Annotated in this window: 39 protein-coding genes, 1 tRNA gene, 1 other RNA gene and 2 pseudogenes; 22 read left to right on the plus strand and 21 right to left on the minus strand. The window is 50.2% G+C overall.

The genetic code is table 11. From position 1 onward, the window contains the following. A pseudogene (locus ABZJ92_RS07180) lies at positions 1-157 on the plus strand (IS4 family transposase); the annotation flags it as partial. Positions 158-442: 285 nt separating this feature from the next. On the opposite strand, the gene tdk reads toward ABZJ92_RS07180, so the two are convergent. Further along, positions 443-1,060, minus strand: coding sequence for a thymidine kinase (tdk, locus tag ABZJ92_RS07185; protein WP_000068079.1), 618 nt, complete (start codon positions 1,058-1,060; stop codon positions 443-445). Between the two features lie 604 nt (positions 1,061-1,664). On the opposite strand from tdk, the gene hns reads away from it, so the two are divergent. After that, on the plus strand, positions 1,665-2,078 hold the full coding sequence (hns, locus tag ABZJ92_RS07190) for a histone-like nucleoid-structuring protein H-NS (protein ID WP_001287378.1): 414 nt from the start codon (positions 1,665-1,667) through the stop codon (positions 2,076-2,078). A 143-nt stretch (positions 2,079-2,221) separates the two neighbouring features. On the opposite strand, the gene galU is transcribed toward hns, so the two are convergent. The 3 genes from galU to rssA form a co-directional block, all read right to left on the minus strand. Then, positions 2,222-3,130 (minus strand): UTP--glucose-1-phosphate uridylyltransferase GalU, encoded by a 909-nt coding sequence (gene galU / locus ABZJ92_RS07195; protein WP_000718995.1) that lies wholly within the window; start codon positions 3,128-3,130, stop codon positions 2,222-2,224. Positions 3,131-3,331: 201 nt separating this feature from the next. After that, complete coding sequence (rssB, locus tag ABZJ92_RS07200) at positions 3,332-4,345, minus strand: two-component system response regulator RssB (protein WP_000193447.1); 1,014 nt, start codon at positions 4,343-4,345, stop codon at positions 3,332-3,334. A gap of 91 nt (positions 4,346-4,436) precedes the next feature. Further along, on the minus strand, positions 4,437-5,342 hold the full coding sequence (rssA, locus tag ABZJ92_RS07205; RefSeq protein WP_001295622.1) for a patatin-like phospholipase RssA: 906 nt from the start codon (positions 5,340-5,342) through the stop codon (positions 4,437-4,439). A 112-nt stretch (positions 5,343-5,454) separates the two neighbouring features. On the opposite strand from rssA, the gene ABZJ92_RS07210 reads away from it, so the two are divergent. The 4 genes from ABZJ92_RS07210 (at position 5,455) to ABZJ92_RS07225 (ending at position 7,227) form a co-directional block, all read left to right on the plus strand. After that, on the plus strand, positions 5,455-5,913 hold the full coding sequence (locus tag ABZJ92_RS07210; protein WP_005105319.1) for a YchJ family protein: 459 nt from the start codon (positions 5,455-5,457) through the stop codon (positions 5,911-5,913). Positions 5,914-5,962: 49 nt separating this feature from the next. Further along, positions 5,963-6,805: a formyltetrahydrofolate deformylase gene (purU, locus tag ABZJ92_RS07215; protein ID WP_000555849.1), complete on the plus strand. Its 843-nt coding sequence runs from the start codon at positions 5,963-5,965 to the stop codon at positions 6,803-6,805. A gap of 159 nt (positions 6,806-6,964) precedes the next feature. Then, positions 6,965-7,049 (plus strand) — tRNA-Tyr (locus ABZJ92_RS07220). Positions 7,050-7,095: 46 nt separating this feature from the next. Beyond that, positions 7,096-7,227: non-coding RNA, RtT sRNA (locus ABZJ92_RS07225), on the plus strand. Between the two features lie 183 nt (positions 7,228-7,410). Here the strand turns inward: ABZJ92_RS07225 and narI are convergent. From narI to narK, 5 genes are all read right to left on the minus strand, one after another. Further along, entirely contained in the window at positions 7,411-8,088 is a 678-nt protein-coding gene (narI, locus tag ABZJ92_RS07230; protein WP_001160114.1) for a respiratory nitrate reductase subunit gamma, read from the minus strand. After that, entirely contained in the window at positions 8,088-8,798 is a 711-nt protein-coding gene (gene narJ, locus ABZJ92_RS07235; RefSeq protein ID WP_000571704.1) for a nitrate reductase molybdenum cofactor assembly chaperone, read from the minus strand. The genes narI and narJ overlap by 1 nt, the downstream gene beginning before the upstream one ends. Continuing rightward, positions 8,795-10,333: a nitrate reductase subunit beta gene (gene narH, locus ABZJ92_RS07240; RefSeq protein WP_000702650.1), complete on the minus strand. Its 1,539-nt coding sequence runs from the start codon at positions 10,331-10,333 to the stop codon at positions 8,795-8,797. The genes narJ and narH overlap by 4 nt, the downstream gene beginning before the upstream one ends. Then, positions 10,330-14,073 (minus strand): nitrate reductase subunit alpha, encoded by a 3,744-nt coding sequence (locus tag ABZJ92_RS07245; protein ID WP_000032947.1) that lies wholly within the window; start codon positions 14,071-14,073, stop codon positions 10,330-10,332. Before ABZJ92_RS07245 ends, narH begins: the two co-directional genes overlap by 4 nt. A gap of 392 nt (positions 14,074-14,465) precedes the next feature. Further along, positions 14,466-15,857, minus strand: a complete 1,392-nt coding sequence (gene narK / locus ABZJ92_RS07250) for a nitrate transporter NarK (RefSeq protein ID WP_000019858.1) — start codon at positions 15,855-15,857, stop codon at positions 14,466-14,468. A 338-nt stretch (positions 15,858-16,195) separates the two neighbouring features. Here narK and narX point away from each other — a divergent pair, with 338 nt between their 5' ends. Next, on the plus strand, positions 16,196-17,992 hold the full coding sequence (gene narX, locus ABZJ92_RS07255) for a nitrate/nitrite two-component system sensor histidine kinase NarX (RefSeq protein WP_000918073.1): 1,797 nt from the start codon (positions 16,196-16,198) through the stop codon (positions 17,990-17,992). Beyond that, positions 17,985-18,635, plus strand: coding sequence for a two-component system response regulator NarL (gene narL, locus ABZJ92_RS07260; protein WP_000070491.1), 651 nt, complete (start codon positions 17,985-17,987; stop codon positions 18,633-18,635). The genes narX and narL overlap by 8 nt, the downstream gene beginning before the upstream one ends. Here narL and ychO read toward each other — a convergent pair whose 3' ends face one another. Then, positions 18,636-20,030, minus strand: coding sequence for an inverse autotransporter invasin YchO (ychO, locus tag ABZJ92_RS07265; protein WP_000086222.1), 1,395 nt, complete (start codon positions 20,028-20,030; stop codon positions 18,636-18,638). It lies immediately after the preceding gene. A gap of 184 nt (positions 20,031-20,214) precedes the next feature. On the opposite strand from ychO, the gene ychN reads away from it, so the two are divergent. Continuing rightward, entirely contained in the window at positions 20,215-20,568 is a 354-nt protein-coding gene (gene ychN / locus ABZJ92_RS07270) for a DsrE/F sulfur relay family protein YchN (RefSeq protein WP_001169669.1), read from the plus strand. Between the two features lie 43 nt (positions 20,569-20,611). Here ychN and chaC read toward each other — a convergent pair whose 3' ends face one another. Both chaC and chaB read right to left on the minus strand, forming a co-directional pair. After that, positions 20,612-21,307 (minus strand): glutathione-specific gamma-glutamylcyclotransferase, encoded by a 696-nt coding sequence (gene chaC, locus ABZJ92_RS07275; protein WP_001295621.1) that lies wholly within the window; start codon positions 21,305-21,307, stop codon positions 20,612-20,614. A 157-nt stretch (positions 21,308-21,464) separates the two neighbouring features. Further along, the gene (chaB, locus tag ABZJ92_RS07280; RefSeq protein ID WP_001146444.1) at positions 21,465-21,695 is read right to left on the minus strand and encodes a putative cation transport regulator ChaB; all 231 of its coding nucleotides are present in this window, start codon (positions 21,693-21,695) and stop codon (positions 21,465-21,467) included. Positions 21,696-21,964: 269 nt separating this feature from the next. Here chaB and chaA point away from each other — a divergent pair, with 269 nt between their 5' ends. Beyond that, on the plus strand, positions 21,965-23,065 hold the full coding sequence (chaA, locus tag ABZJ92_RS07285; RefSeq protein ID WP_000063614.1) for a sodium-potassium/proton antiporter ChaA: 1,101 nt from the start codon (positions 21,965-21,967) through the stop codon (positions 23,063-23,065). A gap of 404 nt (positions 23,066-23,469) precedes the next feature. Further along, complete coding sequence (locus tag ABZJ92_RS07290) at positions 23,470-23,577, plus strand: type I toxin-antitoxin system toxin Ldr family protein (protein WP_000170961.1); 108 nt, start codon at positions 23,470-23,472, stop codon at positions 23,575-23,577. Between the two features lie 148 nt (positions 23,578-23,725). Here the strand turns inward: ABZJ92_RS07290 and kdsA are convergent, their stop codons facing one another. From kdsA to hemA, 6 genes are read right to left on the minus strand one after another with little or no spacing between them, the layout of a single operon-like run. After that, a complete protein-coding gene (gene kdsA / locus ABZJ92_RS07295) occupies positions 23,726-24,580 on the minus strand; it encodes a 3-deoxy-8-phosphooctulonate synthase (RefSeq protein WP_000811065.1) in 855 nt (284 codons plus the stop codon). Between the two features lie 35 nt (positions 24,581-24,615). After that, a complete protein-coding gene (gene sirB1 / locus ABZJ92_RS07300) occupies positions 24,616-25,425 on the minus strand; it encodes an invasion regulator SirB1 (protein ID WP_001257042.1) in 810 nt (269 codons plus the stop codon). A gap of 3 nt (positions 25,426-25,428) precedes the next feature. Next, entirely contained in the window at positions 25,429-25,821 is a 393-nt protein-coding gene (gene sirB2 / locus ABZJ92_RS07305; RefSeq protein ID WP_000200378.1) for an invasion regulator SirB2, read from the minus strand. After that, a complete protein-coding gene (gene prmC / locus ABZJ92_RS07310; RefSeq protein ID WP_000456467.1) occupies positions 25,818-26,651 on the minus strand; it encodes a peptide chain release factor N(5)-glutamine methyltransferase in 834 nt (277 codons plus the stop codon). The genes sirB2 and prmC overlap by 4 nt, the downstream gene beginning before the upstream one ends. Beyond that, complete coding sequence (prfA, locus tag ABZJ92_RS07315) at positions 26,651-27,733, minus strand: peptide chain release factor 1 (protein ID WP_000804726.1); 1,083 nt, start codon at positions 27,731-27,733, stop codon at positions 26,651-26,653. Before prfA ends, prmC begins: the two co-directional genes overlap by 1 nt. Positions 27,734-27,774: 41 nt before the next feature. Then, positions 27,775-29,031, minus strand: coding sequence for a glutamyl-tRNA reductase (hemA, locus tag ABZJ92_RS07320; protein WP_005049668.1), 1,257 nt, complete (start codon positions 29,029-29,031; stop codon positions 27,775-27,777). A gap of 213 nt (positions 29,032-29,244) precedes the next feature. On the opposite strand from hemA, the gene lolB reads away from it, so the two are divergent. The 4 genes from lolB to dauA all read left to right on the plus strand — a co-directional run bounded on the left by lolB (position 29,245) and on the right by dauA (position 33,621). Further along, a complete protein-coding gene (gene lolB / locus ABZJ92_RS07325) occupies positions 29,245-29,868 on the plus strand; it encodes a lipoprotein insertase outer membrane protein LolB (RefSeq protein WP_001130692.1) in 624 nt (207 codons plus the stop codon). Then, a complete protein-coding gene (ispE, locus tag ABZJ92_RS07330; protein WP_001260333.1) occupies positions 29,868-30,719 on the plus strand; it encodes a 4-(cytidine 5'-diphospho)-2-C-methyl-D-erythritol kinase in 852 nt (283 codons plus the stop codon). The genes lolB and ispE overlap by 1 nt, the downstream gene beginning before the upstream one ends. 150 nt (positions 30,720-30,869) lie before the next feature. After that, entirely contained in the window at positions 30,870-31,817 is a 948-nt protein-coding gene (gene prs / locus ABZJ92_RS07335; protein ID WP_005049665.1) for a ribose-phosphate diphosphokinase, read from the plus strand. Between the two features lie 124 nt (positions 31,818-31,941). Beyond that, positions 31,942-33,621 carry a C4-dicarboxylic acid transporter DauA gene (gene dauA, locus ABZJ92_RS07340; RefSeq protein ID WP_001033366.1) on the plus strand — a complete coding sequence of 560 codons (1,680 nt, stop codon included), beginning with the start codon at positions 31,942-31,944 and terminating at the stop codon, positions 33,619-33,621. A 54-nt stretch (positions 33,622-33,675) separates the two neighbouring features. Here the strand turns inward: dauA and ychH are convergent, their stop codons facing one another. Further along, positions 33,676-33,954, minus strand: a complete 279-nt coding sequence (gene ychH / locus ABZJ92_RS07345; protein ID WP_000823874.1) for a stress-induced protein YchH — start codon at positions 33,952-33,954, stop codon at positions 33,676-33,678. A gap of 277 nt (positions 33,955-34,231) precedes the next feature. Here ychH and pth point away from each other — a divergent pair, with 277 nt between their 5' ends. The 3 genes from pth (at position 34,232) to ABZJ92_RS07360 (ending at position 39,735) form a co-directional block, all read left to right on the plus strand. Then, a complete protein-coding gene (gene pth, locus ABZJ92_RS07350; RefSeq protein WP_000152949.1) occupies positions 34,232-34,816 on the plus strand; it encodes an aminoacyl-tRNA hydrolase in 585 nt (194 codons plus the stop codon). Positions 34,817-34,932: 116 nt separating this feature from the next. Next, on the plus strand, positions 34,933-36,024 hold the full coding sequence (gene ychF / locus ABZJ92_RS07355) for a redox-regulated ATPase YchF (protein ID WP_000505866.1): 1,092 nt from the start codon (positions 34,933-34,935) through the stop codon (positions 36,022-36,024). 843 nt (positions 36,025-36,867) lie between these two features. Further along, complete coding sequence (locus ABZJ92_RS07360) at positions 36,868-39,735, plus strand: autotransporter outer membrane beta-barrel domain-containing protein (RefSeq protein WP_005049659.1); 2,868 nt, start codon at positions 36,868-36,870, stop codon at positions 39,733-39,735. A 99-nt stretch (positions 39,736-39,834) separates the two neighbouring features. Here ABZJ92_RS07360 and dhaR read toward each other — a convergent pair whose 3' ends face one another. Beyond that, positions 39,835-41,754, minus strand: a complete 1,920-nt coding sequence (dhaR, locus tag ABZJ92_RS07365; protein WP_024259225.1) for a dihydroxyacetone kinase operon transcriptional regulator DhaR — start codon at positions 41,752-41,754, stop codon at positions 39,835-39,837. Positions 41,755-41,981: 227 nt separating this feature from the next. Between dhaR and dhaK the strand changes: the two genes are divergently transcribed. The 4 genes from dhaK (at position 41,982) to treA (ending at position 47,141) form a co-directional block, all read left to right on the plus strand. After that, positions 41,982-43,052, plus strand: coding sequence for a dihydroxyacetone kinase subunit DhaK (dhaK, locus tag ABZJ92_RS07370; protein ID WP_000733721.1), 1,071 nt, complete (start codon positions 41,982-41,984; stop codon positions 43,050-43,052). A 10-nt stretch (positions 43,053-43,062) separates the two neighbouring features. Then, on the plus strand, positions 43,063-43,695 hold the full coding sequence (gene dhaL, locus ABZJ92_RS07375) for a dihydroxyacetone kinase subunit DhaL (protein ID WP_005049657.1): 633 nt from the start codon (positions 43,063-43,065) through the stop codon (positions 43,693-43,695). A 10-nt stretch (positions 43,696-43,705) separates the two neighbouring features. After that, positions 43,706-45,124 carry a dihydroxyacetone kinase phosphoryl donor subunit DhaM gene (gene dhaM, locus ABZJ92_RS07380; protein ID WP_005061971.1) on the plus strand — a complete coding sequence of 473 codons (1,419 nt, stop codon included), beginning with the start codon at positions 43,706-43,708 and terminating at the stop codon, positions 45,122-45,124. 319 nt (positions 45,125-45,443) lie between these two features. After that, positions 45,444-47,141: an alpha,alpha-trehalase gene (gene treA / locus ABZJ92_RS07385; protein ID WP_000841729.1), complete on the plus strand. Its 1,698-nt coding sequence runs from the start codon at positions 45,444-45,446 to the stop codon at positions 47,139-47,141. 78 nt (positions 47,142-47,219) lie between these two features. Here treA and ycgY read toward each other — a convergent pair. Beyond that, positions 47,220-47,659, minus strand: a pseudogene (gene ycgY, locus ABZJ92_RS07390) (protein YcgY). Between the last annotated feature and the right edge of the window lie 453 nt (positions 47,660-48,112).

A 48,112-nucleotide genomic window follows, 5' to 3' on the forward strand; every position in this document is an offset into this window, starting at 1 on the left:
TTCACCGGGACGTATACCGGAGCTGATGCGCGATCTTGCAAGTATGGGACAACTTGTGAAATTACCGACGAGAAGGGAAAGGGCCTTCCCGAGAGTGGTAAAGGAGAGGCCCTGGAAATACCCCACAGCTCCGAAAAAGAGCCAGTCAGTTGCTTAACTGACTGGCATTACCCCTTCTGGGGCCGTTTTTTTGTTTACCCAAAGCAACTTTTCCATAAACCGACAGCATTAGCCTTCATCATATTTGCGACGATGTATAACGCCTAAACACAGGGATATTGTACTTTACAGGTCACAAGTCAACGTCGGTGCTTAAGAGCCCTGTGAGGCGTATAGCGGCGTTAAAAAACTGCTGAGAAGGGTATATAGCCCGGAAGAAGTGCGTAAAACGAACTGACAGGATAAAAGTGCCCTGCTCACCCTGTCAGTAAAGAAATTCTTATTAATCGTGGCGATGCCTTTCCTGAATAGCCGTTAATGAGCCGACTTGTAACGCCTCTTTATAGTGTTTACGGCATACAGAAACGTATCGTTCATTACCACCAATTACCACCTGCTCACCTTCGTTATAAGGTCTGCCTGCTTGATCAAGACGCAGCACCATGCTTGCTTTACGGCCACAAAAACAGATGGTTTTTAATTCAACCAGTTTGTCGGACCATGCCAGTAAGTATTGGCTGCCAATAAATAATTCACCTCGAAAATCGGTACGTAAACCATAACAAAGTACGGGTATATCGAGTTGATCGACAACCTCCGATAATTCATATACTTGTTGTCTGGTTAAAAACTGGCATTCATCAACCAGTACGCAATGAATTGCCTGCTGTTCATGTTCCGCACGAATCTCATCAAATAATGATGAATTTTGGTTAAATAATTTTGCAGGCGATGACAAACCTATACGCGAACTGACTTTCCCGGCACCAAAGCGATCATCAATTTCTGCCGTATATACGACAGTGCGCATGCCGCGTTCCTGGTAATTGTATGAAGATTGCAACAATGCTGTAGACTTACCCGCATTCATTGCGGAATAGTAGAAATATAGCTGTGCCATCAGCCACAGGCCCTCAATGATATGAAATAAAGTTGGCTGGAGTTTATCATAATTCGTCAGTTTTTCAGCTCAACAGTATGCACAGAAGTGGGTATATGCGTTCTCCCTTACGAAGCCTTGCATAATCCTTCTGAGCTATCATTACAACTGCCTCGCTTGTTATAAGCGGGTAAATGACTGCTGGTAACTATTCACAATCTTTAACCTGTTGCGCAAGTAATAGCCCTCTGTTGACCTCCAGGAGATAGTGCAATACTAAGTCCATGCTCTTATTGCGACTGTTCTACTTTTCATCATTCGCTTAATAGGGAATTCTCGTAAACACAACTAATACAGAAGACTGAAAGGTCGTCAGCCTACGATAATCTCCCCATAAAATGTGACATGAATCAGGAAGTTTTAACCTCACGTGCTGCGAAATCATCGGTGTAAATAGGGCTATATGCCGCGTCTTTTCTGGCTAATTTTATGAAAAGATATTTATTGGCGGCACAAAATAAAGAACAATTTTGAATTCCTTACATTCCTGGCTATTGCACAACTGAATTTAAGGCTCTATTATTACCTCAACAAACCACCCCAATATAAGTTTGAGATTACTACAATGAGCGAAGCACTTAAAATTCTGAACAACATCCGTACTCTTCGTGCGCAGGCAAGAGAATGTACACTTGAAACGCTGGAAGAAATGCTGGAAAAATTAGAAGTTGTTGTTAACGAACGTCGCGAAGAAGAAAGCGCGGCTGCTGCTGAAGTTGAAGAGCGCACTCGTAAGCTGCAGCAATATCGCGAAATGCTGATCGCTGACGGTATTGACCCGAACGAACTGCTGAATAGCCTTGCTGCCGTTAAATCTGGCACCAAAGCTAAACGTGCTCAGCGTCCGGCAAAATATAGCTACGTTGACGAAAACGGCGAAACTAAAACCTGGACTGGCCAAGGCCGTACTCCAGCTGTAATCAAAAAAGCAATGGATGAGCAAGGTAAATCCCTCGACGATTTCCTGATCAAGCAATAATCTTTTGTAGATTGCACTTGCTTAAAATCCCGCCAGCGGCGGGATTTTTTATTGTCCGGTTTAAGACAATTTAATAAGAATAAGCTATAAAAAAACGGCGTCGATTGCTCAACGCCGTTTCGTGGATAACACCGATACGGATGTTACTTCTTAATGCCCATCTCTTCTTCAAGCCAGGCTTTAAATTCCGTGCCAAGGGTGTTATGACGAATACCGTATTCAACGAAGGCCTGCATGTAACCTAATTTATTACCGCAGTCATGGCTCTTCCCTTTCATATGATAGGCTTCCACCGTTTCTTTTTCGATCAGCATATCAATTGCGTCGGTGAGCTGAATTTCATCACCAGCTCCCGGAGGGGTTTTTGCCAGCAACGGCCAAATATCCGCGCTAAGTACGTAACGACCCACAATAGCGAGATTAGACGGCGCAACATCCGCTTTCGGTTTTTCTACCACACCAACCATCGGTACGCTTTCACCCGGCGCTAATTCAACGCCTTTGCAATCCACAACGCCATATGCGGTCACATCAGCAACCGGTTCAACCATGATCTGGCTATGACCCGTTTCATCAAAGCGGCGGATCATCTCTGCCAGGTTATCCTGTGACAAATCGGATTCATATTCATCCAGAATAACATCAGGCAAAATAACAGCTACCGGTTCATCACCCACTACCGGGTGAGCACACAATACCGCGTGTCCCAGGCCTTTCGCCAGACCCTGACGAACTTGCATAATAGTCACGTGCGGTGGACAAATAGACTGCACTTCATCAAGCAGTTGACGTTTTACACGTTTTTCCAGCATTGCTTCCAGTTCAAAACTGGTATCAAAGTGGTTTTCAATAGAGTTTTTAGATGAGTGTGTAACCAGCACAATTTCAGTAATGCCAGCCGCAATACATTCATTCACGACGTATTGAATTAATGGCTTATCGACAAGTGGCAGCATCTCTTTCGGGATGGCTTTCGTCGCCGGCAACATCCTGGTTCCTAATCCCGCAACGGGGATAACGGCTTTTTTGACTTTCGTATTAATGGCAGCCATTTAAATTCTCCTGGACTGTTCGTGTTTTGAACGTGTTCATATTTCTGTATCGCATCCCAGTATATCAGCACCCCGAAGGGGCTAAGTTCTGAAAAGGAGGCGAGATAGCATAATTAAGACAATTACTTATACGAATGGCGACGATAGTACCACCAGCCGACATTAGCAGGTAATGCAAATTTAGCCCGCGTTATCGTTTGCTCATTCTGCAGACAACATCAAGCGCAGTCGACCACCGGTTCCCCATATTTGGCATTGCCAGGCATCGCATCGCTGGCTCAATTGATTCAAATAAGCGTTACCTAAAGTGCCTAACGGAACACCATTACTGATTTGCACCTGGTGTTCGCCGGTATTTAACGTCGCATTCAGACCCGCAGAAACCAGAATGAGATTTTTCAGTTCGCGATGATAATAGCCAACTAATAGCGGAAACTGCCCCGGCAGATTGGCCTGACGAAGTAAATGGTTTACCTGCTTCAATAACGCGCCCAACTCTGGCAACCGTTGATTTTGGTGTGCAAGCTGTTCCTGTAATAATCCGTTAAACAATGCGCGTAATAACAAGGCAGCAAGTACGCCATTATGTCCAGCTCGGGTGACATCAAGGCAATAAAATGCCAGATCGTTTTCCGAAAGTGCGGCAATATCAAGCACCAGGCCGGGTTTGTCCGCGGCAACCAATTGACGGTAATTAACCCGGCAATGGGAAATCACCTGCTGAACCGGCGGTTGTAGTTCCTGTAATAATTTCGCCGCTGCGGCAGGGTTATCAACCATTGCATCCCAGTCGCGAAAAAGCCTTTCCTCTTCCTCAACGCGCGAATTAAACATGCTGGGATAGAGACAGGCAAAAACCATCTCGCGCAAGCGATTCAGATCTTTAACTGGTTTCAGCAAAACATCTTCAACGCCCAGACGTAACGCTTTGGCAATATCTGCCATATTTTCAGTGGCAGATATCACCAGAACTGGGGTCTGGTCGCCTCTGTTACGTATATGCTCCAGCAGTTTAAGCCCGTTCATTCGTGGCATCGCGATATCACATATCATCAGGTCTGGAGTGAAACCTCCCAGCAACTCAAGGGCATCCACCCCATCAGCCGCCAGTACCGTTGTCGCTCCCAATGAGGAAAACCATGAATCCAGAAGCGAGCGAAATACCTGCTCATCTTCAACAATGAGAATCTGTTTTCCGACCAATGGCTGCGTCATGTTCTCTCCCCTGACTGGCTTTACTCAATAGTGGCATGCTATTGCCACCTGCGCCTGTCAGAATTAACTTAAGTGTAGATAAAAATTCTGGTCAAATGTTGGTGCGTACCAACGGCAAAAGTTCGTCCATTTTCCTTTCCACTGCCAGCTGTCCGGCCGCAATGGCAGCGTGCGCGCGATGGAAATCAAGCGTAGATATTTGCGGGCAAACAGGTTGAATCAGAATATCGGGCGGATCACCTGCCATGCGGTTCCTTTTAAGGCGGTTCTCCAACACCTGGATAGACGTGGTCATAATCTCTGTTGCCGTTGGCGCTGTCACAGCCCGACGTGTCGTTATGCTGCCTAACCTTTCTTTCAGACGCGCATGCCACGGTAGAGAATCACCATTCTCGCTATTTTCTTCACTGACATTAAAGGAGAGCAGATCTTGTTGCATCAAATGAGCATCGTGCTGCAGGTCGACCGCTATCACAATATCAGCCCCCAATGCACGCGTAAGAGAAATAGGAATTGGGTTAACTACTGCCCCATCAACCAGCCAGTAGCCGTTATGTGCAACGGGTGCCATGAGTCCTGGAATACTGCATGATGCGCGAATAGCAAGATGGAGATCGCCTTCAGTAAACCATAATTCACGCCCCGTACTTAAATTGGTGGCAACAGCCGCAAAGCGACGGGAACAATTTTCGATCTCTGTTTCCGGCATTATTTCGCGATATTGATTGAAGACACGCTCGCCGCGCAGTAACCCACCGCGCTGCCAGGAGAGGTCCATCAGGCGTAAAACGTCCCAATAACTGAAAGAGGTTACCCAATCTTCCAGCGCAGATAATCGATCGCATGCATAGGCCGCGCCCACCAGCGAACCAATTGAACATCCTGCAACGATATCAATTTCAATACCCACTTTTTTTAGCGCATTAATAACGCCAATATGCGACCAACCTCTCGCCGCGCCAGATCCCAGCGCCAGCCCTATTTTTATCTTTCTCATTATTCCCGCAAGATTCCCCTGGAATGCAATCGTAGCCACATCGCTACTGCTCGGTTAACATAGTGCTACTCAGGCGGTTAATACGCCGTTATTGTTTCCAGGGAGATTATTTGTGTCTCAGCTTTGTCCCTGTGGTAGTGCTGTCGAGTATAGCCTATGTTGCCACCCTTATGTGTCTGGTGAAAAGGTTGCACCTGATCCAGAACATCTCATGCGTTCGCGTTACTGCGCTTTTGTGATGCAAGACGCTGATTATTTAATAAAGACCTGGCATCCCTCTTGTGGAGCAGCGGCGTTACGTGCCGAATTGATGACCGGATTTGCGCATACTGAATGGTTGGGATTGACCGTATTTGAACATTGTTGGCAGGACGCCGACAATATCGGATTTGTCAGTTTTGTTGCTCGATTTACCGAAGGTGGCAAAACAGGTGCAATAATTGAACGTTCGCGATTTTTGAAAGAAAACGGTCAATGGTACTATATTGACGGTACACGTCCGCAGTTTGGTCGCAACGATCCCTGCCCTTGTGGTTCAGGTAAAAAATTTAAAAAGTGCTGCGGCCAATAATGGTTGACGGTACGGTTTAGCAAACACTCTCAACAAGGTTTTTCCAGCAATGCATTCACTCCAACGTAAAGTTCTGCGTACTATTTGTCCGGACCAAAAAGGTCTGATCGCACGTATTACCAATATTTGCTACAAGCACGAGTTAAATATCGTACAGAACAATGAATTTGTTGATCACCGTACCGGGCGCTTTTTTATGCGCACGGAACTGGAAGGGATTTTTAATGATTCCACCCTGCTGGCGGATCTCGATAGCGCATTGCCAGAAGGCTCCGTGCGTGAGCTGAATCCTGCCGGTCGTCGCCGGATAGTGATTCTGGTCACTAAAGAAGCGCATTGCCTTGGCGATTTGTTGATGAAAGCCAATTACGGCGGTCTGGATGTCGAAATCGCGGCAGTTATTGGTAACCACGATACTTTACGTTCTCTGGTTGAGCGTTTTGATATTCCGTTTGAGCTGGTAAGCCATGAAGGGTTAAGCCGCAACGAGCACGATCAAAAGATGGCGGACGCCATTGATGCTTATCAACCTGACTATGTGGTGCTGGCGAAGTATATGCGGGTATTAACGCCGGAATTTGTGGCACGCTTCCCGAATAAAATCATCAATATTCACCATTCATTCCTGCCTGCGTTTATCGGCGCACGTCCTTATCACCAGGCCTATGAACGTGGTGTGAAGATTATTGGCGCAACCGCTCACTATGTGAATGACAATCTGGACGAAGGCCCAATCATCATGCAGGACGTTATTCATGTCGATCATACCTACACAGCTGAAGATATGATGCGCGCAGGTCGTGACGTCGAGAAAAACGTCTTAAGTCGTGCGCTATACAAAGTACTGGCGCAACGCGTCTTTGTTTACGGTAATCGGACGATTATTCTTTAATCGCCAGCAAAAATAACTGGTTACCTTTAATCCGTTACGGATGAAAATTACGCAACCAGTTCATTTTTCTCAACGTAACACTTTACAGCGGCGCGTCATTTGATATGATGCGCCCCGCTTCCCGATAAGGGAGCAGGCTAGTAAAAAGCATTACCCCGTGGTGGGGTTCCCGAGCGGCCAAAGGGAGCAGACTGTAAATCTGCCGTCATCGACTTCGAAGGTTCGAATCCTTCCCCCACCACCATCACTTTCAAAAGCCCCGGAATTCTCAAACGAATCTGCAATCAAATATTCTGCCCAAGCGGGGAAGGATGAGAAGCTTCGACCAAGGTTCGACTTGAGCGCCAGCGAGAGAGCGTTGCCGCAGGCAACGACCCGAAGGGCGAAGCGCGCAGCGCTGAGTAATCCTTCCCCCACCACCATCGCTTCCTTGAATAATCAAAACCTGTTACTCCGAGCTAATTTTGCCCGATGGCACCACGTTTACCGGGCCTACAATATCCTCCCCTGTAGGTCGGATAAGCGAAGCGCATCCGACAACTCACCCCGCACCGTGCCCATAAAAAAACCCCGCCGAAGCAGGGTCTATGTGAACTAAAATTCGTTTAGTGACGAGCGCGCACCAGCTGGTACTTACGTGTCAGATACTCCACCGGTACGCTCCAGATGTGTACCAGACGCGAGAACGGGAACAGCAGGAATAACGTCATCCCCAGCACCAGGTGCAGACGGAAGATAAACGCCACACCATCGAGGTGTTGAGAAGCGCCACCGTGGAAGGTCACCACCGACTGCGCCCAGCCAACCAGTTTCATCATCTCGCTACCGTCCATATGCTGAGCGGAGAACGGAATGGTCAGCAGGCCCAGCGCGCACTGGATAACGAGCAGCGACAGGATCAGGATATCCGCTCCGGTAGTGGTTGCACGCACGCGTGGGCTGAACATACGACGTTTCAGCAAAAGCACGCCGCCAATCAGACACAGCACGCCGCTGGCACCACCAGCAAACATCGCCATTTTCTGTTTCACTTCAATCGGCAGCCAGGCTTCATACATCCAGTGCGGCGTCAACATACCGAAGAAGTGACCGACAAAAATCCCCAGAATACCGATATGGAACAGGTTCGACGCCAGGTTCATCCCTTTGCGATCCAGCATCTGGCTGGACGCCGCGCGCCAGGTGTACTGCCCGTAGTCATAACGCAGCCAGCTACCAATCAGGAAGACCGCCCCGGCTATGTACGGGTAGATATCAAAGAAGAACATATTCAGGAATTGCATTAGTGCTGTCCTCCGGTGGTGATATTCAGATATTGCGGCGCGACGGCACCGGCAAAGCGACGCTGATGAGCAGTGATTGCTGAATCACCGCAGCCTTTGTCAGCAAAGAATTTAACCTGCTCTTCTTCCCAGACAGCATCCAGCGCCTGCGGCGTATCATCGCGCGCTTCGTCGGCAATTTTTTCCGCCACTTTGTCGCTGTCGATAGCGGTATTGGCCAATTTCAGCAGCAGATCAAACATCACGGCATAACGGCTTTCACGCTGTTGCAGACGCGCGCTCAGCAATGCCAGAATCGGCGCGATATCTTTCAAACCTTCCACGGCTTCGCTTTGCGGCAGCTGCGACAGGTACTCCAGATACAGCGGCAGATGGTCCGGTAATTCGCGGCTGTTTAACTGCAAGCCGTGCTGCTCGTACTGCGCCAGCAGGTCCACCATCGCCTGGCCGCGGTCACGGGATTCACCGTGAACATGTTCAAATAGCAACAGTGACGTGGCACGGCCACGGTCGAACAGTTCGCTGTACTGGACCTGGGCATCGAGCGGATCCATCGCCGTTAAATCGCGCAGGAAAATGCCCAGCGCATGGGCATCTTCTTTCGACAGATTTTTCGACGCAGCAATCGCCTCAAACATCTCTTGTTGATGCTGCCATAAGGCAGCATCCGGATATTCAAGGAGACGCGATACAATCACGAGTTCGATCATGGATGCGGCTCCGTTTTGCTGGTCACATCGATGGCATCGATACGACGGCTGTTGAACAGATTGAATTTGGTATCTGAGCCGTGGCAGCCATCACCAAAGGTAAAGCCGCAGCCATTTTTCTCCGGGAAGGCTTCCCGTGCCAGTTCACGATGACTACTCGGCACCACAAAGCGATCTTCGTAGTTAGCAATCGCCAGATAACGGTACATCTCCTGTGCCTGGGCTTCGGTCAGACCGACCTCTTCCAGCGCACGGGTATCAACTTTACCGTCAACAGTTTCAGCACGTTTGTAATGACGCATCGCCAGCATACGTTTCAGCGCACGCAGTACCGGTTTGGTATCACCGGCGGTCAGCAGATTCGCCAGATACTGTACCGGAATACGCAAGCTTTCGACGTCTGGCAGAATTCCGTTGCTGCCCAGCTCGCCCGCGTCTGCTGCAGACTGAATCGGAGACAGAGGCGGCACGTACCAGACCATCGGCAGTGTGCGATATTCTGGATGCAGCGGCAGCGCCAGTTTCCATTCCATCGCCATTTTATAAACCGGCGACTGCTGTGCAGCTTCAATAACGCTCAGCGGAATACCGTCTTTAATCGCCTGCTCGATGACTTTCGGATCGTTCGGATCGAGGAACACGTCCAGCTGACGCTGGTAGAGATCTTTCTCGTTCTCGGTGCTGGCTGCACGTTCAATCGCGTCGGCATCGTACAGCAGCACGCCAAGATAACGGATACGACCGACACAGGTTTCTGAGCACACGGTCGGCTGACCCGCTTCAATACGCGGATAGCAGAAGATGCACTTCTCAGACTTACCGCTCTTCCAGTTGAAGTAGATTTTTTTGTACGGGCATCCGGTGATGCACATACGCCAGCCACGGCATTTATCCTGGTCGATCAGGACGATGCCATCTTCTTCACGCTTGTAAATCGCACCGCTCGGGCAGGTCGCCACACATGCCGGGTTCAGGCAGTGTTCGCACAGGCGCGGCAAATACATCATAAAGGTGTTTTCGAACTGGCTATACATCGCCTTCTGGATGTTGTCGAAGTTCTTGTCTTTCGCCAGTTTATCAAACTCACCGCCCAGGTCATCTTCCCAGTTCGGCCCTTTTTCGATTTTCGCCATCCGTTCCCCGGTAATCAGCGAACGCGGACGGGCAATCGGCTGCGATTTGCTGCCTTCCGGCGCGGTATGCAGGTTCTGATAATCAAAATCGAACGGCTCGTAATAATCGTCGATCCCCGGCAGATGCGGGTTAGCAAAGATTTTACCCAGCAGCATGGCTCGGTTACCCATGCGCGGTTGCAGTTTGCCATTGATTTTACGGATCCAGCCGCCTTTGTATTTTTCCTGGTTTTCCCAGTCAGTCGGGAAGCCCTGGCCCGGCTTGGTTTCCACGTTGTTGAACCACGCGTATTCCACGCCTTCACGGCTGGTCCAGACGTTTTTACAGGTAACTGAACAGGTGTGGCAGCCGATGCACTTATCGAGATTCAGCACCATGCCGACTTGTGAACGAATTTTCATTTTACGCTCTCCTGTACCTGGTCATTGCCTTCGCCATCTAACCAGTCAATGTTCTTCATCTTACGCACTACAACAAACTCATCGCGGTTAGAACCTACGGTGCCGTAGTAGTTAAAGCCGTATGCCAGATGGGCATAGCCGCCGATCATATGCGTCGGTTTCGGCGTGATACGGGTGACCGAGTTATGGATACCACCACGCTGTTGGGTAATTTCCGAACCAGGCAGGTTAACGATACGTTCCTGCGCGTGGTACATCATGGTCATCCCTGCCGGAACACGCTGGCTGACAACCGCACGGGCAGTCAGTGCACCGTTGCTGTTGAAGACTTCAATCCAGTCGTTATCGGCGATACCCAGATCTTTGGCATCGGCTTCACTCAACCAGACCACCGGACCACCGCGACCTAAAGTCAGCATCAGCAGGTTGTCGCTGTAGGTGGAGTGGATACCCCACTTCTGGTGCGGCGTCAGGAAGTTGAGCGCTTTTTCCGGGTTGCCGTTGGATTTCTGGCCTATCACTTCTTTCACCGAACGGGTGTCGATCGGCGGACGATAAACCAGCAGGCTTTCACCGAAATCACGCATCCACTGGTGATCCTGATACAGTTGCTGACGACCAGAGAGCGTACGCCATGGGATCAGCTCGTGAACGTTGGTGTAACCGGCGTTGTAAGAAACGTGTTCATCTTCCAGACCAGACCAGGTCGGGCTGGAGATAATTTTGCGCGGCTGTGCCTGAATATCGCGGAAGCGGATCTTCTCGTCTTCTTTATTCAGCGCCAGATGCGTATGGTCACGACCGGTAAATTCGCTCAGGGCAGCCCAGGCTTTCACGGCTACCTGACCGTTGGTTTCCGGTGCCAGCGTCAGGATCATCTCTGCCGCATCAATTGCGGTGTTCAGCATCGGCTGGCCTTTTGCCGGACCTTCCGCTTTGGTGTAGTTGAGCTTACGCAGCAGATCCATCTCGCTCTGGGTGTTCCAGGCAATCCCTTTACCGCCGTTACCGATTTTCTCCATCAGCGGGCCGATAGAGGTAAAGCGTTCGTAAGTTGCCGGATAATCGCGCTCTACGACCATAATGTGCGGTGCAGTTTTGCCTGGGATCAGGTCGCATTCGCCTTTTTTCCAGTCTTTCACATCCAGCGGCTGCGCCAGTTCAGCGGCAGAGTCGTGCTGGATAGGCAGCGTGACGATGTCGGTTTCTTTACCCAGATAGCCGACGCACACTTCGGAGAATTTCTTCGCGATGGCTTTGTAGATTTCCCAGTCGCTTTTCGCTTCCCAGGCCGGATCGACCGCCGCAGACAGCGGGTGAATAAACGGATGCATATCCGAAGTATTCATGTCGTCTTTTTCGTACCAGGTCGCCGTCGGCAAAATGATGTCGGAATAGAGACAGGTGCTCGACAGACGGAAGTCCAGCGTAACCACCAGATCCAGCTTGCCTTCCAGACCATTGTCCTGCCAGTCCACTTCTTCCGGCTTCACGCCGCCCTGTTGCCCCAGATCTTTACCCTGGATACCGTGCTCCGTCCCCAGCAGGTACTTGAGCATAAACTCATGACCTTTACCGGAAGAACCGAGCAGGTTAGAACGCCAGATGAACAGGTTGCGCGGGTGGTTTTTACCGTTTTCTGGTTGTTCTGCCGCAAAACGGATGGAACCCTCTTTCAGGGATTTCACCGTATAGTCCACCGGATTCATCCCGGCTTTTTCCGCTTCGCCAGCGATAGTCAGCGGGTTAGTGCCTAACTGCGGTGCAGACGGCAGCCAGCCCATGCGTTCCGCACGGACGTTAAAGTCGATCAAGTGTCCGGTATAGCGGGATTTGTCCGCCATCGGTGACAGCAACTCTTCCGCCGTGACGGTTTCATAACGCCACTGGCTGGAGTGGTTATAGAAATAAGAAGTGCTGTTCATGTGACGCGCCGGACGCTGCCAGTCAAGGGCAAACGCCAGCGGCTGCCAGCCGGTTTGCGGACGCAGTTTTTCCTGACCTACATAGTGCGCCCAGCCGCCCCCGCTCTGACCGACACAGCCGCAGAAAATCAGCATGTTGATCAGACCACGATAGTTCATATCGAGGTGATACCAGTGGTTCAGCCCCGCACCGACGATAATCATCGAACGACCGTGCGTTTTATCAGCGTTATCGGCAAATTCACGGGCGATGCGAATAATCTGGCTGCGAGAAACGCCGGTAATCTGCTCGGCCCAGGCCGGGGTATAAGCTTTCACATCGTCATAGCTGGTTGCACAGTTAACGTCGTTCAGGCCACGTTCCAGACCGTAGTTTGCCAGCGTCAGATCATAAACGGTGGTCACCAGGGCGGTGCTGCCATCAGCCAGTTGCAGGCGTTTCACCGGCAGTTTGTGCAGCAGCACGTTTTCCAGTTCCACTTTGTTGAAGTGTTCCGTGCCGTCGCCACCAAAGTACGGGAAGCCTACCTCAGCGATCTCATCCTGGCTACCCAGCAGGCTCAGTTGCAGCTCGGTTTCTTCGCCAGTTTTGCCGTCGCGCTGCTCAAGATTCCATTTGCCCTTCTCGCCCCAGCGGAAGCCAATAGAACCGTTCGGCGCAACCATTTCGCCATTGGTATTAAAGGCGACAGTTTTCCATTCCGGATTGTTTTCCTGGCCCAGCGCATCAACCAGATCAGCAGCGCGCAGCATACGACCTGCAGCGTAGTAACCGTCGCGTTCTTCCAGCATCACCAGCATCGGCATGTCGGTGTAGCGACGCACATAGTCGGTGAAATACTGGCTTGGGTTGTCGAGGTGGAATTCACGCAGCATTACGTGGCCCATCGCCAGCGCCATTGCCGCATCGGTGCCCTGTTTCGGTGCCAGCCACAGATCGCACAGTTTGGCGATTTCAGCGTAGTCTGGTGTGACGGCAACAGTTTTGGTGCCTTTGTAACGCACTTCAGTAAAGAAGTGAGCATCCGGGGTACGCGTCTGCGGCACGTTTGAACCCCAGGCGATGATGTAGCTGGAGTTATACCAGTCAGCAGATTCCGGTACGTCAGTTTGCTCGCCCCAGGTTTGCGGAGACGCAGGAGGCAGGTCGCAGTACCAGTCGTAGAAGCTTAAGCAAGTACCGCCAATCAGCGAGAGATAGCGTGCACCCGATGCGTAAGAAACCATCGACATTGCCGGAATTGGCGAGAAACCAGCAACACGGTCCGGGCCGTAGTTTTTGATGGTGTAAACGTTAGATGCGGCGATCAGTTCGTTCACCTCCTGCCAAGAAGAACGAACAAATCCACCGCGTCCACGCGCCTGCTTAAAGCTTTTCGCTTTATCGGCGTCTTCAATGATAGAAGCCCATGCCTCAACCGGATCGCTATGCAGCGCCTTCGCTTCACGCCACATTTTCATCAGGCGTTTGCGCATCATCGGGTATTTCAGGCGGTTGGCACTGTAAAGATACCAGGAGTAGCTGGCACCGCGCGGGCAGCCGCGAGGTTCATGGTTTGGCAGATCCGGACGGGTACGCGGATAGTCAGTCTGCTGGGTTTCCCAGGTGACCAGACCGTTTTTGACGTAGATTTTCCAGCTGCAGGAGCCGGTGCAGTTTACCCCGTGGGTAGAGCGGACGATTTTGTCATGCTGCCAACGCTGGCGATATCCATCCTCCCAGTCACGGTTGGTATTGAGAAGCTGGCCATGCCCATCGGCAAAGGTTTCACCCTTCTGTTTGAAGTAGCGAAACCGGTCCAGGAATTTACTCATCGGTTTTCTCCTGTGGGAGCCTGTCGGCCCTCTGATAAATCGACATTGCTAATGTTTAAGGGCAAGGTAACGCTCTGAAACAGCGTGGGAATTGATAACGATCAAGAGTGATGGGGATGAAAAATAAAGTAAATTCCTAAGATACCCCTTTAGGATAATTAACAGTTACAGCATAACATGCTGTAAATTAAGACGTTTTATACCTATAGTTATTTAAACTATTAAGATTTTTATGCAAATGGGTATTAAGGAGTATTCCCCATGGGTAACATATTAATGGCTCTTAATGAAATCCGGCGAAATAAGCCATATAACACTAATATGTTGTAACTAAATGACGCATAAAAAAAGCGCGGCATCATGCCGCGCAAAGGATAATCAAATATTAAGATTTATTTTTTAGAATGCCGACCATATACCGCCCAAGTAATCACTACGCAGGCGATATAGAAAATCAAAAATACTTTCATTGCACCTACTGGCGAACCCGTTAATGCCAGCGAGCTACCAAACGCTTTCGGGATAAAGAAGCCACCAATCGCGCCAATCGCAGAGATGAAACCCAGCGCCGCTGCCGTGCCGGTTGCCGCTTCACGCATCGCACGTTCGTCAGAACCCCCTTCTGCTTTCACGCGATCCATTGTCAGTTTACGGAAGATCACTGAAATCATCTGGAAAGTGGAACCACTACCCAGCCCAGCTGTCAGGAACAGCGCCAGGAAGACCGCGAAGAACGCCATGAAGCTTCCGCCCTGCCCGTCAGTCGGTAAGGTCAGGAACAGCAGGCCGCTGAAAATCGCCATCAGAATAAAGTTCACCAGCGTGACACGAGTTCCGCCCAGACGGTCAGATAATGCACCACCTGCAGAACGCGCCAGCGCACCAATAAACGGCCCGAAGAAAGCGTATTGCAGAATCTGAACATCCGGGAACTGCGTTTTTGACAGCATCGCAAAGCCCGCGGAGAAGCCGATGAAGGAGCCGAAGGTTGCCAGATACAGCAGGCTCATAATCCACAGATGACCCCGTTTGAGTACCGGCAACTGCTCCTTGATGGAGGCTTTCGAGGTAGCAAGATCGTTCATGCCAAACCACGCCGCAATGGTGAAGATGGCAAGGAACGGCACCCATATCCAGGACGCATTCGCCAGATACAGCTCAGTCCCATCCGGCTGTTTGACGCCCTGGCTACCAAATACTGCGAAAATCGACAGTGATACCACCAGCGGAGCAACCAACTGCATGACGCTGACGCCCATGTTTCCCAGACCACCATTCAGACCCAGCGCGCCACCCTGCTTCTGTTTCGGAAAGAAGAAGCTGATGTTTGCCATACTGGATGCGAAGTTCGCGCCAGCAAAGCCGCATAGCAGAGAGATGATGATGAAGACGCTATAAGGCGTGGAGGTATCCTGCACGGCAAAACCCAGCCAGACGCAAGGAATAATCAGAATACCGGTGCTGAACGCCGTCCAGCGACGACCACCGAAGATAGGAACCATAAAGGAGTATGGAACACGTAATAACGCGCCAGAAACCGAAGGCAGCGCAGTCAACATAAATAGCTGATCGGTCGTAAAATTAAAACCGACTTTCGGTAAGTTCACCGCAACAGCGCTGAACAACATCCATACGCAAAACGCCAGCAGCAGACAGGGAACGGAAATCCACAGGTTGCGGCTGGCAATACGTTGACCGCGTTGTTGCCAGAACGCAGGATCTTCCGGTCGCCAATCTGTTATGACAGCTCCAGTAGCCCTTTCGGAGGCAGATGAGTGACTCATAGACACCTCTGATACTCGTTTCGATGTCTGCCACCTTAGTGTCTGGAGCTAAAGGCAATTTGATGTAAATCAAACGATAAGATAACTTTATCTATCATTGATATTTATCATTACCCATAGTGAGTACAGTGATTTCATAAAAATTATGAGATTTTTCACGGTGCTGTAGAATCCCTACCCTTACCGATGTAAAGCGACTAACCACACGGCAAATAAGGAGTAACTCTTTCCGGCTATGGGTATACTTCAGCCAATAGCCGAGAATACTGCCATTCCAGAATATATCGTCACATTCATTAAGGTTATTGCTCATTTAAAGCCTGAAGGAAGGGGTTTACATGCTTAAACGTTGTCTCTCTCCGCTCACCCTGGTTAATCAGGTTGCGCTTATTGTGTTGCTTTCTACTGCTATTGGACTGGCAGGGATGGCGGTTTCTGGCTGGCTGGTGCAAGGCGTTCAGGGCAGCGCCCATGCGATCAACAAAGCGGGATCGCTGCGCATGCAAAGTTACCGTCTGTTGGCGGCAGTGCCATTAAGCGAGAAAGACAAGCCCTTAATTAAAGAGATGGAACAAACGGCATTTAGCGCCGAGTTGACTCGAGCAGCAGAACGAGACGGACAACTGGCGCAATTACAGGGCTTACAAGATTACTGGCGTAATGAACTGATCCCTGCGCTGATGCGTGCACAAAACCGAGAAACGGTGTCAGCGGATGTCAGCCAGTTTGTTGCCGGGCTTGATCAGCTGGTATCTGGTTTTGACCGCACCACGGAAATGCGTATTGAGACAGTGGTACTGGTCCATCGGGTAATGGCGGTATTTATGGCACTTTTACTGGTGTTCACTATTATCTGGTTGCGGGCGCGACTGCTACAACCGTGGCGGCAACTGCTGGCAATGGCGAGTGCCGTCAGCCATCGCGATTTTACCCAACGCGCAAACATCAGCGGGCGCAACGAAATGGCGATGCTTGGAACTGCGTTGAACAATATGTCTGCAGAACTGGCCGAAAGTTATGCCGTACTTGAGCAGCGGGTTCAGGAGAAAACCGCCGGGCTGGAGCATAAAAATCAGATCCTCTCTTTTTTATGGCAGGCTAACCGCCGTTTGCATTCCCGCGCCCCGCTGTGTGAACGCCTGTCACCGGTACTCAACGGCTTACAGAATTTAACCCTGCTACGTGATATCGAACTGCGGGTGTATGACACTGATGATGAAGAGAATCATCAGGAGTTTACCTGCCAGCCAGATATGACTTGTGATGATAAAGGCTGCCAGCTCTGCCCGCGCGGCGTATTACCCGTTGGTGATCGCGGCACGACCCTGAAGTGGCGGCTGGCTGACTCTCATACGCAGTACGGTATTTTGCTGGCGACCCTGCCGCAGGGGCGTCATCTTAGCCATGACCAACAACAACTGGTGGATACCCTGGTTGAACAACTTACCGCCACGCTGGCGCTGGATCGCCATCAGGAACGTCAGCAACAGTTGATCGTGATGGAAGAGCGTGCCACCATTGCGCGCGAACTGCATGATTCTATTGCCCAATCTCTCTCTTGCATGAAGATGCAGGTGAGTTGTTTACAGATGCAGGGCGATGCGCTGCCAGAAAGCAGCCGCGAACTGTTAAGTCAGATCCGTAACGAACTGAATGCATCCTGGGCGCAGTTGCGTGAATTGCTCACCACATTCCGCTTGCAGCTCACCGAGCCTGGATTACGTCCGGCGCTGGAAGCGAGTTGCGAAGAGTACAGCGCCAAATTTGGCTTCCCGGTGAAGCTGGATTATCAATTGCCGCCTCGTCTGGTGCCTTCACATCAGGCAATCCACTTGTTGCAAATTGCCCGTGAGGCATTAAGTAACGCCCTCAAACATTCGCAAGCGAGTGAGGTCGTGGTGACGGTGGCGCAAAACGATAATCAGGTCAAACTGACCGTCCAGGATAACGGCTGTGGCGTGCCTGAAAATGCCATCCGCAGCAATCACTACGGCATGATAATAATGCGCGACCGTGCGCAAAGTTTACGAGGCGATTGCCGCGTCCGCCGTCGTGAATCAGGTGGCACCGAAGTGGTGGTCACCTTTATTCCCGAAAAAACTTTCACAGACGTCCAAGGAGATACCCATGAGTAATCAGGAACCGGCTACTATCCTGCTGATTGACGATCACCCGATGCTGCGAACTGGCGTAAAACAGCTTATCAGTATGGCACCAGATATCACCGTGGTTGGCGAAGCGAGTAATGGCGAACAGGGTATTGAACTGGCGGAATCTCTTGATCCCGATCTGATCCTGTTAGATCTCAATATGCCCGGCATGAACGGTCTGGAAACGCTGGATAAACTGCGCGAAAAGTCCCTCTCAGGGCGCATTGTGGTATTCAGCGTCTCTAACCATGAAGAAGATGTGGTCACCGCACTGAAACGCGGCGCGGATGGCTATCTGTTAAAAGATATGGAACCGGAAGATCTGCTGAAAGCATTGCATCAGGCAGCTGCTGGCGAAATGGTATTAAGCGAAGCATTAACGCCTGTTCTGGCCGCCAGCTTGCGCGCTAACCGTGCCACTACTGAGCGCGATGTTAACCAGTTAACCCCACGCGAGCGCGATATTCTCAAGCTGATTGCCCAGGGTTTGCCGAACAAGATGATTGCCCGCCGCCTGGATATCACCGAAAGCACAGTAAAAGTGCACGTCAAGCACATGCTGAAGAAAATGAAGCTCAAGTCTCGCGTGGAAGCAGCGGTATGGGTGCATCAGGAGCGCATTTTCTGATTACGGTTCCCAGCGCAGTTCGTCGTTTGACAATGCATCGAACGGTTCGACAAGCGTTAGCGTGATCTCATTGGAGGAGACACGCTGCCCCTGGTTATCTTCCACCACCACAGACAATCGCCAGTGATTGCTTGCCCCTTCCCCGTTCTGCCAGTCAGGCATGATCAGCGTCCAGCCCTCCGCGCTGTTGGCTTGTGCGCCCGGCGTCAAACTTAATATCTGCGTATCGCCCTGCCAAATCAGTTGCCGAATACCGTAACGACTGCGGATTTGTAATTTCAGCGGCACTGTTTCGCCAGGTTTTAGATCCCACGGCGGTGTCGCCAGAAACACCGTTAACGTTTTTCGCTGTCGGTACTCAAGAGTCGGTAGATTATTTCGCTGCGGATTGTCATAGCGACTACCACGTAACGACTGACTTTCGGCAACCTCGCCCGCAGAAAGTTGTTTTTTGAGCGGTACACCAAAGCGGTAATTAAGATTCAGCCCGAGGTTATTTTGATTTTCGCCACTTTCCCCCTGTTTATGCTGGGCCGTCACAGTGACTAATGGCACAGGGGTGTAATTTAATCCCAGACTCAACGCGACGGGATTGTGATAACCCGTACCAGAGTTAAACAAATCAACACGATCACCAAAATACTGTTCTAGGCTGACACTGGTATTGAGGTGTTGATAGAACGGCATGCGCATCCGAGCTGTCAGGTCGTACCCGCGCGCCATCCGTTGTTCCTGCGTGGCTGTCTGTTCATGCCATGCAGCAAACGGCTGATAAAAGTTTGCCGATAATCGCAAATATTCGCCCCACGCTTCGGCACCAAAGCCCGCTCGCTGAAGATTTTCGTCCTGCAAGTTGTCATAAAAAGTGTTATAACCCACCAGCCAGTTGCCGCGCGCCCAGCGTTGCCCAACGCCCACATTGCTCACCAACCCATTATCCTGCTGAGTAAGACCAAGCTGGCTCCAGGTGAGATAACGATCATTATCTTGTAACGGCACAAACCAGCTTCCACGACTGCCGGTGAAATGTCCTTCGTTATCCACTTTGACGTCAACACTGGCATTTCCCCACGGTGATAGCCAGGACTCTACGTGCTGATTAACCTGTTGACTAAGCGCGTCGCGGACTTTTCCCAATGCGAAAGCTTTTGCCTGCTCGCCAGTATCCAGCCCGTTATCATTCATACTGGTTTCGCCGAAATCTTTCACAATTTCAGCAAAGTGTTTTTCCCCATCATGATTTTCGGGAGCCATGCCTAAATCCGGCAGACCATCATTGTTATTATCAAAGGGATTTGCCGCTTTTTGCTCGAAGGTAGATTGTGCGTTAGCTGTACCGCCTGCTACAAGCAAGAGTAAATAAAACGGGATAATGCGAGGAACGAAACGGCTCAAAACGTCGGTAACTTCCGGTAATAATGAAAAACCATAGCCTTAAAGAATAACGATTACTGGCAACTTTTGTCGTATTTTCTCGCGCTTTCAGGAAAATCCTTAAAAATGTGACCGATTGGTCAGACGCTGCAGAAGCAGTAAGATAGAAGATGAGTGTCTAATTCCCTGAATACAGGAGTAAATAATGCAAAAAATAGTGATCGTTGCCAATGGCGCACCTTACGGGAGCGAATCCTTGTTTAACAGCTTGCGGCTGGCCATTGCGTTACGAGAGCAGGAGAGCAATCTGGATCTGCGTCTGTTCCTGATGTCTGATGCGGTCACAGCCGGGTTGCGCGGGCAAAAACCAGGGGAAGGCTACAACATTCAGCAAATGCTGGAGATCCTTACCGCTCAGAATGTACCGGTGAAATTGTGCAAAACCTGTACCGACGGGCGCGGGATTAGCACACTTCCTCTGATTGATGGGGTGGAAATCGGTACTCTTGTGGAACTGGCGCAATGGACGCTGTCAGCCGATAAAGTGCTCACATTTTAATGTTTAAGGGGGCGTCTGACGCCCCACTATGAGGGAAGTTTACTCAGGCGAATCCCGGCCTTAACACACCATCCGGATAATTCTCCGCCAGTAGTTTTTTTACCGATACCAGCAAATCATTCAGCCCATCGTCCTGCATTCCCAGTTTGATAAGCTCCTGTTCCAGTGAAAACAGGTATTGTGCATTGGTTCCCAGCGGACCGCTCGCCGCCGCAATCAACGGCGCGATGACCTGAGCGCGAGTGTCAGATTCATATTCTGGATGTCGCGGGTCCATAATAAACACAATGGCGTTTACTGTGCGTCCATCATCAAGATCAAGCTGACACCAGGTTGGCAGATAACAGCCGGTAATCATCTCGCGCTTCCACAACAGGGTTAGTTCCTGCTCCAGCGTCTCTTCTGGTAGTCGATAGGCGACGCCTGTGGTGCGTCCGCCCTCTTTCAGTGCAAGCATCCGTCCCGGCTGGTGCGCAGTCCCGCGCCCGGCGGTCAGGCGCAGGCAAAACGCGCGATGCCATCCAACCAGTGTACCGGTGCATGATTCGGTAAACTCCAGTGCCGGATTCCACATCAACGATCCATAACCGAAGATCCACACCGGTCCCTCATCAGGTCGACAAGCCAGCGTCGCCGCCAGCGAAGCCGCCCGTTGTTCTGCTGACCATAAGAGTGATTCTTCAATGGCACCAAATGCCGTTTTACAATCGGCATTCATCAAGAAATCACGCGTTATCACCTTACACCTCCGCCACTGCATACTTCCCTGCGACAACTTTTTGGTGTCTTCCGGACATTTTTACCGCTCATTTTGAAACCACTAACGGAACAATATGCAATCCACGGACCACTTGCAAGGCAACACCGCACGAATAGCTTTAACTAAGCTACCGGTTTTACGATTTTTTATGCCATTTATCATCATCCCCTTTGGCATATTCATGCTTCACAGCAGCCCAGGCCACTTTATGCGCGGTTTCTTCGCGACTGGCGTCATCACGCCGATCTTCTTTATCTTTATATTGATCCCATGCGCTGTTGAACGCTTCTTTATAGATATCCTGGGCATGAGACGGTAGAACGTGCTTTACGCTTTCCGGCAGATCGCTTTTCGTTTTATACGGCATCGTTGACTCCTTTTACAAAGTTGAACATTAAGTGTGGTCAACAATATCTACTCTTGCCAAAACATAAGAATTTTCATGTCAGACTGTTCTTAAGAAACGCTAAAACAAACATTGTCTAAACGTAATACTTATTTTTATGCCCCAATGAGTAAAAAATCGACAGCGGGGTAAAAATTCGTAAAATGTTACCGATATCCAGACACTTTCTGTTATTTTTCCTACCTATTTTTTACATTTTCGATAAATTCATCTGCAAAGGGATAACCATAATGTCAAATGCTCAAGAGGCGGTAAAAACCCGCCACAAGGAGACTTCGCTTATTTTCCCGGTTCTGGTGCTGGTAGTGCTGTTCCTGTGGGGAAGTAGCCAGACACTACCAGTGGTCATTGCCATCAATCTTCTTGCGCTTATTGGTATTTTAAGTAGCGCCTTTAGTGTTGTCCGTCATGCGGACGTATTAGCCCATCGCCTGGGAGAACCTTACGGTTCGCTTATTCTTAGCCTTTCAGTGGTTATTCTTGAAGTCAGTTTGATTTCAGCTTTAATGGCAACCGGCGACGCCGCGCCAACGCTAATGCGTGATACGCTCTATTCAATCATTATGATTGTTACCGGTGGGCTGGTTGGCTTTTCATTATTGTTGGGCGGTCGTAAGTTTGCCACCCAATATATGAATCTGTTTGGTATCAAGCAGTATTTAATTGCGCTGTTCCCCCTGGCGATAATCGTACTGGTATTTCCAATGGCTCTGCCTGCGGCGAATTTTTCAACCGGTCAGGCGTTACTGGTAGCATTAATTTCTGCGGCAATGTATGGCGTATTTTTGCTGATCCAGGCCAAAACGCATCAAAGTTTGTTTGTCTACGAGCACGAAGATGACAGTGATGACGACGACCCGCACCACGGTAAAACGTCTGCCCATAGCAGCCTGTGGCATGCTATCTGGTTGATTATCCATCTGATTGCCGTTATTGCAGTCACCAAAATGAACGCCAGCTCGCTGGAGACATTGCTCGACAGCATGAATGCCCCTGTTGCCTTTACTGGCTTCCTGGTGGCACTGTTGATTCTGTCGCCGGAAGGTTTAGGTGCGTTAAAAGCAGTGTTGAACAACCAGGTTCAGCGCGCGATGAATCTGTTCTTTGGTTCAGTGTTAGCAACAATTTCGCTTACCGTACCTGTCGTCACGCTAATTGCCTTTATGACGGGTAACGAATTGCAGTTTGCACTTGGTGCGCCAGAAATGGTGGTGATGGTGGCCTCTTTAGTGCTGTGCCATATCTCCTTCTCCACCGGACGTACTAACGTGCTCAATGGCGCAGCGCATCTGGCACTGTTTGCCGCCTATTTGATGACGATATTTGCCTGACAGTTATATCTCCTCCGATGACGGAAATCGGGAGAGATAAGATAAATTCCTGCTTATTGTATTTCTTCATACTACCTGGACAGCTCGTTAATCAGAATTGCGAGCCTGTACCACAACCTGCACGAAACCACTGCAACAGCTGTTGAAAAGCCGGAATGTACTCTTTATTGCAAACATTTCAGGGATGAAGTGAAGATGAATTGAGACGTAGTATCCACACCAAGCCGGAATTATCCGGTGAGGCGCAATGTTGCGGGGGCTTTATCCCTGGTGGCATTGGTTGCTGGAAAGAGAAAACCCCCGCACGTTGAGAGGTAAAACCTGACAACAAAACGGGGGCTAATCTTGAAACCAGACACTTCAAGAATAGCCGCAAAATGTTGTCATTACAACAAGGCGGCTATATGACGCTCGCGCAGTTTGCCATGACTTTCTGGCACGACCTGGCAGCACCGATCCTGGCGGGGATTATTGCCGCAGCGATTGTCAGCTGGTGGCGTAACCGGAAGTAAGGTGAAAACGGGCGTCAGGCTGCCGTGATGGCAATATGCGCCCGAAACCGGCCGCAGGGGTAACAGCCTGCGGCCTTTTTTGTATCTGGCACCCATGAAAAAAGTCTTAACGCAGAACGCTAAGACTTTATTTTTCAAGCAAAAAAGATTACTTGCTGGTATCCAGTTCTTCGAAACCTTTCACCAGATCATCAATCGCTTTCATCTGCTTGAGGAACGGTTCCAGTTTAGCCAGCGGCAGCGCGGATGGACCATCACATTTCGCATGTTCCGGATCCGGATGCGCTTCAATAAACAGCCCCGCCAGACCTACCGCCATACCGGCTCGTGCCAGCTCAGCCACCTGAGCACGACGACCACCGGAAGCTGCGCCAAACGGATCGCGGCATTGCAGTGCGTGGGTCACGTCGAAAATCACCGGCGAGTTACCAGACACTTTCTTCATAATGCTGAAGCCCAGCATATCGACAACCAGGTTGTCATAGCCGAAGTTAGCACCACGATCGCAAAGAATCACTTTTTCGTTGCCGCCTTCTTTGAATTTATCAACGATATTACCCATCTGTCCCGGGCTGACAAACTGTGGTTTCTTGACGTTAATTACCGCACCGGTTTTCGCCATGGCTTCAACCAGGTCAGTCTGGCGAGCAAGAAACGCCGGCAACTGAATCACATCCACGACATCAGCAACGGGCTGTGCCTGACTTGGTTCGTGAACGTCGGTGATAATTTTCACGCCAAAAGTCTGCTTCAACTCCTGGAAGATTTTCATCCCTTCTTCCAGGCCCGGTCCACGATAAGAGTGGATGGAGGAGCGGTTGGCTTTGTCAAAAGAGGCTTTGAACACGTAAGGGATACCCAGTTTCTGGGTCACAGTTACGTAGTGCTCGCAAATGCGCATCGCCAGATCGCGAGATTCCAGCACGTTCATACCGCCAAACAGTACGAACGGCAGGTCATTTGCTACGTTGATGTCGCCAATGCTAACCACTTTTTGTTTCATAGGATCGCCTTAATCTTGAGTAAAATGTCGATTAATTAATGCAGCACAATATGTTTATGCGCGATGTTATTTATTTGCGCACGGATCATTTCGCTGATCGGGTCTTCCGGACACCGTTCAACGAAATAACTTAAATCGTTCAACGCAACGTGTTCGCAATCCAGTTGCGCATAAATCAACCCACGATCGCGAATTTCATAGGGATCTTCAGGGTTGAATTGTAATAAAGCTTCGCTGGTGCGTAACGCCAGCTCCATCTGATTTTCTTCCATCAACGAGGCTTTGAGTGTATCCAGCAATTTGCGGATTACCTCAATGTTATCAGCTTCATCAAGGTCTTCATAAAACAGTTCCGCCGACGGGCTGATATTTCCCTTTAACCATCCGTCCAGCATATGTTCGCTTAACGATTCACCGTTAAAAGGATTAATCAGCCAAATTTCGCCATCCGGACATTCAATGCGCAATATCAGCTGCGTAGGGAAAATCACCGGCAGCAGCGGCAAATCGAGACGATTCGCGACCCATAATAAAACCGCACCTAATGATACCGCACTGCCCTGTCGATTCTTTAACACCTGGTCCAGCCATAATGCATCGGAAAGACGATAAACGCCGCGTGAGGCTTTAAATCCCCAGTCGCCGTAAAACAGCGCGATCAGTTTTTCCAGCTGCTCTTCTAAAGGCAGAAGCTGGCTGATTTCTTCCTTCGCCAGACTAACGAGACGCTCCAGTTCGTCGTAAACATCTTGCGAGGGAAAATCGCGGCGGATTGCTTCGCAAGCCAGGATCATGCCTTCGCACAATGGCGCTTTATTAAATTCGAAATCAGCTAACGATCTCATGACTTACCCCAGTAACGGTACTTTTGTGGTGGCGAGTTTAATGATGATGTACAGCACCACCAACGCCAGCGGGAAGGCAATAATGCGCGCCTGCTGACTGTGCATACGACGATAATCGAGTGCAATAAAACCCAAAACGATATAAATGATAACTCCAAACAGCTTTTCAGTCAGCCACTGTGCCTGCCCGGAAAATGGCAGGATGTGCGCTTTAGCCATCAACGCAATGCCGCTTAACAATAACACCGTATCGACAACCGGCGGCACAATGCGCGTCCAGCGAGCAAATGCCTGTGGATGCTTCTGATAACGTAGCCAGAAACGTAAGGTTAATAGCCCAACAGAAAGCGCGATACTAATAAGATGAACACTAAGCAGTGTAGAAAAACTTGTCATTGATAATAGCGGCCGAGCGTTACGCGCTCGTTATCACCATAGTCACGGCAGGTTTCGACGTCATGATACCCCGCGAGGATAAATGCTTGTCGCACCGCTTCGCCCTGCTGCCAGCCATGTTCCAGAAGCAGAAAGCCGCCGGATACCAGCGCGTTACGCGACTGTTCGATGATATGCACGATGTCTGCCATTCCACTGTCTGCCGCAACCAGCGCAGTGAGCGGCTCAAAGCGGACATCGCCTTGTTGAAGATGTGGGTCCTGCTCGTCAATATACGGCGGATTGCTGACAATCATCGCAAACTGCTGCCCGGCTAGCGCGCTAAACCAGTCGCTTTGCAGAATGTGGATATTTTTGATCGCCAGATGCTGGGCATTACGTTGTGCCAGGGAGACAGCATCAGGCATACGATCTACAGCGATAATTTCGCAGTCCGGGCGCTCGCTAGCCAGCGCAAGCGCAATCGCCCCGGTACCCGTCCCGAGATCGAGAATACGGCAAGGTTGTTCAGGCAACCGCGCCAGTGCCTGCTCCACCAGACACTCCGTATCCGGGCGCGGAATTAAGGTCGCTGGCGAAACAAATAACGGCAACGACCAGAATTCTCGCACCCCGGTTAAATGAGCAATGGGTTCACCATCGCGACGACGTGTCAGTAGCGCATCAAGTTGCTGACATTGTTCGTCAGTCAGCTGCGTTTCACCAAAGGCGAGAATAAAAGTACGCCCTCTGCCGGTAACATGCTCCAGCAGGATTTCAGCATCACGCCGCGGGCTTTCGCTCGCCTGAAGTTGGCTTATTGCTTCACGTAACCAGTGTTGATATTCCATTATTCCTGCTCGGACAACGCCGCCAGTTGGTCGGCCTGATGTTCCTGGATAATCGGTTCAATCAGCATATCCAGCTTACCTTCCATCACTTCATCCAGGCGGTAGAGCGTCAGGTTGATGCGGTGATCGGTAACGCGCCCCTGCGGGAAATTGTAAGTACGGTTACGGTCGCTGCGATCGCCACTCCCCAGCAGGTTACGACGGGTAGACGCTTCGGCCTGTTGGCGTTTTGCCATTTCAGCAGCGTGGATGCGAGCACCGAGCACTGAAAGCGCCTTCGCTTTGTTTTTATGTTGTGAACGTTCGTCCTGACATTCAACAACAATCCCGGTCGGCAAGTGAGTAATACGAATTGCCGAATCGGTGGTGTTAACGTGCTGACCACCCGCCCCTGACGAGCGGAAAGTATCAATGCGTAAATCTGCTGGGTTGATGTCCGGCAGTTCTGCGTCAGGCAGTTCTGGCATTACCGCAACGGTACAAGCAGAAGTATGAATACGACCCTGCGATTCCGTAGCAGGAACACGTTGCACGCGATGACCGCCGGATTCAAATTTCAGACGACCATACACACCATCACCGCTAATTTTGGCGATGATCTCTTTATAACCACCATGTTCACCCTCGCTGGCGCTCATGATTTCTACCCGCCAGCGGCGGGCTTCGGCGTAACGGCTGTACATACGGAACAGATCGCCTGCAAACAGCGCTGCTTCGTCGCCGCCGGTTCCGGCACGGACTTCGAGGAAGGCGTTACGTTCGTCATCAGGATCTTTTGGTAGTAATAGAACCTGTAATTGCTGTTCCAGTTGCTCGCTTTTTTCTTTAGCTTCGCGCAGTTCATCCTGCGCCATCTCACGCATTTCAGGATCGTCGAGCATCATCTGTGCGGTTTCGATATCTTCCTGAACCTGTTGCCAGTCGGTAAAACAGCGCGAAACATCACTTAACTGCGCATATTCGCGTGATAATGCGCGAAAACGTTCCTGGTCGGCGATAGTTTGCGCGTCACCCAGCAACGCCTGAACTTCTTCATGGCGTTCATGCAGGGCTTCCAGTTTGGCAACGATAGAAGGCTTCATAGGCGTAAATGCACCCTGTAAAAAAAGAAAATGATGTACTGCTACTCCAGCCCGAGGCTGTCGCGCAGAATATTCAGGCGTTCGTTATCCCCGTCACGGGCGGCCTGTTGAAGTGATTTCGTTGGCGCATGGATCAAGCGGTTAGTCAGTTTCCATGCCAGATCCTGCATAATGGCTTGCGCGTCGCCGCCCTGCTCAAGGGCCGCTAACGCTTTGGCGGTTAACTCATCGCGAACGTGCTCTGCCTGGCTGCGATACTCGCGAATGGTTTCGCTGGCGCTTTGTGCTCGCAGCCACGCCATAAATTCGCTGGTTTCCTGAGCGACAATAGTTTCCGCCTCAACCGCTGCGGCTTTACGCTGCGCCAGGTTGTGCGAAATGATGCTTTGCAGATCGTCCACACTATAAAGATAAGCATTCGCCAGTTTGCCAACTTCCGGCTCAACATCGCGCGGAACGGCAATATCCACCAACAGCATTGGTTGGTTACGACGACTTTTTAATGCGCGCTCCACCATGCCTTTCCCGATAATCGGTAACGGGCTGGCGGTGGAACTGATGATGATATCGGCTTCGCGCAGACGTTCGTCGATCTCACTCAGGGCAATCACTTCCGCGCCAACTTCATCTGCCAGAATTTGGGCACGTTCGCGAGTGCGGTTGGCGATAATCATCTTCTGTACTTTATGTTCGCGCAGATGACGCGCTACCAGCTCGATGGTTTCGCCCGCGCCTACCAGCAACACTGTGACCGTAGAGAGCGATTCAAAGATCTGCCGCGCCAGCGTACAAGCCGCAAAAGCGACAGACACAGCACTGGCACCGATATCTGTTTCAGTGCGAACGCGTTTCGCTACAGAGAAAGATTTCTGGAACATGCGTTCCAGTTCGCTGGCCTTCATATGACCTTTTTGCGAATCGACAAACGCTTTTTTAACCTGACCGAGGATCTGCGGCTCCCCAAGAACCAGTGAATCCAGGCCGCTGGCAACACGCATTAAATGGCTAACCGCGTCGTTATCCTGATGCCAGTAGAGGCTTTTACGCAGATCTTCTTCATTAAGATTGTGATAATCGCAAAGCCAGCGGATTAACGCCTCTTGCAGGTTATCCTGCTCTTCAACGCTAAGATAAAGTTCCGTGCGGTTGCACGTCGACAGCACCACGCCGCCCTGCACCATCGGCTGCGCAAGCAGGCTGTCAAGCGCCTGATCGAGCTTATCCGGCGAAAACGATACACGTTCTCGCAGCGATACAGGTGCCGTTTTATGGTTGATACCGAGTGCTAAAAGGGTCATGTCTGCGGGAAATAATACCAACGTTGATAGGGTTAGTCTGCTTGCATCATACAGGATGCGTAAGATCAATAAAAGAGAGCGCCCCCTTTTGGAGTAATTGCCGAAAGCCGTTAGATTCTGGCAATTAAGACAACTTGAACATAGACGATAGCGGACGGTAACGCTAGCATTAAGGGTTATAACTGCAACGTATCTCAAGGACTTGTCATCACTATGCCCCTGCCCGATTTTCGTCTTATCCGCCTGCTACCGCTGGCTGCTCTTGTGCTCACTGCCTGTTCCGTTACCACGCCCAAAGGTCCTGGCAAAAGCCCGGATTCGCCACAATGGCGTCAGCATCAGCAAGACGTGCGCAATCTTAATCAGTATCAGACTCGCGGCGCGTTCGCTTATATTTCTGACCAACAAAAAGTGTACGCCCGCTTTTTCTGGCAGCAAACCGGCCAGGATCGCTACCGTCTGCTGCTCACTAACCCATTGGGCAGCACGGAACTGGAGCTGAATGCTCAACCGGGTAACGTGCAGTTAGTCGACAATAAAGGTCAGCGTTATACCGCCGATGACGCCGAAGAGATGATTGGCAAATTGACCGGAATGCCAATTCCGCTCAACAGCTTGCGCCAGTGGATTTTAGGTTTACCGGGTGATGCAACCGACTACAAACTGGACGACCAGTACCGCCTGAGCGAAATTACCTACAGCCAGAATGGCAAAAACTGGAAGGTTGTTTATGGTGGTTATGACACCAAAACGCAACCTGCGATGCCAGCCAATATGGAACTCACCGACGGTGGTCAACGCATCAAGTTAAAAATGGATAACTGGATAGTGAAATAATGCGGACACAGTGGCCCTCTCCGGCAAAACTTAATCTGTTTTTATACATTACCGGTCAGCGTGCGGATGGTTACCACACGCTGCAAACGCTGTTTCAGTTTCTTGATTACGGCGACACCATCAGCATTGAGCTTCGTGACGATGGGGATATTCGTCTGTTAACGCCCGTTGAAGGCGTGGAACATGAAGATAACCTGATCGTTCGCGCAGCGCGGTTGTTGATGAAAACTGCGGCAGACAGCGGGCGTCTTCCGACGGGAAGCGGTGCGAATATCAGCATTGACAAGCGTTTGCCGATGGGCGGCGGTCTCGGCGGTGGTTCATCCAATGCCGCGACGGTCCTGGTGGCATTAAATCATCTCTGGCAATGCGGGCTAAGCATGGATGAGCTGGCGGAAATGGGGCTGACGCTGGGCGCAGATGTTCCTGTCTTTGTTCGGGGGCATGCCGCGTTTGCCGAAGGCGTTGGTGAAATACTAACGCCGGTGGATCCGCCAGAGAAGTGGTATCTGGTGGCGCACCCTGGTGTAAGTATTCCGACTCCGGTGATTTTTAAAGATCCTGAACTCCCGCGCAATACGCCAAAAAGGTCAATAGAAACGTTGCTAAAATGTGAATTCAGCAATGATTGCGAGGTTATCGCAAGAAAACGTTTTCGCGAGGTTGATGCGGTGCTTTCCTGGCTGTTAGAATACGCCCCGTCACGCCTGACTGGGACAGGGGCCTGTGTCTTTGCTGAATTTGATACAGAGTCTGAAGCCCGCCAGGTGCTAGAGCAAGCCCCGGAATGGCTCAATGGCTTTGTGGCGAAAGGCGTTAATCTTTCCCCATTGCACAGAGCCATGCTTTAAGCCGGGCAAGCTGAGTTTCGGTGACAACGTCACCTTGTTCCAGACGTTGCATCGCGCTCTTTAATACACCGCCTGGAAAGGATCATGCCTGGCCCGCACAGTTTTCGGCAGATTCTTTCCACCAATGGACGCATGCCTGAGGTTCTTCTCGTGCCTGATATGAAGCTTTTTGCTGGTAACGCCACCCCGGTACTAGCACAACGTATTGCCAACCGCCTGTACACTTCACTCGGCGACGCCGCTGTAGGTCGCTTTAGCGACGGCGAAGTCAGCGTACAAATTAACGAAAATGTACGCGGTGGTGATATTTTCATCATCCAGTCCACTTGTGCCCCTACTAACGACAACCTGATGGAATTAGTCGTTATGGTTGATGCCCTGCGTCGTGCTTCCGCAGGTCGTATCACCGCTGTTATCCCCTACTTTGGCTATGCGCGCCAGGACCGTCGCGTCCGTTCCGCTCGTGTACCAATCACTGCGAAAGTGGTTGCAGACTTCCTCTCCAGCGTCGGTGTTGACCGTGTGCTGACAGTGGATCTGCACGCTGAACAGATTCAGGGTTTCTTCGACGTTCCGGTTGATAACGTATTTGGTAGCCCGATCCTGCTGGAAGACATGCTGCAGCTGAATCTGGATAACCCAATTGTGGTTTCTCCGGACATCGGCGGCGTTGTGCGTGCCCGCGCTATCGCTAAGCTGCTGAACGATACCGATATGGCAATCATCGACAAACGTCGTCCGCGTGCGAACGTTTCCCAGGTGATGCATATCATCGGTGACGTTGCAGGTCGTGACTGCGTACTGGTCGATGATATGATCGACACTGGCGGTACGCTGTGTAAAGCTGCTGAAGCGCTGAAAGAACGTGGTGCTAAACGTGTATTTGCGTACGCGACTCACCCGATCTTCTCTGGCAACGCGGCGAACAACCTGCGTAACTCTGTAATTGATGAAGTCGTTGTCTGCGATACCATTCCGCTGAGCGATGAAATCAAATCACTGCCGAACGTGCGTACTCTGACCCTGTCAGGTATGCTGGCCGAAGCGATTCGTCGTATCAGCAACGAAGAATCGATCTCTGCCATGTTCGAACACTAATCGAACCCGGCTCAAAGACCCGCTGCGGCGGGTTTTTTTGTCTGTAATATCCATTTGTATGACCTATGCCTCCTTCACCTGCCATTTAGTTGACAGATGATGCGCTCACGGATGAAACATTATTGTGAACAAAATATTTTCCTCACATGTGATGCCTTTCCGCGCTCTGATCGACGTTTGCTGGAAAGAAAAATATACTGCCGCACGGTTTACCCGTGACCTGATTGCCGGGATAACCGTCGGGATTATTGCTATCCCGCTGGCGATGGCGTTGGCTATTGGTAGTGGTGTGGCCCCCCAGTACGGTTTATATACCGCAGCTGTTGCGGGGATTGTCATTGCTCTAACGGGTGGGTCACGCTTTAGCGTTTCCGGTCCGACTGCGGCATTTGTGGTAATTCTCTATCCCGTTTCGCAACAGTTTGGACTGGCAGGACTGCTGGTTGCGACCTTGTTGTCGGGAATCTTTTTGATTCTGATGGGGCTGGCACGCTTTGGTCGTCTGATTGAGTATATTCCGGTTTCCGTCACCTTAGGTTTCACCTCGGGTATCGGGATCACCATCGGTACCATGCAGATTAAAGATTTTCTCGGTCTGCAAATGGCCCATGTCCCGGAACATTATCTACAAAAAGTCGGCGCATTATTTATGGCGCTGCCGACCATTAATGTGGGTGATGCTGCCATTGGCATTGTGACGCTTGGCATTCTGGTTTTCTGGCCGCGTCTGGGCATTCGTTTACCCGGTCACCTTCCGGCCTTGCTGGCTGGTTGCGCGGTGATGGGGATTGTTAACCTGCTCGGCGGACATGTTGCTACCATCGGTTCGCAATTCCACTACGTCCTGGCCGATGGTTCTCAGGGTAACGGTATTCCGCAACTGCTGCCGCAACTGGTGCTGCCGTGGGATCTGCCTAATTCAGAATTCACGCTAACCTGGGATTCTATTCGCACCCTGCTGCCTGCGGCATTCTCAATGGCAATGCTCGGGGCGATCGAATCTCTGCTCTGCGCTGTGGTACTGGATGGTATGACCGGGACTAAGCACAAGGCGAATAGTGAACTGGTCGGTCAGGGGCTGGGGAATATCATCGCTCCATTCTTTGGTGGTATTACCGCTACTGCTGCCATCGCGCGTTCTGCCGCTAACGTCCGTGCCGGGGCAACTTCCCCTATCTCGGCGGTGATCCACTCTATTCTGGTTATTCTCGCCCTGCTGGTACTGGCACCACTGCTCTCCTGGCTGCCGCTTTCCGCCATGGCAGCCCTGCTGTTGATGGTGGCGTGGAACATGAGTGAAGCGCACAAAGTGGTCGACTTGCTGCGTCATGCGCCGAAAGATGACATCATCGTCATGCTGCTGTGTATGTCACTGACCGTGCTGTTTGATATGGTTATTGCCATCAGCGTGGGGATCGTGCTGGCATCGCTGCTGTTTATGCGTCGTATCGCACGTATGACTCGCCTGGCACCGGTAGTCGTAGATGTTCCAGACGATGTCCTGGTTCTGCGCGTTATTGGCCCGCTGTTTTTTGCTGCTGCTGAAGGCTTATTCACGGACCTGGAGTCACGTCTTGAAGGCAAACGGATTGTGATTCTGAAGTGGGATGCCGTTCCGGTACTTGATGCTGGTGGTCTTGATGCGTTCCAGCGTTTTGTGAAGCGTCTGCCCGAAGGATGTGAACTGCGCGTGTGCAACGTGGAATTCCAGCCACTGCGAACTATGGCTCGCGCAGGCATTCAACCGATCCCGGGACGCCTCGCGTTCTTCCCGAATCGTCGCGCGGCGATGGCGGATTTATAAGTACGAGATTGACCAGTCAGCGCAAACTGACTGGTCAGCAAACTGCATTATTTGTTAGCTATGACGGCGATTATCGCTACGGCGGCAACGTTTGTCATAGTGACGAACCCACCAGTAACGGTCGCACACCTGTTCATGCCCGCCAACACGGGCACCCGCCAGCCAGAGAATGGCACCGACGAAAATACTTAGCACTGCACCATGTGCGAAATACTGGGGCATATTAAACTGTGGTAACTGGTTGAGGATTGAATACCCCACGCCGACCACCATTACCACCAGACCCAACCCCATGAGCACGTTACCGAGTATCGAAGCGTTTTTGCGTTTCATATGTCACCTCCGGAACTTTCTGGGTTGTAACAGGGAATACCCCTCTTCCTTATGTGTAAAGTATAGACAACACCCTGTGGGTTATGTGCGGGCGTAATCACAATTACAACCCTTATTTCAACAAAACTTTACAAATAAACGCCTGAACACCTTGACTTTCTAATAGTCCACTCAGGCAATTATTACGTTATCTGCATTTGATACGCAGTTTTTTGTCAAGCGGGGCCGCAACCAGTAAACTACGCGCCAGTTATGTACACACTCAGGACAAAAAAACGTGACGATTAAATTGATTGTCGGCCTGGCGAACCCCGGTGCTGAATACGCCGCAACGCGACATAATGCTGGTGCCTGGTTCGTTGACTTACTGGCAGAGCGTTTGCGCGCTCCGCTGCGCGAAGAGGCTAAATTCTTTGGTTATACTTCGCGAGTCACCCTTGGAAGCGAAGATGTCCGCCTGTTAGTCCCGACTACATTTATGAATCTCAGCGGCAAAGCCGTTGCGGCGATGGCCAGTTTTTTCCGCATTAATCCGGACGAAATTCTGGTGGCCCACGACGAACTGGATCTGCCTCCTGGCGTCGCCAAATTTAAGTTGGGCGGTGGCCATGGTGGTCACAATGGACTGAAAGACATCATCAGTAAATTGGGTAATAACCCTAACTTTCACCGTTTACGCATCGGAATCGGTCATCCGGGCGATAAAAATAAAGTTGTCGGTTTTGTGTTAGGCAAACCGCCTGTTAGTGAACAGAAGTTAATTGATGAAGCCATCGACGAAGCGGCGCGTTGTACTGAAATGTGGTTTACAGATGGCTTGACCAAAGCAACGAACCGATTGCACGCCTTTAAAGCGCAATAAGTCGTTGTCTGCGGCATTTTTGCCGAGTGCCGTGTATAATAGGCAAAGTTATTTCCATTTCTGCAATCTGTTAGCAATAACAGGTTGATTATTAAGATATTAAGGTGATTTAAATCATGGGATTCAAATGCGGTATCGTCGGTTTGCCCAACGTCGGGAAATCTACCCTGTTCAACGCGCTGACCAAAGCCGGTATTGAAGCGGCCAACTTTCCATTCTGCACCATTGAGCCGAACACAGGCGTCGTACCAATGCCTGACCCTCGCCTGGATCAACTGGCTGAAATCGTAAAACCGCAACGTACGCTTCCCACGACCATGGAATTTGTCGATATCGCCGGTCTGGTAAAAGGCGCATCGAAAGGCGAAGGTCTGGGTAACCAGTTCCTGACCAACATCCGTGAAACCGAAGCGATCGGTCACGTTGTTCGCTGCTTTGAAAATGACAACATCATTCACGTTTCCGGCAAAGTTAACCCGGCTGACGATATTGAAGTTATCAACACCGAACTGGCGCTGGCAGACCTCGACACCTGCGAACGTGCGATTCATCGCGTACAGAAGAAAGCCAAAGGTGGCGATAAAGACGCGAAAGCTGAGCTGGCGGTCCTGGAAAAATGCCTGCCCCAGCTGGAAAACGCAGGTATGCTGCGCGCGCTGGATTTAAGCGCTGAAGAGAAAGCGGCTATTCGTTACCTGAGCTTCCTGACGCTGAAACCAACAATGTACATAGCCAACGTCAACGAAGATGGTTTTGAAAACAACCCATATCTTGACCAGGTGCGTGAAATCGCGGCGAAAGAAGGTTCTGTTGTGGTTCCGGTTTGTGCTGCTGTTGAAGCAGACATTGCCGAACTGGACGACGAAGAACGTGACGAGTTTATGCAGGAGCTTGGGCTGGAAGAACCGGGCCTGAACCGTGTGATCCGTGCCGGTTATAAGCTGCTGAACCTGCAAACTTACTTCACCGCTGGGGTGAAAGAAGTGCGTGCATGGACCATTCCGGTTGGAGCAACCGCGCCGCAGGCAGCGGGCAAAATCCATACTGATTTTGAAAAAGGCTTTATCCGTGCACAAACCATCTCGTTTGAAGATTTCATCACTTACAAAGGTGAACAAGGCGCGAAAGAAGCAGGCAAAATGCGTGCAGAAGGTAAAGATTACATCGTGAAAGATGGCGATGTGATGAACTTCCTTTTCAACGTCTAATTAATTTATTGTCTCATGAGGTTTCGCTAAATCTCATGAAGAGCGCAAAAGTATATAAAATCCACGCAATTGCGTGGATTTTTCATTTCACCGAGTCCTAATCATTCTTGTAACATCCTACACTTTTGTGCTTATTGCCTACAGTGAACCACGAGAATAATTAAAGACATAAGTGTTCAGATGACTGATATCTCATTAGCAGTGATATAACGTCAGTTTTTGTTCCACTACACATCAGCCCTCTTCACAGCTGATCAATATTGATCTCGCTCCAATATGCTGGCGAGAAAAGGACTTACCTGAAGGGTAATATCCCGCAGATAAAGTCCCCGAATAACGTGATTACGTGCGATCCTGGCAAGATGAAAATGATAACCAGTAGCACAATAATAACGATAGGCCAGAAAATCCATTGAACAAAAATGAATATCGATGTTTTTTGCTTTTTCTTATTAGTAATGCAAAAATGGCGCATATTGTTTTTGTTATGCAGATACATCAAGCGAAAATCCCATAACTAATTAGGATTATTACAAAAAATCTTCACCAAATTTTTTAACCGCTGTTTGTTGTAATATTTTTGCCATATTCATAGTAACGAATTGGAATAAGTAACGACAACTTAGGGAATAACTCGATATAAACTCACCTTTGTAAGGGGGGGGTTAAATATATATTAATTCCTGTGTTCCTGATTTTGCCCGGTAATAGAGAATTATTCTCAGAGAAGCTCATCATGATTGCACCATACAGATATCATGATGATAAGAGGATATTATTCATTGACTTAAACAAAATGACAAAATCCATAGACCCATAGCCTGGGTACTATATAGGAGTGGTATGGGCATCAAACAACACAATGGGAATACCAAAGCCGATCGTCTCGCTGAATTAAAAATCCGTTCGCCCTCAATTCAACTGATAAAATTTGGCGCTATTGGTTTGAATGCAATTATCTTTTCCCCCCTGCTGATAGCTGCTGATACAGGAAGTCAATATGGCACCAATATTACTATTAATGATGGTGACAGAATTACAGGAGATACCGCCGATCCATCAGGAAACCTCTATGGTGTAATGACCCCAGCAGGAAACACGCCTGGCAATATCAACCTGGGTAATGATGTCACCGTCAATGTCAACGACGCCTCTGGATATGCAAAAGGAATCATTATTCAGGGCAAAAACAGCTCCCTGACAGCTAACCGACTCACAGTAGATGTTGTTGGTCAAACCTCTGCCATCGGCATTAACTTAATTGGTGACTATACCCATGCTGACTTAGGCACAGGCAGCACCATTAAGAGTAACGATGACGGCATCATTATTGGGCATAGCTCAACACTAACAGCCACTCAATTCACCATTGAAAACTCGAACGGTATAGGCCTAACCATCAATGACTATGGCACCAGTGTCGATCTTGGAAGCGGAAGTAAAATCAAGACCGATGGAAGTACAGGTGTTTATATCGGTGGTCTCAACGGCAATAACGCCAATGGTGCTGCGCGTTTTACGGCGACAGACCTGACAATCGATGTTCAGGGCTACAGCGCCATGGGGATAAACGTACAGAAAAACTCTGTTGTCGATCTCGGAACAAACAGTACCATTAAAACCAATGGCGATAATGCTCACGGCCTCTGGAGCTTTGGCCAGGTTAGCGCGAATGCACTCACTGTTGATGTAACTGGAGCCGCGGCCAATGGCGTCGAAGTTCGTGGTGGTACAACCACTATCGGTGCAGATAGCCATATTTCTTCCGCGCAGGGCGGTGGCCTCGTCACCAGTAGTTCAGACGCGACAATCAATTTTTCTGGCACGGCAGCGCAACGAAACAGCATCTTTTCCGGCGGTTCTTATGGTGCCTCGGCCCAGACGGCAACGGCTGTTATCAACATGCAAAATACCGATATTACGGTTGATCGTAATGGCAGTCTGGCGCTGGGTTTGTGGGCGCTCAGCGGCGGTAGAATAACCGGAGACAGTTTGGCTATCACCGGCGCGGCAGGAGCCAGAGGGATTTATGCCATGACCAACAGCCAGATCGACCTCACGAGCGATCTGGTCATTGATATGAGTACACCCGACCAGATGGCCATCGCAACGCAACATGACGATGGTTATGCCGCCAGCCGCATCAACGCCTCGGGTCGTATGCTTATCAACGGTAGCGTTCTTTCCAAAGGTGGGCTAATCAATCTGGATATGCACCCTGGGTCGGTTTGGACAGGTTCCTCCCTCAGCGATAATGTCAATGGCGGGAAACTGGACGTTGCAATGAATAACAGCGTCTGGAACGTAACAAGTAATTCTAATCTCGACACGCTGGCGCTGAGCCATTCAACTGTCGATTTTGCCAGCCACGGGTCAACTGCCGGCACATTTACCACATTAAACGTAGAGAACCTGAGCGGTAACAGTACCTTTATTATGCGTGCTGATGTTGTTGGCGAGGGTAATGGCGTTAATAATAGAGGGGATTTATTGAATATCAGCGGGAGTAGTGCTGGTAATCACGTATTGGCTATCCGCAACCAGGGCAGCGAGGCCACAACGGGAAATGAAGTTCTGACAGTGGTAAAAACCACTGACGGCGCGGCCTCGTTCAGCGCGTCTTCTCAGGTTGAGTTGGGGGGATATCTGTACGATGTGCGTAAAAATGGCACTAACTGGGAGCTTTACGCTTCCGGGACAGTTCCGGAACCGACTCCTAATCCTGAACCCACACCAGCTCCCGCTCAGCCTCCCATAGTCAACCCCGATCCTACGCCTGAACCCGCTCCCACGCCTAAACCCACCACGACCGCAGATGCTGGCGGCAATTATCTCAATGTCGGTTACTTATTGAACTATGTTGAAAACCGTACGCTGATGCAACGGATGGGTGACTTGCGAAATCAGAGTAAAGACGGTAATATCTGGTTGCGCAGTTATGGGGGAAGCCTGGACTCCTTTGCCAGTGGCAAACTGAGCGGCTTTGACATGGGTTACAGCGGTATCCAGTTTGGTGGGGATAAACGTCTCTCTGATGTAATGCCGTTGTATGTCGGTCTGTATATTGACTCAACACATGCATCGCCGGACTATAGCGGAGGCGACGGTACCGCACGTTCAGACTACATGGGAATGTACGCCAGTTACATGGCACAAAACGGTTTTTACAGCGATCTCGTTATAAAAGCATCGCGCCAGAAAAATAGTTTCCACGTACTGGACAGTCAGAACAACGGCGTTAACGCCAACGGCACTGCGAATGGAATGAGCATCTCCCTGGAAGCCGGGCAGAGGTTCAACCTGTCCCCTACTGGTTATGGGTTCTATATAGAGCCGCAAACCCAGCTTACATACAGCCACCAGAATGAGATGGCTATGAAGGCGAGTAATGGCCTCAATATACATCTGAATCACTACGAATCGCTGCTGGGGCGTGCCAGCATGATACTGGGGTATGACATCACCGCAGGCAACAGCCAGCTGAATGTCTATGTGAAGACTGGCGCTATCCGCGAGTTTTCAGGGGATACCGAATATCTGTTGAACGACTCCCGGGAGAAGTACAGTTTCAAAGGTAATGGCTGGAATAACGGCGTGGGAGTCAGTGCACAGTATAACAAACAGCACACATTCTATCTCGAAGCGGATTACACGCAGGGTAACCTCTTTGATCAGAAGCAAGTCAACGGAGGATATCGCTTCAGCTTTTAAGTGCGGGATAGACAAGCCCTTAAACGATGCTGAAAATTGTTAGCGTGCGCCGGAATGAAATACAGATCACTCTGATGTATCAGAAATCGTTTCTGTCTTTCATACCCGGCGCTTAAACTGCCCTGCATCAATGCCATGTTGCTTCATTTTCCGCCACAGCGTAGTGCGGCCGATCCCAAGTAAAGCCGACATTTCCTGAATGCGACCGCCTGTGACCTGGGCTGCGTTAATAATTGCCTCTTTTTCAACTTCCGCAAATGACAGACTGGTGGAAAGGCGGGTGGCGCTGACATCATCTGTCGCCTGCTCGGTAAACAGATGTTCAGGTAAATCACTGACGCGAATGCGCCCGTTATCACTACTCAGAGCAAGATTCTCGATGACGCTGTAAAGTTCAAAATCGTTGCCTGGCCATGCACAAGAAACTAGGCGAGCGAGGGCATCGTCATCAATTTTCAGCCGCGTAGAGAAGCGTTTTTCAAGACTGCGTAATTTGTTATTCACCAGCGCCGGAATGCTGCCACGCCGCATACGCAGAGGCGGGATGGTAATTTCAAATGCATGCAGCGCGTAATACAGCTGGCGACTAAAACGATTTTGTTCCACCAGCATTGCGAGGTCCGCGGTCGTTGTTGCAATCACTTTGACATCAATTGGTATTAAACGCCGCGCATCCAGTCGCGTGATAACCCCCTGCTTGATAACCTGCAGCAAAGCAGACTGTAACTCCACCGCCAGATATTCAATCTTTTCAAGAAACAGCGTGCCGCCGTGTGCCAGTTCCAGCCGACTCAGACGGCCATTTTCATTGTCCGTGCGATCGCCACCAATAAATTCTTCCGCCAGCGCAGCATCACCATATAACTCACAATTGACGGCGATATAAGGACCTGCAGCACGCTCGCTTTCATTATGAATTGCCTGACTTAGCAGTGCCTTGCCCACGCCCTCTTCTCCACAAAGCAGGACAGGAAAGCTACTGCGCGCCGCCTGGCGACCAAAATGAATCAAGCGGCGGGTTTGCGGATCGTCCTGTGGCATATGAGCGAAGGTATGGCTGACTTTTCCTAATTGACTGGTCATTAACTGCCGCATCTGTTCCACAGGATGGAGCAACAAAATAAAGCTGGTTCCCTGCGTTTCTATTATCGGTTTAAGGGTTATCACCGCATCAATAAACTGGTGCTGGCTTTCAAAGGTTGCTTCTACGTGTTTGAGCGGATGTGCCAGTTTTATTGCTTGTTGCAATACGGCGGGTAACGTTAAGAGTTCAGTGATTGCCCGTCCCTGACTTGCCGTCGCGTCAAGGCGCAAGACCCGCGCCGCCTGGGCATTAATAAATTGCAAATTACCCTGCTCGTCCCAGCTAATCACGCCATCATCCATACTTTCTAACAGGGCATTAAGTTGATTTAAATGACGGTTAGTTTCAGCGAGCAAACTGTCCGTCAGCAGTAAATTACCGACCTCGCGGGCGATTGCCAACGTCAACGGCAAATCAGCTGCGGTAGTTTGCTCAACCGGACACGCCAGCGCTATTGTTCCCGTCAATCGGCCCTTGCTGTCAAACAACGGCGTTGCACAAAAGGCCCAGTTCCAGAGTGCCTGTTTGAAATGTTGATCGGCCATCGTTTTCACGGCCTGACCAGAGATAGCCGCTAACGATAGCGCACAAGTACCAATAATTCCCTCGGCGCAATACGTGCCGTCATTGAATCCCAGTGCACTTAGCTGCTGCAAGGTTTGCGGATCGCCATTACGGCTGAGAATGCAGGCGGTTTCATCGAGGATAAACAGCGCACACTCTCGCGGTGCCATATATTCCCAGGCATCTTCCAGCGCAGCCTGCCCGAGCGTCAGCATCGCTTTCTTACGCCGATAAATAGAAGCAAATGTCACGCCCTGGGCCTGATGTGGTACGTTCCATGTCTCCCGTTTCATCAGCTTATTGCATCGCTCCCAGGAGGTTGCAATTAAGGGAGATATGCCCCGACCATCGTTGTTAAAAGCGCCACTCATATCCCGCATCCCTTATGACAAAAGGTGTTCCGGCTCGCAATTTTAAGTATTAATACACGTAAAAGTTTCAATATGGAACATTCATTAAAGCATATGTTTCACTATGAAACATAATTTGGGCTAATTTTCTTTTCCCTTGCCTGATGCACAATGGATTCATCGGCAGTCAGTGGTCGCCGTGTCGTTGAACATCATCCATGCCCTACCGTAATTGCTGGAGCAAAATAATGAAAAAATTGATCAATGATGTGCAAGACGTACTGGACGAACAACTGGCAGGACTGGCGAAAGCGCATCCATCGCTGACACTGCATCAGGATCCGGTGTATGTCACCCGAGCTGATGCCCCTGTTGCAGGAAAAGTCGCCCTGCTGTCGGGTGGCGGCAGCGGACACGAGCCGATGCACTGTGGTTATATCGGTCAGGGGATGCTTTCGGGGGCCTGTCCGGGCGAAATTTTCACCTCACCGACGCCCGATAAAATCTTTGAATGCTCCATGCAAATTGATGGCGGCGAAGGTGTACTGTTGATTATCAAAAATTACACCGGCGATATTCTTAACTTTGAAACAGCGACCGAGTTACTGCACGATAGCGGCGTAAAAGTGACCACTGTGGTCATTGATGACGACGTTGCGGTAAAAGACAGTCTTTATACCGCCGGGCGACGCGGCGTTGCCAACACCGTATTAATTGAAAAACTCGTAGGCGCAGCGGCGGAGCGTGGCGACTCACTGGACGCCTGTGCGGAACTGGGGCGTAAGTTGAATAATCAAGGCCACTCAATAGGTATCGCTCTCGGTGCCTGTACCGTTCCTGCCGCGGGCAAACCTTCTTTTACCCTTGCGGATAATGAGATGGAGTTTGGCGTAGGCATTCATGGTGAGCCAGGTATTGACCGCCGCCCTTTCTCTTCCCTTGATCAAACCGTCGATGAAATGTTCGACACCCTGCTGGAACATGGCTCATACCATCGCACTTTGCGTTTCTGGGATTATCAACAAGGCAGCTGGCAGGAAGAACCACAAACCAAACAACCGCTCCAGTCTGGCGATCGGGTGATTGCACTGGTTAACAATCTTGGCGCAACTCCGCTTTCTGAGCTGTACGGCGTCTATAACCGCCTGACCACACGTTGCCAGCAAGCGGGATTGACTATCGAACGTAATTTAATTGGCGCGTACTGCACCTCACTGGATATGACCGGTTTCTCAATCACCTTACTGAAAGTTGATGACGAAACGCTGGCTCTCTGGGACGCCCCGGTCCACACCCCGGCCCTTAACTGGGGTAAATAAGGAGAAAGCAATGTCACTGAGCAGAACTCAAATTGTTAACTGGCTCACTCGTTGTGGCGATATTTTCAACACCGAGAGCGAGTATCTTACCGGGCTGGATCGCGAGATTGGCGACGCTGACCACGGGCTAAATATGAACCGAGGCTTTAGCAAAGTGGTGGAAAAACTCCCTGCTATCGCAGATAAAGATATCGGTTTCATTCTCAAAAATACCGGTATGACGCTGCTTTCCAGCGTCGGTGGTGCCAGTGGTCCGCTGTTCGGTACCTTCTTTATCCGCGCCGCACAGGCGACCCAGGCACGGCAAAGCCTGACACTGGAAGAGCTTTATCAGATGTTCCGCGATGGCGCGGACGGCGTAATCAGTCGCGGGAAAGCCGAACCTGGCGATAAAACCATGTGTGATGTGTGGGTGCCGGTGGTGGAATCGTTACGTCAGTCCAGCGAGCAAAATCTCTCTGTTCCGGTGGCGCTCGAAGCTGCCAGTAGCATCGCCGAATCCGCTGCACAAAGTACGATTACGATGCAAGCCCGCAAAGGCCGCGCCAGTTATCTCGGTGAACGCAGTATTGGTCACCAGGATCCCGGCGCGACCTCGGTGATGTTTATGATGCAAATGTTGGCGTTAGCCGCAAAAGAGTAAGGAATTGGTGATGGTAAACCTGGTCATAGTTTCACATAGCAGCCGACTGGGAGAAGGTGTCGGTGAATTAGCCCGTCAGATGTTAATGAGTGATAGTTGTAAAATCGCCATTGCCGCGGGAATTGACGATCCACAAAATCCCATTGGTACCGATGCCGTCAAAGTGATGGAGGCCATCGAATCTGTTGCTGATGCCGACCATGTGCTGGTCATGATGGATATGGGTAGCGCATTATTGAGTGCTGAAACTGCGCTGGAATTGCTGGCTCCCGAGATCGCCGCAAAAGTACGTTTGTGTGCTGCGCCGTTGGTCGAAGGTACACTGGCAGCAACGGTCAGCGCGGCCTCGGGGGCGGATATCGACAAAGTTATCTTTGACGCTATGCATGCGCTGGAAGCCAAACGTGAACAACTGGGTTTACCGTCCTCCGACACTGAAATCTCTGACACATGTCCTCCGTACGATGAAGAAGCCCGTTCTCTGGCGGTGGTCATAAAAAACCGTAACGGCCTGCATGTACGTCCGGCCTCCCGGCTGGTTTATACCTTATCGACATTTAATGCCGATATGTTGCTGGAAAAAAACGGCAAATGCGTCACACCAGAGAGTATTAACCAGATTGCGTTACTACAAGTTCGCTATAACGATACGCTGCGCCTGATTGCGAAAGGGCCAGAAGCTGAAGAGGCACTGATCGCTTTCCGTCACCTGGCTGAAGATAACTTTGGTGAAACGGAGGAAGTCGCTCCACCTACTCTGCGTCCCGTTCTGCCTGTTTCGGGTAAAGCCTTTTATTATCAACCAGTTTTATGTACGGTACAGGCAAAATCAACCCTGACCGCGGAAGAAGAACAAGATCGATTACGCCAGGCTATTGACTTCACGTTATTAGATCTGATGACGTTAACAGCGAAAGCAGAAGCCAGCGGGCTTGACGATATTGCCGCAATCTTTTCTGGTCACCATACACTGTTAGGTGATCCGGAACTGCTGGCGGCGGCAAGCGAACTCCTTCAGCATGAACATTGCACGGCAGAATATGCCTGGCAGCAAGTTCTTAAAGAACTTAGCCAGCAATACCAGCAACTGGATGATGAATATCTACAAGCTCGCTATATTGATGTGGACGATCTTCTGCATCGCACCCTGGTCCACCTGACCCAAACGAAAGAAGAACTCCCGCAGTTTAACTCGCCAACTATTCTACTGGCGGAGAACATTTATCCTTCCACAGTACTGCAACTGGATCCGGCGGTTGTAAAAGGTATCTGCCTTAGCGCCGGAAGTCCGGTATCCCACAGCGCCCTAATCGCCCGTGAACTGGGGATTGGCTGGATTTGCCAGCAGGGTGAGAAACTGTATGCGATACAACCAGAAGAAACGCTAACGCTGGACGTTAAAACGCAACGTTTCAACCGTCAGGGTTAAGCCACCGTTCGGATGGCATCGTTCTGATGTCATCCGGCAATTTACCCAGCACTGATGTTTTTTAACTACCTGTTATATTTTTTACCAATTTATGATGATTTTTCTTCGCTAATCGCGAACCAAATGTCGCTGGCTGGCTAATAAACAGACGTTATTTGATCACTCTATTTCGCCGTTATTTATCCCTTTAATTCCCTTTTCTAAAATGCCTGACCGTTCGCAGAATGAGATTTCGATCATGCAGCTAGTGCGATCCTGAACTAAGGTTTTCTGATACTTGAATACCGTTTTATTCGGTTTCGCCAAAGGAGAATGATTGATGAAATCCCCCGCACCTTCTCGCCCGCAAAAAATGGCGTTAATTCCAGCCTGTATCTTTTTGTGTTTCGCTGCGCTATCGGTGCAGGCAGAAGAAACACCGGTAACACCACAGCCGCCTGATATTTTATTAGGGCCGCTGTTTAATGATGTGCAAAACGTCAAACTTTTTCCGGACCAAAAAACCTTTGCCGATGCCGTGCCTAACAGCGATCCGCTGATGATCCTTGCTGATTATCGGATGCAGCAAAACCAGAGCGGATTTGATCTGCGCCATTTCGTTAACGTCAATTTCACCCTGCCGAAAGAAGGCGAGAAATATGTTCCGCCAGAGGGGCAGTCACTGCGCGAACATATTGACGGACTTTGGCCGGTATTAACGCGTTCTACCGAAAACACCGAAAAATGGGATTCTCTGTTACCGCTGCCGGAACCTTATGTCGTGCCGGGCGGACGTTTTCGCGAGGTATATTACTGGGACAATTACTTCACCATGTTAGGACTTGCCGAAAGTGGTCACTGGGATAAAATCGCGGATATGGTGGCCAATTTTGCTCATGAAATAAACACTTACGGTCATATTCCCAACGGCAACCGCAGTTACTATTTAAGCCGCTCGCAACCGCCCTTCTTTGCCCTGATGGTAGAGTTACTGGCGCAGCATGAAGGCGATGCCGCGTTGAAGCAATACCTGCCGCAAATGCAAAAAGAATATGCTTACTGGATGGACGGTGTTGAAAACCTGCAAGCCGGACAACAGGAAAAACGCGTTGTAAAACTTCAGGATAGTACCCTTCTCAACCGCTACTGGGACGATCGCGATACGCCACGACCAGAGTCATGGGTGGAAGATATTGCCACCGCCAAAAGCAATCCGAATCGACCTGCCACTGAAATTTACCGCGACCTGCGCTCTGCCGCTGCGTCTGGCTGGGATTTCAGCTCGCGCTGGATGGACAACCCGCAGCAGTTAAATACCTTACGCACCACCAGCATCGTACCGGTCGATCTGAACAGCCTGATGTTTAAAATGGAAAAAATCCTCGCCCGCGCCAGCAAAGCTGCAGGAGATAACGCGATGGCAAACCAGTACGAAACGCTGGCGAATGCCCGTCAAAAAGGGATCGAAAAATACCTGTGGAACGATCAACAAGGCTGGTATGCCGATTACGACCTGAAAAGTCATAAAGTGCGCAATCAGTTAACCGCGGCCGCCCTGTTCCCGCTGTACGTCAATGCGGCAGCGAAAGATCGCGCCAACAAAATGGCGACGGCGACGAAAACACATCTGCTGCAACCCGGCGGCCTGAACACCACGTCGGTGAAAAGTGGGCAACAATGGGATGCGCCAAATGGCTGGGCACCGTTACAGTGGGTCGCGACAGAAGGATTACAAAACTACGGGCAAAAAGAGGTGGCGATGGACATTAGCTGGCACTTCCTGACCAATGTTCAGCACACCTATGACCGGGAGAAAAAGCTGGTGGAAAAATATGATGTCAGCACCACCGGAACGGGGGGCGGCGGTGGCGAATATCCATTACAGGATGGCTTTGGCTGGACCAATGGCGTGACGCTGAAAATGCTGGATTTGATCTGCCCGAAAGAGCAACCGTGTGACAATGTTCCGGCGACGCATCCGACCGTTAAGTCAGCAACGACGCAACCCTCAACCAAAGAGGCACAACCCACACCTTAACCAGCGCTTACTCCGACAACGTCATTCGGCTTCTCCGGATGGCGTTGTCGGCAGATAACACCATATCTATGGTTTTTTCTACACAGACGGTTTTTCAAGTCCTGGCGGGAAGTATTGCGCAAATGTTTGCCATACGTGGTTGCCGAAGATAGCGTCATTTCTACGGGTAAGTGTTTCACTTTCATCACCCGGCGATTTACGCCGACGTTGGCTATATAAAGCATCAATTGCTACCGAATATTGTTACGGTGTTCACTCATCAACGTTTTTTTGCTTTCTGGAGTTAAATTAATAATCACATAATCCAGACACTCCAGAGAATTTAGCAACCAAAAAAAGAATTCAGACCATTCCTCTTCGCGTAACTGAAGCATTGCCGAACGGGTATTTTGGCTTAATCTGCCAGAAGGATTGATCAATTCTAAATGTTCAATAAGCGCAGCCAAAACCGCCTCACTATCCGCCCCATTTTTAACGCCTGACTGGCTACTGTCTAAAATATTTATTTTCTGAATCACACCAAAAACAACGAAACAATAATTAAAAAAGGATTCTGTTGTTGTTACCGGGAACCGACTTATTTCGCTCAGAAAGTCGTTCAACCAGCTCCGCAGTGATAAGATTCGCTGATGATACAGTGTATCCTCACTGCGTGCTGGAGGTGCCAGTATAATATGTTGATCAATACAGTATTTATTGTGTTCAGTCGTTTCCTGATGCGTTTGGTTCTCTGCGGATTGTCGCTGGCGAAATAAATGGCTTGCGGTAAATGCCGTTACAGAGCAGCGCAACGCGTCAATTCCTTCGGAGTGCCCGACTTTTGGCGAGAGTTCCGGTTTTATGCGTCCAGGTAGCGGAAATTTCACCCGAATGAGAAATGCATTAATAAAATGGAGGGTAATGCTGCCAACTTACTGATTTAGTGTATGATGGTGATTTTAAGGTGCTTGCGTGGCTTCCATTTCCATCAG

Source organism: Shigella sp. FJ200513 (genome assembly GCF_040495915.1).
Taxonomy (GTDB): domain Bacteria; phylum Pseudomonadota; class Gammaproteobacteria; order Enterobacterales; family Enterobacteriaceae; genus ECMA0423.

Excerpts from the sequence above, each read along its gene's own strand:
- treA (WP_000841729.1), top strand. The coding sequence starts at position 45,444 with ATGAAATCCCCCGCACCTTCTCGCCCGCAAAAAATGGCGTTAATTCCA.
- ispE (WP_001260333.1), top strand. The coding sequence starts at position 29,868 with ATGCGGACACAGTGGCCCTCTCCGGCAAAACTTAATCTGTTTTTATAC.
- narX (WP_000918073.1), top strand. The coding sequence starts at position 16,196 with ATGCTTAAACGTTGTCTCTCTCCGCTCACCCTGGTTAATCAGGTTGCG.
- hemA (WP_005049668.1), bottom strand. The coding sequence starts at position 29,031 with ATGACCCTTTTAGCACTCGGTATCAACCATAAAACGGCACCTGTATCG.
- narJ (WP_000571704.1), bottom strand. The coding sequence starts at position 8,798 with ATGATCGAACTCGTGATTGTATCGCGTCTCCTTGAATATCCGGATGCT.
- chaA (WP_000063614.1), top strand. The coding sequence starts at position 21,965 with ATGTCAAATGCTCAAGAGGCGGTAAAAACCCGCCACAAGGAGACTTCG.
- narL (WP_000070491.1), top strand. The coding sequence starts at position 17,985 with ATGAGTAATCAGGAACCGGCTACTATCCTGCTGATTGACGATCACCCG.
- galU (WP_000718995.1), bottom strand. The coding sequence starts at position 3,130 with ATGGCTGCCATTAATACGAAAGTCAAAAAAGCCGTTATCCCCGTTGCG.
- chaB (WP_001146444.1), bottom strand. The coding sequence starts at position 21,695 with ATGCCGTATAAAACGAAAAGCGATCTGCCGGAAAGCGTAAAGCACGTT.
- dhaL (WP_005049657.1), top strand. The coding sequence starts at position 43,063 with ATGTCACTGAGCAGAACTCAAATTGTTAACTGGCTCACTCGTTGTGGC.
- prfA (WP_000804726.1), bottom strand. The coding sequence starts at position 27,733 with ATGAAGCCTTCTATCGTTGCCAAACTGGAAGCCCTGCATGAACGCCAT.
- narH (WP_000702650.1), bottom strand. The coding sequence starts at position 10,333 with ATGAAAATTCGTTCACAAGTCGGCATGGTGCTGAATCTCGATAAGTGC.
- rssB (WP_000193447.1), bottom strand. The coding sequence starts at position 4,345 with ATGACGCAGCCATTGGTCGGAAAACAGATTCTCATTGTTGAAGATGAG.
- narI (WP_001160114.1), bottom strand. The coding sequence starts at position 8,088 with ATGCAATTCCTGAATATGTTCTTCTTTGATATCTACCCGTACATAGCC.
- lolB (WP_001130692.1), top strand. The coding sequence starts at position 29,245 with ATGCCCCTGCCCGATTTTCGTCTTATCCGCCTGCTACCGCTGGCTGCT.
- narK (WP_000019858.1), bottom strand. The coding sequence starts at position 15,857 with ATGAGTCACTCATCTGCCTCCGAAAGGGCTACTGGAGCTGTCATAACA.
- dhaM (WP_005061971.1), top strand. The coding sequence starts at position 43,706 with ATGGTAAACCTGGTCATAGTTTCACATAGCAGCCGACTGGGAGAAGGT.
- ychH (WP_000823874.1), bottom strand. The coding sequence starts at position 33,954 with ATGAAACGCAAAAACGCTTCGATACTCGGTAACGTGCTCATGGGGTTG.
- ABZJ92_RS07245 (WP_000032947.1), bottom strand. The coding sequence starts at position 14,073 with ATGAGTAAATTCCTGGACCGGTTTCGCTACTTCAAACAGAAGGGTGAA.
- rssA (WP_001295622.1), bottom strand. The coding sequence starts at position 5,342 with ATGAGAAAGATAAAAATAGGGCTGGCGCTGGGATCTGGCGCGGCGAGA.
- ABZJ92_RS07290 (WP_000170961.1), top strand. The coding sequence starts at position 23,470 with ATGACGCTCGCGCAGTTTGCCATGACTTTCTGGCACGACCTGGCAGCA.
- tdk (WP_000068079.1), bottom strand. The coding sequence starts at position 1,060 with ATGGCACAGCTATATTTCTACTATTCCGCAATGAATGCGGGTAAGTCT.
- hns (WP_001287378.1), top strand. The coding sequence starts at position 1,665 with ATGAGCGAAGCACTTAAAATTCTGAACAACATCCGTACTCTTCGTGCG.
- ychN (WP_001169669.1), top strand. The coding sequence starts at position 20,215 with ATGCAAAAAATAGTGATCGTTGCCAATGGCGCACCTTACGGGAGCGAA.
- dhaR (WP_024259225.1), bottom strand. The coding sequence starts at position 41,754 with ATGAGTGGCGCTTTTAACAACGATGGTCGGGGCATATCTCCCTTAATT.
- dhaK (WP_000733721.1), top strand. The coding sequence starts at position 41,982 with ATGAAAAAATTGATCAATGATGTGCAAGACGTACTGGACGAACAACTG.
- purU (WP_000555849.1), top strand. The coding sequence starts at position 5,963 with ATGCATTCACTCCAACGTAAAGTTCTGCGTACTATTTGTCCGGACCAA.
- sirB1 (WP_001257042.1), bottom strand. The coding sequence starts at position 25,425 with ATGAGATCGTTAGCTGATTTCGAATTTAATAAAGCGCCATTGTGCGAA.
- kdsA (WP_000811065.1), bottom strand. The coding sequence starts at position 24,580 with ATGAAACAAAAAGTGGTTAGCATTGGCGACATCAACGTAGCAAATGAC.
- ABZJ92_RS07360 (WP_005049659.1), top strand. The coding sequence starts at position 36,868 with ATGGGCATCAAACAACACAATGGGAATACCAAAGCCGATCGTCTCGCT.
- prmC (WP_000456467.1), bottom strand. The coding sequence starts at position 26,651 with ATGGAATATCAACACTGGTTACGTGAAGCAATAAGCCAACTTCAGGCG.
- sirB2 (WP_000200378.1), bottom strand. The coding sequence starts at position 25,821 with ATGACAAGTTTTTCTACACTGCTTAGTGTTCATCTTATTAGTATCGCG.
- ychF (WP_000505866.1), top strand. The coding sequence starts at position 34,933 with ATGGGATTCAAATGCGGTATCGTCGGTTTGCCCAACGTCGGGAAATCT.